Annotated in this window: 55 protein-coding genes (2 of these 55 cut by a window edge); 53 read left to right on the forward strand and 2 right to left on the reverse strand. The window is 26.5% G+C overall.

What is annotated here, in order from left to right; all coding sequences use genetic code 11:
• The 35 genes from ACYUET_RS08320 to ACYUET_RS08490 all read left to right on the forward strand — a co-directional run.
• Positions 1 to 469: the final stretch of an ABC transporter permease gene (locus ACYUET_RS08320; RefSeq protein ID WP_460278852.1), read on the forward strand. The gene continues 1,229 nt to the left of window position 1, outside the view; the window shows 469 of its 1,698 coding nt (coding positions 1,230-1,698); the start codon falls outside the window, past its left edge; the stop codon is at positions 467 to 469.
• Positions 470 to 483: 14 nt separating this feature from the next.
• On the forward strand, positions 484 to 1,557 hold the full coding sequence (locus ACYUET_RS08325; protein WP_460278853.1) for an ABC transporter ATP-binding protein: 1,074 nt from the start codon (positions 484 to 486) through the stop codon (positions 1,555 to 1,557).
• Between the two features lie 18 nt (positions 1,558 to 1,575).
• A complete protein-coding gene (locus ACYUET_RS08330; protein WP_460278854.1) occupies positions 1,576 to 2,283 on the forward strand; it encodes an MgtC/SapB family protein in 708 nt (235 codons plus the stop codon).
• 340 nt (positions 2,284 to 2,623) lie between these two features.
• Positions 2,624 to 4,348: a cache domain-containing sensor histidine kinase gene (locus tag ACYUET_RS08335; protein ID WP_460278855.1), complete on the forward strand. Its 1,725-nt coding sequence runs from the start codon at positions 2,624 to 2,626 to the stop codon at positions 4,346 to 4,348.
• Positions 4,349 to 5,845: a response regulator gene (locus tag ACYUET_RS08340; RefSeq protein WP_460278856.1), complete on the forward strand. Its 1,497-nt coding sequence runs from the start codon at positions 4,349 to 4,351 to the stop codon at positions 5,843 to 5,845.
• 389 nt (positions 5,846 to 6,234) lie between these two features.
• Positions 6,235 to 7,089: a Cof-type HAD-IIB family hydrolase gene (locus ACYUET_RS08345; RefSeq protein WP_460278857.1), complete on the forward strand. Its 855-nt coding sequence runs from the start codon at positions 6,235 to 6,237 to the stop codon at positions 7,087 to 7,089.
• A gap of 563 nt (positions 7,090 to 7,652) precedes the next feature.
• Entirely contained in the window at positions 7,653 to 9,041 is a 1,389-nt protein-coding gene (locus ACYUET_RS08350; protein WP_460278858.1) for a contractile injection system protein, VgrG/Pvc8 family, read from the forward strand.
• Positions 9,042 to 9,054: 13 nt separating this feature from the next.
• Entirely contained in the window at positions 9,055 to 9,417 is a 363-nt protein-coding gene (locus ACYUET_RS08355; protein WP_460278859.1) for a DUF4280 domain-containing protein, read from the forward strand.
• A gap of 17 nt (positions 9,418 to 9,434) precedes the next feature.
• Positions 9,435 to 10,883 (forward strand): hypothetical protein, encoded by a 1,449-nt coding sequence (locus tag ACYUET_RS08360; RefSeq protein ID WP_460278860.1) that lies wholly within the window; start codon positions 9,435 to 9,437, stop codon positions 10,881 to 10,883.
• Between the two features lie 28 nt (positions 10,884 to 10,911).
• Positions 10,912 to 11,421 carry a hypothetical protein gene (locus tag ACYUET_RS08365; RefSeq protein WP_460278861.1) on the forward strand — a complete coding sequence of 170 codons (510 nt, stop codon included), beginning with the start codon at positions 10,912 to 10,914 and terminating at the stop codon, positions 11,419 to 11,421.
• Between the two features lie 2 nt (positions 11,422 to 11,423).
• A complete protein-coding gene (locus ACYUET_RS08370; protein ID WP_460278862.1) occupies positions 11,424 to 12,071 on the forward strand; it encodes a hypothetical protein in 648 nt (215 codons plus the stop codon).
• On the forward strand, positions 12,058 to 13,089 hold the full coding sequence (locus ACYUET_RS08375; protein WP_460278863.1) for a pentapeptide repeat-containing protein: 1,032 nt from the start codon (positions 12,058 to 12,060) through the stop codon (positions 13,087 to 13,089). The genes ACYUET_RS08370 and ACYUET_RS08375 overlap by 14 nt, the downstream gene beginning before the upstream one ends.
• A 95-nt stretch (positions 13,090 to 13,184) precedes the next feature.
• Entirely contained in the window at positions 13,185 to 14,153 is a 969-nt protein-coding gene (locus ACYUET_RS08380) for a hypothetical protein (protein ID WP_460278864.1), read from the forward strand.
• A gap of 17 nt (positions 14,154 to 14,170) precedes the next feature.
• Positions 14,171 to 14,383 (forward strand): hypothetical protein, encoded by a 213-nt coding sequence (locus ACYUET_RS08385; protein ID WP_460278865.1) that lies wholly within the window; start codon positions 14,171 to 14,173, stop codon positions 14,381 to 14,383.
• Positions 14,384 to 15,417: 1,034 nt separating this feature from the next.
• Complete coding sequence (locus ACYUET_RS08390; RefSeq protein ID WP_460278866.1) at positions 15,418 to 15,753, forward strand: hypothetical protein; 336 nt, start codon at positions 15,418 to 15,420, stop codon at positions 15,751 to 15,753.
• A 187-nt stretch (positions 15,754 to 15,940) separates the two neighbouring features.
• Positions 15,941 to 16,735 (forward strand): SMI1/KNR4 family protein, encoded by a 795-nt coding sequence (locus ACYUET_RS08395; protein ID WP_460278867.1) that lies wholly within the window; start codon positions 15,941 to 15,943, stop codon positions 16,733 to 16,735.
• A 394-nt stretch (positions 16,736 to 17,129) separates the two neighbouring features.
• Positions 17,130 to 17,558, forward strand: a complete 429-nt coding sequence (locus tag ACYUET_RS08400; RefSeq protein WP_460278868.1) for an HNH endonuclease — start codon at positions 17,130 to 17,132, stop codon at positions 17,556 to 17,558.
• Between the two features lie 11 nt (positions 17,559 to 17,569).
• Positions 17,570 to 18,016: an SMI1/KNR4 family protein gene (locus ACYUET_RS08405; protein WP_460278869.1), complete on the forward strand. Its 447-nt coding sequence runs from the start codon at positions 17,570 to 17,572 to the stop codon at positions 18,014 to 18,016.
• A 295-nt stretch (positions 18,017 to 18,311) separates the two neighbouring features.
• Entirely contained in the window at positions 18,312 to 18,821 is a 510-nt protein-coding gene (locus ACYUET_RS08410) for a hypothetical protein (protein ID WP_460278870.1), read from the forward strand.
• Positions 18,822 to 19,175: 354 nt separating this feature from the next.
• Positions 19,176 to 19,436, forward strand: coding sequence for a hypothetical protein (locus tag ACYUET_RS08415; protein ID WP_460278871.1), 261 nt, complete (start codon positions 19,176 to 19,178; stop codon positions 19,434 to 19,436).
• Between the two features lie 662 nt (positions 19,437 to 20,098).
• Entirely contained in the window at positions 20,099 to 20,353 is a 255-nt protein-coding gene (locus tag ACYUET_RS08420) for a hypothetical protein (protein WP_460278872.1), read from the forward strand.
• Positions 20,354 to 20,375: 22 nt separating this feature from the next.
• Positions 20,376 to 20,888 (forward strand): hypothetical protein, encoded by a 513-nt coding sequence (locus tag ACYUET_RS08425; protein ID WP_460278873.1) that lies wholly within the window; start codon positions 20,376 to 20,378, stop codon positions 20,886 to 20,888.
• A gap of 448 nt (positions 20,889 to 21,336) precedes the next feature.
• Complete coding sequence (locus ACYUET_RS08430) at positions 21,337 to 21,984, forward strand: hypothetical protein (RefSeq protein ID WP_460278874.1); 648 nt, start codon at positions 21,337 to 21,339, stop codon at positions 21,982 to 21,984.
• Between the two features lie 385 nt (positions 21,985 to 22,369).
• Positions 22,370 to 24,223 carry a TIGR03960 family B12-binding radical SAM protein gene (locus ACYUET_RS08435; RefSeq protein WP_460278875.1) on the forward strand — a complete coding sequence of 618 codons (1,854 nt, stop codon included), beginning with the start codon at positions 22,370 to 22,372 and terminating at the stop codon, positions 24,221 to 24,223.
• The gene (locus ACYUET_RS08440) at positions 24,207 to 24,917 is read left to right on the forward strand and encodes a TIGR03936 family radical SAM-associated protein (protein WP_460279127.1); all 711 of its coding nucleotides are present in this window, start codon (positions 24,207 to 24,209) and stop codon (positions 24,915 to 24,917) included. Before ACYUET_RS08435 ends, ACYUET_RS08440 begins: the two co-directional genes overlap by 17 nt.
• 47 nt (positions 24,918 to 24,964) lie before the next feature.
• On the forward strand, positions 24,965 to 26,404 hold the full coding sequence (locus tag ACYUET_RS08445) for an Rne/Rng family ribonuclease (protein WP_460278876.1): 1,440 nt from the start codon (positions 24,965 to 24,967) through the stop codon (positions 26,402 to 26,404).
• 325 nt (positions 26,405 to 26,729) lie between these two features.
• A complete protein-coding gene (gene rplU / locus ACYUET_RS08450; RefSeq protein ID WP_460278877.1) occupies positions 26,730 to 27,041 on the forward strand; it encodes a 50S ribosomal protein L21 in 312 nt (103 codons plus the stop codon).
• A gap of 4 nt (positions 27,042 to 27,045) precedes the next feature.
• A complete protein-coding gene (locus ACYUET_RS08455) occupies positions 27,046 to 27,432 on the forward strand; it encodes a ribosomal-processing cysteine protease Prp (RefSeq protein ID WP_460278878.1) in 387 nt (128 codons plus the stop codon).
• A gap of 4 nt (positions 27,433 to 27,436) precedes the next feature.
• Positions 27,437 to 27,736: a 50S ribosomal protein L27 gene (rpmA, locus tag ACYUET_RS08460; protein WP_460278879.1), complete on the forward strand. Its 300-nt coding sequence runs from the start codon at positions 27,437 to 27,439 to the stop codon at positions 27,734 to 27,736.
• A 629-nt stretch (positions 27,737 to 28,365) separates the two neighbouring features.
• Positions 28,366 to 29,652, forward strand: coding sequence for a GTPase ObgE (obgE, locus tag ACYUET_RS08465; protein ID WP_460278880.1), 1,287 nt, complete (start codon positions 28,366 to 28,368; stop codon positions 29,650 to 29,652).
• Positions 29,653 to 29,789: 137 nt separating this feature from the next.
• Positions 29,790 to 30,086 (forward strand): ribosome assembly RNA-binding protein YhbY, encoded by a 297-nt coding sequence (yhbY, locus tag ACYUET_RS08470; RefSeq protein WP_460278881.1) that lies wholly within the window; start codon positions 29,790 to 29,792, stop codon positions 30,084 to 30,086.
• A 400-nt stretch (positions 30,087 to 30,486) separates the two neighbouring features.
• A complete protein-coding gene (gene nadD, locus ACYUET_RS08475; protein ID WP_460278882.1) occupies positions 30,487 to 31,089 on the forward strand; it encodes a nicotinate-nucleotide adenylyltransferase in 603 nt (200 codons plus the stop codon).
• Between the two features lie 2 nt (positions 31,090 to 31,091).
• Positions 31,092 to 31,652: a bis(5'-nucleosyl)-tetraphosphatase (symmetrical) YqeK gene (yqeK, locus tag ACYUET_RS08480; protein WP_460278883.1), complete on the forward strand. Its 561-nt coding sequence runs from the start codon at positions 31,092 to 31,094 to the stop codon at positions 31,650 to 31,652.
• Between the two features lie 353 nt (positions 31,653 to 32,005).
• Positions 32,006 to 33,304 carry an LCP family protein gene (locus ACYUET_RS08485; protein ID WP_460278884.1) on the forward strand — a complete coding sequence of 433 codons (1,299 nt, stop codon included), beginning with the start codon at positions 32,006 to 32,008 and terminating at the stop codon, positions 33,302 to 33,304.
• A gap of 142 nt (positions 33,305 to 33,446) precedes the next feature.
• Positions 33,447 to 34,346, forward strand: a complete 900-nt coding sequence (locus ACYUET_RS08490) for an RluA family pseudouridine synthase (RefSeq protein WP_460278885.1) — start codon at positions 33,447 to 33,449, stop codon at positions 34,344 to 34,346.
• Between the two features lie 95 nt (positions 34,347 to 34,441).
• On the opposite strand, the gene ACYUET_RS08495 is transcribed toward ACYUET_RS08490, so the two are convergent.
• Positions 34,442 to 35,707, reverse strand: a complete 1,266-nt coding sequence (locus ACYUET_RS08495) for a serine hydrolase (protein WP_460278886.1) — start codon at positions 35,705 to 35,707, stop codon at positions 34,442 to 34,444.
• A 423-nt stretch (positions 35,708 to 36,130) separates the two neighbouring features.
• Here ACYUET_RS08495 and ACYUET_RS08500 point away from each other — a divergent pair, with 423 nt between their 5' ends.
• From ACYUET_RS08500 to rlmD, 4 genes are all read left to right on the forward strand, one after another.
• Entirely contained in the window at positions 36,131 to 36,757 is a 627-nt protein-coding gene (locus ACYUET_RS08500; RefSeq protein ID WP_460278887.1) for a helix-hairpin-helix domain-containing protein, read from the forward strand.
• Positions 36,758 to 37,198: 441 nt separating this feature from the next.
• On the forward strand, positions 37,199 to 37,885 hold the full coding sequence (locus ACYUET_RS08505; protein ID WP_460278888.1) for a hypothetical protein: 687 nt from the start codon (positions 37,199 to 37,201) through the stop codon (positions 37,883 to 37,885).
• A gap of 20 nt (positions 37,886 to 37,905) precedes the next feature.
• Positions 37,906 to 38,232, forward strand: coding sequence for an RDD family protein (locus tag ACYUET_RS08510; protein WP_460278889.1), 327 nt, complete (start codon positions 37,906 to 37,908; stop codon positions 38,230 to 38,232).
• Between the two features lie 27 nt (positions 38,233 to 38,259).
• On the forward strand, positions 38,260 to 39,612 hold the full coding sequence (rlmD, locus tag ACYUET_RS08515) for a 23S rRNA (uracil(1939)-C(5))-methyltransferase RlmD (RefSeq protein WP_460278890.1): 1,353 nt from the start codon (positions 38,260 to 38,262) through the stop codon (positions 39,610 to 39,612).
• A 520-nt stretch (positions 39,613 to 40,132) separates the two neighbouring features.
• Here rlmD and ACYUET_RS08520 read toward each other — a convergent pair.
• Entirely contained in the window at positions 40,133 to 40,669 is a 537-nt protein-coding gene (locus ACYUET_RS08520) for an RICIN domain-containing protein (protein WP_460278891.1), read from the reverse strand.
• A gap of 543 nt (positions 40,670 to 41,212) precedes the next feature.
• On the opposite strand from ACYUET_RS08520, the gene ACYUET_RS08525 reads away from it, so the two are divergent.
• The 14 genes from ACYUET_RS08525 to ACYUET_RS08590 all read left to right on the forward strand — a co-directional run.
• Positions 41,213 to 41,827 carry a TetR/AcrR family transcriptional regulator gene (locus tag ACYUET_RS08525; RefSeq protein ID WP_460278892.1) on the forward strand — a complete coding sequence of 205 codons (615 nt, stop codon included), beginning with the start codon at positions 41,213 to 41,215 and terminating at the stop codon, positions 41,825 to 41,827.
• 28 nt (positions 41,828 to 41,855) lie between these two features.
• Complete coding sequence (locus tag ACYUET_RS08530; RefSeq protein ID WP_460278893.1) at positions 41,856 to 43,616, forward strand: ABC transporter ATP-binding protein; 1,761 nt, start codon at positions 41,856 to 41,858, stop codon at positions 43,614 to 43,616.
• The gene (locus tag ACYUET_RS08535) at positions 43,609 to 45,351 is read left to right on the forward strand and encodes an ABC transporter ATP-binding protein (RefSeq protein ID WP_460278894.1); all 1,743 of its coding nucleotides are present in this window, start codon (positions 43,609 to 43,611) and stop codon (positions 45,349 to 45,351) included. The genes ACYUET_RS08530 and ACYUET_RS08535 overlap by 8 nt, the downstream gene beginning before the upstream one ends.
• Before the next feature lie 171 nt (positions 45,352 to 45,522).
• Positions 45,523 to 46,371: an AraC family transcriptional regulator gene (locus tag ACYUET_RS08540; protein WP_460278895.1), complete on the forward strand. Its 849-nt coding sequence runs from the start codon at positions 45,523 to 45,525 to the stop codon at positions 46,369 to 46,371.
• Between the two features lie 383 nt (positions 46,372 to 46,754).
• On the forward strand, positions 46,755 to 46,937 hold the full coding sequence (locus ACYUET_RS08545) for a hypothetical protein (protein WP_460278896.1): 183 nt from the start codon (positions 46,755 to 46,757) through the stop codon (positions 46,935 to 46,937).
• A 209-nt stretch (positions 46,938 to 47,146) separates the two neighbouring features.
• Positions 47,147 to 47,866, forward strand: coding sequence for a TraX family protein (locus ACYUET_RS08550; RefSeq protein ID WP_460278897.1), 720 nt, complete (start codon positions 47,147 to 47,149; stop codon positions 47,864 to 47,866).
• A 381-nt stretch (positions 47,867 to 48,247) separates the two neighbouring features.
• Positions 48,248 to 48,922, forward strand: coding sequence for a response regulator transcription factor (locus tag ACYUET_RS08555; protein WP_460279129.1), 675 nt, complete (start codon positions 48,248 to 48,250; stop codon positions 48,920 to 48,922).
• Complete coding sequence (locus tag ACYUET_RS08560; protein ID WP_460278898.1) at positions 48,919 to 49,929, forward strand: sensor histidine kinase; 1,011 nt, start codon at positions 48,919 to 48,921, stop codon at positions 49,927 to 49,929. The genes ACYUET_RS08555 and ACYUET_RS08560 overlap by 4 nt, the downstream gene beginning before the upstream one ends.
• A gap of 196 nt (positions 49,930 to 50,125) precedes the next feature.
• The gene (locus ACYUET_RS08565; protein ID WP_460278899.1) at positions 50,126 to 50,797 is read left to right on the forward strand and encodes an ABC transporter ATP-binding protein; all 672 of its coding nucleotides are present in this window, start codon (positions 50,126 to 50,128) and stop codon (positions 50,795 to 50,797) included.
• Positions 50,798 to 50,799: 2 nt separating this feature from the next.
• A complete protein-coding gene (locus ACYUET_RS08570; protein WP_460278900.1) occupies positions 50,800 to 53,289 on the forward strand; it encodes an ABC transporter permease in 2,490 nt (829 codons plus the stop codon).
• Between the two features lie 144 nt (positions 53,290 to 53,433).
• Positions 53,434 to 54,114: a response regulator transcription factor gene (locus ACYUET_RS08575; RefSeq protein WP_460278901.1), complete on the forward strand. Its 681-nt coding sequence runs from the start codon at positions 53,434 to 53,436 to the stop codon at positions 54,112 to 54,114.
• A complete protein-coding gene (locus ACYUET_RS08580) occupies positions 54,111 to 55,136 on the forward strand; it encodes a sensor histidine kinase (RefSeq protein WP_460278902.1) in 1,026 nt (341 codons plus the stop codon). Before ACYUET_RS08575 ends, ACYUET_RS08580 begins: the two co-directional genes overlap by 4 nt.
• Positions 55,137 to 55,320: 184 nt before the next feature.
• On the forward strand, positions 55,321 to 56,091 hold the full coding sequence (locus ACYUET_RS08585; protein WP_460278903.1) for an ABC transporter ATP-binding protein: 771 nt from the start codon (positions 55,321 to 55,323) through the stop codon (positions 56,089 to 56,091).
• Positions 56,081 to 57,671: the 5' portion of an ABC transporter permease gene (locus ACYUET_RS08590; protein WP_460278904.1), read on the forward strand. Its footprint extends 398 nt past the window's final position; the window shows 1,591 of its 1,989 coding nt (coding positions 1-1,591); it begins with the start codon at positions 56,081 to 56,083; its stop codon lies beyond the right edge, outside the window. Before ACYUET_RS08585 ends, ACYUET_RS08590 begins: the two co-directional genes overlap by 11 nt.

Consider the following 57,671-nt stretch of genomic DNA (forward strand, 5'->3'; position numbering starts at 1 on the left):
TTTAGGATATATAAATGCTTATAATACAAAACCATTAATATTAACTGGAACAGCTTTTATAATAGTTATAGCATTTATTGTTAGAAGTTTACCAGTTGGAGTTAGATCAGGTATTGCATCATTACAACAAATAGATCCAGCAATAGAAGAAGCAGCTCAAGACTTAGGTGCTAATTCTACAAAAATATTTACTTCAGTTACATTGCCATTAATAAAATCAGCATTTTTTAGTGGATTAGTTTATACATTTGTAAGAAGTATGACAGCAGTAAGTGCAGTAATCTTTTTGGTAACACCTAAATATCAATTACTTACAGCATCAATATTATCTCAAGTAGATAATGGAAGATTTGGTGTAGCATCAGCGTTTTCAACAGTGTTAATTGTAATAGTATTGATTGCTATAGGATTTATGTATTTTTTATTAGATAAATTTGGTGTAAGTAAAAATGATGATAATTTATTATAGTAGGAGTGATAGAAATGCAAAGAAGTAAGGGTGTAAATATAAAAAATTTAACAAGAACATATATAATTCATGGTGGAAACTCTGAATTTAAAGCTGTAGATAATATTTCAATTGATATAAAAGCAGGAGAGTTTGTAACACTACTTGGTCCATCAGGTTGTGGAAAAACTACTACTTTAAGAATGATAGCAGGATTTGAAATTCCCACAGAAGGAGATATATTTTTAGGCGGGGATAAAATAAATAATTTAACTCCTGATAAAAGAGATACAGCTATGGTATTTCAAAGCTATGCATTATTTCCTCATCTAAATATTTATGACAATATAGCATATGGATTAAGAATAAAGAAAATGAACAAAGAAGAGTTGGATAAGAAGGTTAAAGATATAATAGAATTAGTCGGATTAAATGGAATGGAGCAAAGGTACCCTAATCAATTATCAGGAGGACAACAACAAAGAGTTGCTCTTGCTAGAGCTTTAGTTATGGAACCAGGAGTTTTATTATTTGATGAACCTTTATCTAATTTGGATGCTAAATTAAGAGTATATATGAGAACTGAAATAAGGAAGATTCAAAAAAAAGTTGGTATTACAGCTATTTATGTAACACATGATCAATCAGAAGCTATGAGCCTTTCAGATAGAATCATAATAATGAATAAGGGGATAGTTGAACAGGTTGGAACACCTAAAGAAATCTACTATACTCCAGCAACTCAATTTGTAGCAGACTTTATAGGAACAGCAAATTTTATAGATGGTAATATAATATCAATAAAGGATAATAAAGCTATTATAAAAGTTGGAGATGTAGAATTAAATTTACCTTATAAAGGAACTAAACAAGAGGGAGACTCATGTAAAATAGTATTAAGACCAGAAGCAATTCAAATAGATGAAAAAGGATTATTTAAAGGAAAAATAATAGCATCAACATTTATGGGAGCATTTCAGGATTATACAATACAATTAGAAAATTCAGTTTTAAAATGCGAAGATTTTAATCCACAAATTAAAAAGATATATGAAGAAGATCAAGAGGTATTTATTAGTTTTGATGAAGAAAATATTCATATAATATAATTAATAAAGGAAAAATCTATGACCTTACAGGAAATTGTATTAAAATTAATATTATCAATTTTAATTGGTGGAGTTATAGGATCTGAAAGAGAAGCTACAAATAGTCCAGCAGGATTTAGAACACATATATTAGTTGCATTAGGTGCTACTGTAATTTCATTAATACAAGTTGAAATGGTCAATGAATCTATAAAACTAATAAATGGTGATGAGGCTTTAGCTAATGCTATAAAAATAGATATGGGGAGGTTAGGGGCTCAAGTTATAAGTGGAATAGGGTTTTTGGGAGCAGGAACTATAATTCATACTAAAGGTGCAATAAAAGGGCTCACTACTGCAGCATCATTATGGATAGTAGCTTGTATTGGGTTAGCTATTGGATTAGGTTATTATTCTATAAGTATATTAGCAGGAATTTCAGTAGTATTAGTATTGGTTACTTTAAAAAGATTTGAAAAGAGATTTATAATTAATGCAGGTAATTATAAAATTTATATAGAGTATACTGATAAGGGTGAAACTATGAAGTATATTCAAGATTCTATATTAAGTAAAGGAATAAAGATAATAAATTTAGAGTTTTATCAAGAAGAAGATGAAGAGAAAAAGAAAATAAAAAGTTGCTTACTTAGTGTAAAAATTCCTAAATATTATACTTTAAATGAATTTTTATTACAGTTAGGGGCTAATGAGTATATAAATCAAATTTATGAGGTAAAAGATTAAATTATTAGGCTATGTTTTAAAATGGTGTTGATATTGTAGTATAAAGATCATGGACAGGGATGAAATAGGAAACTTGACTCATATACATTTGTCAAGTAAGTTCGAGGAACAAAATATAAAATTGTACTCTGTGAAAGTTCATGTGAGTAAATATAAAATTTGGACATTCACTTTTTGAAAAGCAATTAATTATACAAATTTAAAATTGAATAATCAATTAAAAAGATAGTGATTTAGGATTTCTTAAGTCTCTATCTTTTTTTCTGGAATTAGTTTATTATGAGAATAGAAAAATAAGTGGAAATATAAAGTGATTCATATTAGTAGAGGACCTGATAGGATGAATAGGAATTTTAGTTTTAAAAGAAAATTACTTATTATATTTTTGATTGTAGGAATGATACCATTAATATTACTATGGATATATGATACTGTGTTTATTATAAAATCGACGTATGAAAAAATATATTCTTTTACAAATAGTAATACAAAAATAGCATCAGAATTGATAGAAAGTAATATTAGTACATATGAGAAGATTGTTAATTATGTTGCAGATAATTATGATGTTCAAAGAATAATGAAAAAAGAAAATAGTAAGGAAAATAATATAGATGATAAATTTCATGATACACAAGAATTATATAAAATATCAACAGCTATATTAGCTACACAGAGTACAGAAGTACCACTTCATATTATAAATGTGGACAAGAGTAGTAGATTTTCAACTACAAACTATTATTATCCAATTTATAAAGATTCAAGAGGAGATTTTTACAAACAATTAAGTGAAAATGAAGATGTAGTTATAAATAAAATTCATAGGAGAGTAGATGGAGACAATTCAAAAGATACTGTTCTTTCTATTGGAAAATCAATAATAGATAAAGAAACAAAACAGATAATAGGGTATGTTGTTTTAGATGTTTATGATAGTTATTTTGATGAGATTTTTGAGTTTACATCATTTATTAAAGAGTCAAATGTTATGGTTTTTGATGATAACGGTTTTATAATTACTGATAAGAATAATAAAAATTCTACTGGTTTTAAATTAAACTCTGAGTATTTACTGAAAATGAATGATAAGTCTGGTGTGATAGATATATCAATGGATGGAAAAAATTATTTAGGCTATTATACAAGTGCTAATAAGAAAAAGATACGAGTTATGGAATTAATACCTAAGAAATACTTTTTAGAAGAATTTTTAAATAATATAAAACTGATAATCATATTAACGATGTTTGTAATAATAATAGCTATATACTTTGCTATTTTTATGTCAAAAAAAATCTCTAAACCAATATTAGAGATTAAATCATTAATGAAGGAAGTTGAAAAAGGAAATTTAGAAGTATCCATAAAAAATCATACTAATGATGAAATTGGAGAATTATCAAGAGGTTTTAATCATATGGTAAAGAAGTTAGATAGGCTTATTCTAGAAGATTATAAAAAGGAACTTTTAGTACAACAAGCAGAATTTAATGCTTTAAAATCTCAGGTGAATCCACATTTTCTTTACAATTCATTAGGTGTAATAAGTTGGATGGCAAGGCTTGGAGAAGATGATTCGGTAATTAAAGCTACAGATGAGTTAGCTAAATTTTTTAGATATAATGTAAATAGTAGCGAAGATATTGTAAACGTTAAAAGAGAATTAGAACAAATAAATAGTTATTTAACTATTCAAAATTATAGGTATAAAGATAGGTTTGAAAGCATTATTAATATAGAAGAAGATATTTTAGATTGTATGATATTAAAATTAATGCTCCAACCTTTAGTTGAAAATGCTATTGTTCACGGATTAGAAGAAAAATTGGGAAATGGAACTATAATTATTAATGGATTTAAAAGTAATGATAATTTATGCTTTCAAATTAAAGATAATGGAGTTGGTATTGAAAATAGTAAAACAAAGGGTGAGGGAATTGGACTTAAAAATCTTGATAAAAGAATAAAATTATTTTATGGAGAGGATTATGGTGTATTTCATTCTAAAGAAGAAGAATTTACTGTATTTACTGTAATAGTCCCTAAGAAGGAGGAAGAATAGATGATTAAAGTAATCATAGTTGATGATGAATACTACTCTAGAAAAGGACTTAGATGTATAATTCCATGGGAAAATATGAATTGTAGTGTTTGTGGGGAGGCAACAAATGCTTATGAAGCTATAGAATTGGCAAAAAAGATTAATCCAGATATTATAGTTACAGATATAAATATGCCAGAAATAGATGGGATAGAAATGGCTAAAATAATTAAACAATTTTTGCCTAATGTAAAGTTTATAGTTATAACTGGACATGATGAATTCCAATATGCTAGAGGTGCAGTGAAAATAAATGCTTTGGATTTTATTTTAAAACCAATTCAAGTAACAGAATTTACAGAAGCAATTATGAAAGCAGTAGAACTTATTGAAAAAGGAAAAGAGTATGATGAATTAACAGTTGAAAAACATTTGTTAAGTATTATACGAGGGCAGAGTTCTATAAAGGAAGTGGACAAATATTTAGATATTTCAAAGAATGTTAGATTAGTACTTATAAATAATGATAGTTATGAAGAGTTTATTAATACTAATAAAGAAAATTTAAATATACAAATTATAAAAAAAATAAAAGAATGGGCAACAGAGAATATAAAAAATTGTTATATGTTTGTAGCTCATAGTAATAGAATTGGATTAATATTTTATGAAAATACAGATATAGATTTTGAATTACTGATTAAAGATATTAAAAATAGTACACAAGGAATAATTACAATAGCTATAACCAAACCTAGACCTCCAATAAAATTAAAGGAATTATATAAAATAGCTAAAGAAGAATATAGTATATGTTTTTATAAGGGATACGGTAAAATTATAGAAGAGGCAGAACAAAATAATATACATAATAATTTTCAGAGCAGTTATGAAAAAATTAACAATATAATTACAGAGATAATATTTAATATATCAAATATAGATATAAAAGAATTAAATAGAAATATTAATAAATTGTTTAAGATATTTAATTATTATATGATAAGGAAAAATGTGATAATTAAAGTTGTGTTTGAATTAATATTAAAAATTAAGGAAAAACTTAAAGAATTAGATATTTCGACTGATAATCTAGAAAATATAGAATTAGAAAATGACTATAAGCAAATAAGTTATTTAAAAAATGATTTAGAAAAATTTATAGATTCAGCAATAAAAAATATAAGAGAATATAGAGGAGAATTAGAAGATAATACTATAAAAAGAGCTATTAAATTTATAAATGATAATTATAACCAAAATATATCATTAACAGTTGTAGCAAATAGTGTTTATTTAAATGAAAGTTATTTATCTAGAGAGTTGAAACAAGCTTTAGGTATTGGATTTTTAGAATATATAAGAAAACTTAGAATGGAAAAGGCTATAGAGTTATTAAAAGCAGGATATTCATTATCAAGAGTAGCTGAAAAGGTAGGATATAATGATTATAGAAAGTTTACTTATAATTTTAAAAAATACACAGGAGATATTCCTAGCAATTACAAGATAAAATAATTTAATTTAAGGCTATATTTTAAAGATAGATTGATATTATAGTATAAAGCTTATGGACAGAAGAATTTACTTTAAGAACTCTAAAAATAAAGCTTAGTCCAATTAATGCATGCTCCCAATCAAAGATTGTTGACAAGCAATTAATTGGATAAATCTTTATTAAGAGTTCTAAAAAGTAAATTCCAATGCCAGTTCGCTCTTATACTATAATATCAATAGTAATTTAAAACATGGCTAGATTTTTTTATAGATGGCTTATCAGTTTTTTTATGATAGAATTAAAGAATATACTGTTATAATAAGGCATATGAAATAAAATGGTAGACTAAAGAGGAGAGCTATTGGTCTATTATTTTTTTGAACGAGCCTAAATAAGGGGAGGGTTTCTAATGATAAAAATTATCGCATCAGATATGGATGGAACATTACTTAATGAAAAACATATTATAAGTAAAGAAAATATAAAGGCTATAAATAAAGCAGAACAAGCAGGGATTATATTTACTATTTCAACAGGAAGAGAATATGATAGTGTTAAACCACTTCTTGAAGAAAGTAAAATAAGATGTCAATGTATTCTTATGAATGGTGCTGAATATAGGGATGAAGATGGAAATATATTAGAATGCATAAACATAGATAAAAACAAAGCTATTAAAATAATAGAAATATTAAAAAATATAAATATATCATTTAGAATTATGACAAATAAAGGGGTATACACTACTGATACAAGAGAAAAAGCTTTAGAAGAAATTGCGTACAGAATTCAATCATTTGAACCAGGTACTAGCTTTGAAGAAGCTTTAAAATTAGCGGAAATTAATCCATTTTTCTTAGAACTTAAATATATTTCTAATATAGAAGAATTCTTTAATAATGATATAGAATTTAGAAAATTTGTTGCATTTAATAGTGATTTATCTGTTCTTAAAGAAGCTAGGGAAAGATTAGAATCTATACATGGATTAGCTATTTCATCATCTTTTGAAGATAATATAGAGATTACTGATGAAAAGGCACAAAAGGGAATTATGTTAGCAAAAGTAGTAGATAATATGGGGATAAATAGAGATGAAGTTTTAGTACTTGGGGATAGTTTTAATGATTATTCTATGTTTACGGAATTTACAGAATCTGTAGCTATGGGAAATGCTATACCTGAAGTAAAAGAAATAGCTAAATACATAACTGATACTAATATAAATGATGGTGTTGCTAAAGCAATATATAAAATTTTATAGACAGATTAGAATATGAACTAAAACAATGAGTCTAAAATTTCTGGATTATTTTTCATTAGGCAAGGAAGCGGATTCGTCTCATAGCAAGCTTATTAGACAAATCTGCTGACACAGTATAATAGAAAATAGGCTTGCAGATGGACTTGTTGTGTTTTGATTATGCCTTATATTAATATCAGATTGATTAAGCATATAAAATAAAAGATATGACTTAGTAGTATAGTGAGGAACTTATATAGAAAATTTACTATATATGCTTATAACCAGATATTATTAAGTAAAGATATAATTTTCTATAAAGATTATATAAAAGATTACAAATATAATAACTTAATTAGAATATATATAATTAGATTTAAAGGCAAGAAAAGGGTTAGAGTTAACTAATATAAGGTTAATTCTAACTCTTTTATTTATATATAGGAATTTATGGTTTTTTTAATATATAAAGTATATTATAGGAACTTTAAACCTATAATACCTTAATTAGGTAAAGAAAATTGTAAAATAGACGAAAATAAAGAATATATTTGTAATAAGTAAAAGAAAAAGGGGGAATAAAATTGAGAGAACCAATAACTTACAAAGAATTAAAAATATCTACATTTGAATTACTGTACATTAAGAAATTTAATGTGATTGCAGAAATAAATGAGCACAGTACTTTAAAATTGGTTGGCATATTACCTGAGGATAGAAAAGATCAAGATATTCATACTGATTATAATACTCCCATTCAAGTATATTCATTGAGTAATAATGAAAAAAAAGTTATTTATAATGGAATAATTACTGAAATAAGAGTCAAAAAAAGTTCGAATTATTATGAGATATATATTGAGGCACAAGGTTACACTTATTTAATGGATATTAAAAAAAGAAAACGATCTTTTCAAGATAAAACTATGTCTATCCATAAACTAATAAATGAAATTACTAACTCTTATAATAAGGGAGATTCTATTGTAAATTTACCTGATGAACCAATAGATAAGTTATATGTGCAATATAATGAAACTGATTGGGAGTTTATTAAAAGAGTAGCATCTTATTATAATGCAGGGCTTTTCTCAGATATTATTTTAGAAGGAGTACATTATTTTGTAGATACACCAGAATTAAATAATAAAAATATAGAAGTCAATGAGTTTGTAGCAACTAAGTTAATTAAAGATTATGATGTAATCAAAGAAAATGAGTTACCTAATTCAAATGAGATAGATTATATAACCTATAAAATAAAAAGTTATGAGATTTTACAGTTAGGAGAACATATAAGCTTTAAGAATCAATCATTTTATGTATCTAACTTATCGTATGAAATATCAGATGGATTATTAGAAAATACTTATGTTTTACAACCTAAAGGGGGACAAAAGCAGAGAAGATTATACGGTGAGAAATTACGAGGAATTTCCTTAGAAGGATCTGTTATAGAGGTAAATGGTGATAAAATCAAAGTTAAATTAGATATAGATGGAAAACAAGATAAAAGTACAGCTTATTGGTTTAAATATTCAACATTAGCAGCATCACAAGATGGTAGTGGATGGTATTTTATGCCTGAAATTAATGATAGAGTGCGTATTTATTTTCCAAGTGATGATGAAAAGGACGCATTTGCTATAAGTTGTATACAACAAATCAAAGGTAATCCTGATACAAAATATATATCAACAATCTATAATAAGAAATTAATTTTTACAAAAGATAGTGTAACTATTACAGCTGATAATAATGCGACAATTGTACTGAATAAAAATGGGGGTGTTAGTATTAGTGGGGGAAATGTTAGTTTAAATGCAAGTGAAAAAATTACTCTTAGAGCTGAAGATAGTATTATTATATCAGGAAAAAATAATGTAGATATTAGTTGCGATAAAGGTGGGAAAACTCTTTTGCAAGGTAGTGGAAATATTGAATTAAATGGTACAAAAATAAGAATTAATTAAGAGGTGATGATTTATGGCAATAACATATGTAGTAGATGGAGCAATAATAAAATGTTCACAGGGAATAGGCGAAAGTGTAATAAATAAAGAGAATGACATTAATGTAGAGCTTCATGATAAGAAAATGTTAAGCATCGCAGATAACAAACCTTATATAAATATTAAGCCTTTTAGTTTATGTAAAAGTCAAAAGAATCCTGAATTTAAGTTAAACGGAATGAAGCCTGTACCTTGTAATCCATCCATATGTATGAAATGGATGGGAGCAAAATCGGATGTCTATTTAAAAGGAGAGCTAGTATTAAATAGTGAATGTAAATTAGGGTGTATGAATGGTGGAATAATAGAAATCATAGATGATGGACAAAGGAAATAAATAGGAGGTAGTGGATTATGATTATTAACTATGAAAATGTAAAAATAGAACTACCTTATGAAATTTTACACATTGAAAAGTTGCATTTAAAAGGGAATTTAAATGAGCATTATATGTTAAGTTTACATGCTTTAATAGAAGAAGAAAATGTAGAACAATATTTAGGTGAAAGTGTAGAAGGTAAGCAAATTAAATTATTAATTAATGAGAATGTGATTTATATCGGTAAAATTATTGAGGTACAGATCAGTTATAAGAAACAAGTTGCTCACTTGAACTTAAAAACTATTTCTTATTCTTATAATTTAGATATTAAAAGACATAGTAAAGTTTTTTCTAACTTAAAAACTACATATCAACAAGTAATTAAAGAAGTTTTAAATAAATATACTAAAGCAGATTTTATAGATAATGTAACTTATGAAAAGTGTATAAAAGATTTGATTGTTCAATATAAAGAAACAGATTTTGAATTTTTAAAGCGTTTGGCAACACATTTTGAAACAGTTTTAGTAGTGGATCCAAAAGCTGATGCAAGTTTTTTTACTTTTGGAATAGAACCTATTTACAAGGCTATAGAGTTAGATTCTACGTTTAGAGAAGCTAAAACAAGTTTTGATGTTTTTAATAAAATAAGTTGTTTTACTGATAAAGATTTATTTGAACAGAATTTCATTGGATGGAGAGCTTCAGGTAAAGAATATATTCCTTTAGGAACAGAAGTAGTGTATGAAGGACAGAGAGTTTGCGTAGTTAAGGTAGATATGAAGATTTATAATGGCGAAATAACTTATTTATATGAACTTAAATTTTTAAAAGGTATAATAACAACTTATGAAATAAATTCTAAGTTAAAGGGAATTAGTTTAGAAGGCATGGTAAAAAATCGTAAAAATAATGAAATGCAAATTCATTTTTGTATTAATGATTCTTATCAAGATAATAAAGATAATAAGTGGTTTTATTATGGAAGAGAAGCTGGAAATTTTTATACGATGCCTGAATTAGGAAGTAAGGTTCATATTAGATTTTTAACTGGAGATGAAAAAGATACTATTATTACTAATGCTATACGCATTGTAGAACCTAATGCCAAGTATTATAGTAAAATATTAAATTCTAAGAATAAGTCTTATTCAACAGTAGAGGGACAAGAATTATTGATGACGCCAGATAATATTCAAATCACACAAGATAATGGGAAAAGTATTCAAGTTGATTTACAAAAAAGTGGTGACGTGAGTATAAAGGGTGGAAGTATAAATATACATTCATCTAAAAATATAGAGATAGGAACAAAGAAACCATATATCCCTAAAAAAGGACCACTGAAACCTACAAGTATTAATATATCTGCTAAAAATAAAGTTGTTATCACAAGAAGTTCAAGTAATGCAGTAAATACAAGTCATGCAATAGAACTTATGGAAGAAAATCATTTAAAGGGAACTATAAAATTAGGATAATAATGAATAACTATAAAGGAAGAATTACATGAAATATTTTGAAATAGTACAAGACTCAAGAATATACTACGGTTATAGTATAGAAAATTTAACATGGGAAGAAAATGCAGGAGAAACTATTGGAGTAGGATATTTTAAAGGTGGTGGAGGAAGTTTACCTGATTTTATAATTTATAAAAAGCAGTTTTTAGTTTCAGCAAAGTTAAAAAATGTAATTGAGATGTACACAGATAAGATGAACTATAAGTTAATAATTTTTAATAATATAGAAGCAAAGGTACAAAAAGAATATTACAGTATAGAACCAATCATAGTAGAAGGTTTAGGCGAGGGTACAACTTATTTTAAAAATGGTTTTGTAGACACTGAAGTATTGAGTCAAAGCAAATTAAAAGATTACAAAATATTTAGAATAAAAGAACTTGAACCTACAGAATTTTCAAAACCTCATATATTTGTTGATTTAGATATAGTAGAAAGTATTTTAAGAAGAAATTTATGGGGAATGACTTTTGAAAAAACACTAGTGGAGGAATAGTAATGGGATTTTTAGATGAAAAAATCGCTGCATTGCAAAAGCAATCCTATAATTTAAGTAAATATAATGAATTAGAAAAAGATAATATTGAAATGAAACAAGAAAATAATATAAGCAAATTATCTCAAGATGAAGTTAATTTGGCTATAAGAAGTGGAACACTAAATATAGATAATTTAAATTTAATATTTGAGAATATAGAATGTTTTGAAGGAAAAGTAACCATTCCAATGATTAAAGATTTTTTTGATAATTATCAAGAAGACTATGGAATCAATTGTTGGGAGAAGAAACACGAATTAAGTGTTTTATTAATAAAAACAGAACTTAATAATCAAAATGATGAGATTGGAAATTTAATAAAGGAATTAAATAAATTTTATGAAGAAAACAACATATATGTAGAAATTATAGAAGAAAAAGAAGAAGAAAATGAAAGTTATACTAGATTTATAGTTAGCACAAGAATGCCAACGGCATTAGATTATATGTATCAATATTATGTATGTGTGAATTACAAAAACGAAAGTATTATGTTGTTATTTACATGCTTAGAGAAAGATAAAAAGCAATGGGAAAAGATTATGATAGGAATTGGTGAACTTATGGAAATCAAGGAGGAAAGTTTAGAAATAAATGAAGTGGATTGAAGAAATTGAAGATAGGTTTTTAAAGGAAGAAGTTGAACCAGTTTTTAATAAATATCAGGATGAAGTACTTTTAAAACTTTTAGAAAATGAAGAAGTACTAAAGACTCAAGTTTTTAATGCATTAAAAAGTATAGCAGAAAAAGCAAAAAAGATAATTGATTACAATAATCCATTAGAATATGAAGAAATGGGTACAACTCAAGAAAAAGAGAAGTATAGAGAGTATAAAGTTAGATATATAGATTTTTCTTTACTACAAATTGGAATGTTAGATGAAAGTTATGAAGTAACTGTTATAGGATATGATGAAAATTGGTATGGATCTGAAGGTATATGGGAAGTTTTTAGTGTTGGTTATATTTTTGAGAGACTTAAAGATATTAAGGATGAATTATATCAAAAGATAAAGAAGTATGTAGGAAAGATAAGGCACTGCAGAATTGAACAATATATTTTAAAGCAAATACCAATTTATAATAACTATTTTATATATTTTCTTATTAAGTGGCTTAAACAATGGGATGAAGATAGTACTTTTAAAGAAATACCAAAGTTAAACAAACTTCAAGTAATTTGGGGAGAGTATAAGAATGATTCAAAAATAGTTTATAAATATGATAATACAATTAAATCAGAAGACATGTTTAAAGAAAAGTTAAAGAATGGTAAGCAAGAAGAAATAATATTTACAATGTGGCCAAGCTTAAAAGTAAATAAATTTACAATTAACGATAAGGACATAACTTGTATGAACTTAAAAGAGGCTGAATTAGAAAATATATTTTTTTCATCTTGTAAAGCAGTAGGATTAAACCTAAAAAAAGCACATCTTAAAAGATGTTATTTTAAGAATTGTGATCTAGGTATGAGTGATTTTACTGAATGTGTATTAGAAAAAGTTATTTTTGAAGATTGTATTTTAAGAAATATAAATTTAGATGATACACAATTTAAGGAAGTTTATAGAATTGAAGGAAATAAACTAATAGATGTATTTAATGGAAATGATATGTTTTAAATGAATATTTATATTGAATTATAAAACTTATTTTAAACATAGCCAATAAAAAGTTTAATAAATTGAATATATGTCTGTAGAAGGGGGATAGACTTATGGGAATAGAACTTGTTGGAGTAGGCCTATTTGCAGCATTTGTTTTTGTGGCAGGTATCAATTTAATACATAATAATTCAAAAAATACTATTAAAGCACCTTCATCGGATGGATTAATTGATTCGTTAGTTAAAGATGCGGAATTTCTAAAAGATGGAATGAGTGCACTGTTTAAAGGGATTGTAACAATGGTATCTAATATAGCACCCCAAAAGGGAGGGAATAAGGAATTATTAAATACATTGGAAAGTGCGGCAGCATCTTCAGCACGAGGGATTTGTGGTATAATGAATAATGTACAAAGTAGTATAAATAGATTAGCCAATAGTGTTAATGTAAGTAAAGTTACATCAGTAGAGAAAGAAAATAAAACTACTGTTTTAGATACGCCATCAGTTTCACAAGAAGGTCAAACTATTTCAGATACACCATCAATTGAAGCACAAGGACCTAGTATATTGGAGACACCAGAAACACCACAAACTCCTAATGTGATGATAACTCCACCTATAATAGAAAAGGGGCCTAAGATAGAAACCTTTCCTGATAATAGCAAAGCTCAATCTTTAAGAGATAGTATACTTTGGATGGTGGGAGATTCAGAGGGGGCGACTGAAGCTGGAAAACTTAAATCAATTGGAAACGGAGTATTGGAGTCAACGGAAGGGCTTATTTATGACCAAGGTTCTAAACAAGGTAATAGAGTATTACATGTTCTTGAACATGCGTCACCAGACCCAACTAAGCCATTACATTCAGTATTCAACGTTTCAAAAGATAAAGTTTTAGGTGTAGTTGATGAAGCATGGTCAATGCGAAGTGGTGTAACACCAACGTTACAGAAGAATGGAAATCAAGTTTTTAATATTCCAATGGGAAGAACAGTCGGTACGAATGGAGAAACAACGATTAGAATTGTAGTTAAGAATGGAACATCTGAGGTAGTAACAGCATTTCCAGTCAAATAATAAAGGAGGAGAAGAATATGATATATTGTCCGTTTTGTGATGGTCAAGGAGTAATAAATAAGGCAACTATAAAAGGAACAGAGGTGATATTGTACATTTGTGATGAGTGTGATACTGTGTGGAAAGATACAGATATAACAGAAGATAATTGTGATAACTTTGAAAGTGTAATGAACACTTTAGGGCGAAAAGCATTATGGTCAGAACTTACAGATGTAGAAAGGTTATAAATTGATAGTGATAGATTGAAACTAATAGCATAATTAATAATATACTTACTGCATAACTTAAATAAATTGTTAAAGTAGTATATTTTAGTTAAAGATTATGAAAAAATAAACCGCATAATCTAAATAATGCAGTGAAAAGATGAAATGAATCAGCTGAAATCAAGTAGGCTGGTTCATTATTTTTTTAGCAGTTAACAGATGCTATAAATACATCATTCAAAGGAACTATATTAAAAAGCGATGATAACGAATCAGAAAACAGATTTTTTAAATACCGTGAATAAGAGTGGCATTGAATTTAAAAAGCAATGAATAAAGGCTAAAGCAACTGATTTTATAGGAATTGATAGATAATTAAAATTTCTTTAGTAGTTCTCCAAGTATAAGCATCTGATAAAGGACTTCCTGGATAACTAGAACAGGCATTTCTAGGAGCCAGTAAAACCAGTATAGAAGAGATGTAACCTGATAAGCTAGGAAAACCTAGGTTCAATAATTCCACTTGAAAGTTAATGCAATTCAGAATAATAATATATACAGGTAAAATCTTTAATGCTTGAATCGATAAAGGCATCTGATACAGGATTTCCTGGACAATTAGAACAGGTATCTCTAGGAGCCTGTAAAACGAGTACAGAAGAGACATGTACCCTGATAAGCCAGAAAATCCTAGGCTCAATAATTCCACTTAAAAGTTAATGGAATTGTGAACATAATATATGTAGTAGGAAAGCACTAAAAAATAAAAAGTATTGATAGAATAAAACATATAAACAGGATAGCTGAGTAGAATAAATAGAGATTTGGGACTCGGGAATAGGCAACTGTAACGGGACCATGTAATCAAGCTAAGCTTGGATAATGAAATATTAAGTAGGAGGGAGAAATCCGATTACTGAATTTAAAATTGGTCAAGATAAATCGATACTAAGATACAAATGGTATGAGGCTGTTAAAGCAAGAAAAACAGGAACTGCTACATCAGAACAAATTAGTATATTAGATAGCGGTCATTGGAAGGAGTAATTTAAATTATGATAAATGATAAATATTATGCTGGATTTGAAGGTGAGCCTGAGATATTAATATATTTCAAAGGAAAAGATAAAGAAAAAGAAGGATTTAGTATCTGGATAGGATATTTTGAATTTTTACTAGGAGCTAGTATATCAGAAAAAATTAAAACTGGTGGAATCTTGGAAAGTTATATAAATTGCGATGGTTGGTATGATGAAAGTCAATGGATAATTGAGGATTTACAACAGGCAATATTTGAACTAGAACAGTTTAAGATAGAGAAAATCGAAAGTAAAGATAACAGTATTATTGAAACAGTATGCAATTTACAGAAGGATTTATTGAAATTTTAAAAAAATGTATTAATAAATAAAAATTTATTGTATATAGATTATGAATAATATGAAAACACAATAACGGATAGCATAATTGCAATAATTCATTAAAAAATGAAATAAATCAGCTAAAATTTAAGTAGTCTTGTTCATTATTTTTTAGAAGTTAATGTATACTTATAATTGGTAAAGGAGTATATGAATTATGCAAATAAAAAATAACAATCGTATCCCAGGTCCAGGTGATAATTCAAATCTATTTGAAAGGTTATCTTCATATATAAGTATAGTTGATAAGGATTGGATTAATCGAATTAAGCCAGCAAGCAAAGAGTCTATTTCTCTATTAAGAAAGCTTTCAGGAATTGAAGATGCTGGCTTAGATTTCCCAGAAGCTTATAAAATATTTTTAAAATATATGGGAAAAAGTGATGGAAGTGCATTAGGACAAACACTTCTTGGAGATATATCAATAGAAGATATAATTGACTTATATAAAGAGATTAATGAGTATGAGCCAAATACATTAAATCCTCAATATCTTACTTTTGTTTCAACACATTTGGGTGGGGAGATATCATTTGACTTAAGTCAGCCAAACAATCCGAATATAGTTATGACATCTAGTGGTGAATTTTGTTATTTTTTTTCTGAAAGTTTTGAGAAACTATTGTTTCAATATACCTTTTTAAAATATGAGGAATTGTACTATCCAAAAGCTATATTTTTCGGAGGTTCAGAGAATAGACTGAGGTCAGCTTTAGATAATCATAAAACAACAAATATTTTTGATGTAGTAGATAGATATGCAAAAAAGAATGGATTCGAAAAAGTATGGTTTAGCGATCAAAGGCATTATTTTGGTATTCGAGAAGACGCAACATTTTATGTTCGTAGCGATTCAAATGTAGTAGGAAATATTACTGGAGATAATTGTGAATTATTAGACGAATTTGGAACTGGCTTAGCATCAGAAATTGGTGCCAGAATTCAGAGATGAAAAGTTGATTGAGAAAGTTTGGGTAAGTAGATACTTCTAGTATTATATGAAAGACTAGAAGTATCTATTAGCATTGTCATTTATGTAGTTGCAAAAAATTAAAGAATTCATATTTCTAATTAAAGAAGTATGGGCTCTTTTTGTATGTGAAAAATTTAGAAAATAATAGACTTTGTAATACTCAATTAATATATAACATTTTAATAATAGAAATTTATTGTATTATAAATAATATACAAAGTGCTATAAATAGATTAGCAATAATGTTAACGTAAGTAAAGTTACATCAGTAGATAAAGGAAATAAAAGTACTGTTTTAGATACGTCATCAGTTTCACAAGAAGGTCAAACTATTTCAGATACACCATCAATTGAAGCACAATGACCTAGTATATTGGAGACACCAGAAATACCACAAATTCCTAATGTGATGATAACTCCACCTATAATAGAAAAGGGGCCTAAGATAGAAACTTTTCCTGATAATAGCAAAGTTCAATCTTTAAGAGATAGTATACTTTGGATGGTGGGAGATTCAGAGGGGGTATGGACATATCATGACTGGGAAGGTAATTCTGTAAGCTATCCAGATGGATATCCAGATTTTAAGTCAGCTTGTATGGTTGAGCAGGAAGTTAATATTGGACCATTTCAAGGATATAATAAAGATTTTCCTAGATGTGATGAATTAGCACCTAATGGACCAATATCAGAAAGTAGTACATGGCATCATCATCAAGATGGGGTTACGCTTCAAGAAGTTTTAACTAAGTTACATGATAGGTTTAGACATCGAGGTGGAATGTCCAAAATAAAAAGGTAAAGGAGCAAATTATGAAGATAAGAGGATATGGGAATGTAAAAGAAGAAGAAATTTTTAAACTTGAAGATGAGATAGGATTCACATTACCAAATGATTACAAAGAATTTTTAATTAATTTTAATGGTGGAGTACCAGAAGTTAAGTATAGTACATTTACATTAAATGAGTTAGAAGAAAATATAGGATTACAAGTACTATATGGATTAGATTTAGAAGAAAATTTAGATTTAAGAGAATGGTATGAAGATTATGAAGATGATTTACTTGATGATTGCTTAATAATAGGGCATGGTATTGGTTTCGGATTTATTGTGCTAGTGAACAGTCCAGAAGTATCTGGAGTATATTTCTGGGATAATTCATTCGAACTAGAGAATTCATCTGAAGATGAAAATATTTATAAAATTTCTGATACATTTAGAGAGTTTATAGAGGAATTAAAAAGCCCTTTAAATTAAGTTTATATTTAAATGCATAACACAGAAAAAATTAAATGCATAAAAAGTAATAGTATTAAAATATAGTTAAATCAATATATGTAATAAAAAGTTAAACCACATAATCTAAATAATGTAGTGAAAAATAAAATGAATCAGCTGAATTTAAGTAGGCTGATCCATTATTTTTTTAGCAATTAACATATGATATAAGTACATTCTTCAAAAGAACTATATTAAAAAACAACGATAAGGCACCAACATAACCAGGAGATTTCATGGATTTTGCCCCCAATTTTAAGGAGGAAAATTAAATATGAAAAAATTAAATCAAGCATTTACTAGAATTGAGCAAATTAATTGGAATGATACACAATATAATAAGCCTTCATATACAATATTAGTTCATGAGTTTATTAGAAGAGGAAATATTTTCAGAGATGTTTATGATAAAGACAATACAAAAAGACTAGCTATATTTAGAGCTTCTCAAATTATAAATGCATCAATTCCAAAGGATATTCAAAAATTTATTGATGATATAAATTTAGTAAAACATGGGTGGATGATAAAGTTAGTGTGTGAATATTACTTGGAGTGGGCATATCTAGTTGATATAGAAAATGAAGTTGCTATTGAGCATAGTGATTTATATGAGCCAATTATTAAGTTATTTGAGAGAGGTGGAAGGATTAGTTATCATCAAAATGAACTTACATGTGGAAAAGCAGGATGGCCACTTAATTGCTATTCTGTGCCAAGAAAAATTTTTATAGAAGGAATTAGTAATGAAACCCTTGATAATATAGATTTAGAATATAAATAAGTTTCAGAAAAATATAGAAAAGTGTAAGTTTTACAGAGTATAAGTTACTACAAATATTAGAGAAGAATTGGAAGCATAAAAATAATTGTATTAAGTACATTCTAAAATAAATATAATTCAAATAGCAATTAGACATAATATTAATAATACAGTGAAAAGATGAAATGAATCAGTTGAAATTTAAGTAGACTGGTTCATTATTTTTTAGAAGTTAATGTATACTTATAATTGGTAAAGGAGTATATGAATTATGCAAATAAAAAATAACAATCGTATCCCTAGTCCAGGTGATAATTCAAATCTATTTGAAAGGTTATCTTCATATATAAGTATAGTTGATAAGGATTGGATAAAATGAAAAAATATATATGTCCAATATGTGGATACTCATATTTGGAAGAACCGCCAAGAGATGAAAATGGACGACCATCATTTGATATTTGTGATTGTTGTGGAATAGAGTTTGGATATGAAGATTGTACAGAAGAAAATATAATAAAATATCGAAATAAATGGATAGAGTCTGGTGGAGAATGGTTTAGTGAAGATTTAAAACCTGATAATTGGGATATGGAACAGCAATTGAGAAATATTGATGTAAAATTTAATAATTAGAGTTAAAAGCACTTTTGATTAATTTCAGAAGTATTTTTTCTTAAAAACTATAAGAATCATAATATAAATTATAAATAAGATATTTGGTATTAATTTATTAAGGAGGCACTTAGAATATGGAATTTATATTATTTTAAAAGGAATTTAATCATTAAAAAAATAATGTCAGACTATTTAGTCAACAGACTTTTCTACATTGACATTACCGGCACAGAAATTATAGTTTCACCTAGATTTTAGGTATGCAGTATTATTGCTAAACAATTTAGAATTTAATAGGGTATTCTATCGCCTTGATCATTTAACGCGTTGTGCTAATTTTTATATTACAAATTCTTGTAATATAAAAATGCGCAGAATATCCCTGATTAAAATTCCAATACACCATCAATTGAAGCTCAAGGACATAGTATATTGGAGACACCAGAAACACCACAAACCCCTAAGTGATGATAACTCCACCTATAATAGAAAAGGGGCCTAAGATAGAAACCTTTCCTGATAATAGCAAAGTTCAATCTTTAAGAGATAGTATACTTTGGATGGCGGGAGAAGCTGATTGGCTAGTAGGGAAGGATGGAAAGGTAAATTGAAAGAGTAAGCCTAATTTTGGACATACATTTGAAACACATGGTCAAGGATCAAAAAATACACGTTCACTGATGGATCGTGCTAAGACGCCTAATAAAATTGGAGAGTTAACACCACAAGGTCAGTGGTTAGATAATCAGAAAGCTGCAGAATTCCTGAATGATTATGGTGAAATACCATATGCTACGCCACCTATAGAAATAGATTTGCCAGAAGTAATAGGACAAGTTATATTACCAAGTGGCGAAATTGTTACGGCCACTAAGGTTAGAGTAGTTGTTAATAGCAAAACGGGAAAAATAAGATCTGCAATACCAATTAGGTAAATTTTTATATTAGGAGGAGATTATGTTTAATATTAAATTATATTTTAATGATACAAAAGAAATTAAAAAAGTTAATGATAAACATGAATATATTATTCAAGAGGAGGATTATGATGGTACTTTGAGTGCTATTTGTACAATTTTTCATGAATCAAATAGAGTGATATTTAAAGTAAGTGGATTTGGATCAGATGATTGGGGAATGGATTGTAAATGCGATTTACCATGTGTATTAGAACAAATGGATGAAATTGTAAGAGGAATAAAAAGCAAGGAAGAGTTTAGCATTGATTTCTATGAACAGGGAAGGGAATGTCTACTTATTTTTCAATTTTGTGAAACCCAAGTATTAATAGAATATAATAACATTTATAGTAAGAATATTGATAATTCAATTCTTTATATGGATTATGAGGTCGTGAAGCAAATGTTCTTTGATTTTTATAATGATTTTATTTATTGTATTAAGAAGCTAGTACCAGAAGTAATGGAAAATCAATTATTTAATGAATGGAAGGCCATGTGCAAGTGGTAGGATTAAGGGATATATGGATGAATATGTTATGGAGATTTATGTAAAATATATACTGAATATCAAGAGAAAAAAATTACTAAAAAACACAGATTATCTTTTATGATGTCTTAGTTCACTTTTTTGAAAATGAGTTAACTGGTAGTACTATTTTTGATATAGAGGAGCATAATATTAATCAATTCATTAAAGATAACAGTAAATTATTAGAGCAACGAAAAAACTCTTGCTGGCCAATTGATTATAATACCATTAAAGAATTAACACAAGAATTATTAAAAGAGCAGTATTCTTATTATATAATTTCATCTTCATATGGTTTAAATGGATGGGTTTTAGCAAAGAATTATGAAATTGTATCAAAGAATTAAAGTATATATGAGTATTATGGTGAGAATCAAAGGAACTTATATCTAATTATGTAAAGTAACTAAGGAATATAGTGTTGATTATGAATATTAAAGAATTAGAAAAATATTGGAACAATAATTTTATTAGATATGAAAAGGAAAAGTTAAATTTGTATAAATTTGATCAATATACAATAAATTTTCTCATCAAAGTAGGATTGCCTAATGGGAAAAATGCAAAAGGAAAATTAGCATATAATTTTTTAGATATTGATAATATACAGAAAAAACTTATAAATGATGAAGAATATATTAAAATAGCACAATATAGACATTCAGATGCTTTTATAGCAGTAAAAGTTAGTACTCAAGAAGTATTTTATATTTCATTAGCTGATGAGATATATGCACCCAAAGACATAATAGAATATTGCAATAAAGATATTGAAAGTTTTATAATATTTTGTACTATTTTAGCTTTTAATTATGATAAATATAGTAATATAGAAGATGATGAACTAGAAGGATATTTATGTGCAAGAGAAACTGTTGAAAAATTCAAAGAGATGGATATTAAAACAGTATATAAAGAATCTTATTGGATTAACACACTTATGAATTATGCTATTGATTATTTTTATGAAATAGATGATAAGTTTCAAAGAACATTGGAAAAAAAACAATACAATACATATAAAGATGCTATATATTCAGCACTTTTAAATGGAATAGAGCAAGCTCTAAAGTAGAAAATATTTATTTGAATTATAAGTAAAACTTTGTAGCTGAATTATGATGTATCAATTATATAATTTAACAAATCTGAGACCTATATATAATCTAATTATAAAAATCTAGACTAACATTGGATAGTGATTTCTTTTGTTGGTCTATTATTTTTTATGCTTTTTTGTATATATATTTAAATAGAAGAAACCATTTTATAATCATGGTTATTATTGGGATGAATAAGATTGTTTTAAATACAAGGTAATTGTGTTAGAATAGGGATATTAAATAAGAAGTATACGCTTAGCATACTTCTTTTATTTTATTTAAAATTGACCAAAATTTAGAATATACAGTTAGATAAATATAAGCACGTATTAGAGTGTTTCAAGGAGGAAATTTTTAATGAATAAAGTTTCAGATGATATTTTATTTAAAGTAGAAAAACCAAGTAGATATACTGGTGGAGAATTAAATGAGATTATTAAAGATCCAAAAGAAGTTGATATAAGATTTGCATTTTGTTTCCCTGATGTTTATGAAGTAGGGATGTCACATTTAGGAAGTAGAATATTGTATCATACTATAAATCAAAGAAAAGATACATATTGTGAAAGAGCATTTGCACCATGGCCAGATATGGAAGAACAAATGAGAAAAAATAATATACCATTATTTACTTTAGAAACAAAAGATTCTTTAGATAAGTTTGATATATTAGGGTTCACTTTACAATATGAAATGAGTTATACAAATATATTAAATATGCTTGATATGTCAGGTATAACACTTAGAGCTTCTGAAAGAGGAGAAGATGAACCTATAATTATGGCAGGGGGACCTTGTGCATATAATCCAGAACCTTTATATGACATAGTAGATTTCTTTGAAATTGGTGAAGGCGAAGAAATGATGAATGATGCCTTAGAACTTTATAAAAAGTATAAAGGTAAGGGGAAAAAGAAAGAATTCTTAAGAGAACTATCAAAGATTCAAGGGATATATGTGCCATCTTTATATGATGTTACTTATAATGAAGACGGTACAATAAAAGAATTTACTCCAAAGTATGATGATGTACCAAAGGTTGTTACTAAGAGAATTATCAATAATTATACTAAGGTAGATTTCCCAGATAAGTTTATAGTACCTTATTCAGAAATAGTACATGATAGAGTAGTATTAGAAACTTTTAGAGGATGTACTAATGGATGTAGATTCTGTCAAGCAGGAATGATTTATAGACCTGTTAGAGAAAAGAAGAGAGAAGACTTAGTAAAACAAGCTAGAGAATTAGTTAATAATACAGGATATCAAGAAATTTCTTTAGCATCATTAAGTACTTGTGATTATTCTGAAATTGAATATTTAATTAAGGATTTAATGAATGAACATGAGAAAAATAAAGTTGCGATAGCTCTGCCATCAATAAGAGTTGATGCATTCTCAGTTGATTTAATTAAAGAAATTCAAAAGGTTAAGAAAACAGGATTAACTTTTGCTCCTGAAGCAGGTTCTCAAAGAATGAGAGATATAATTAATAAAGGTTTAACCGAAGAAAGAATATTAGAAGCAGCTAAAAGTGCATTTGAATCAGGTTGGAGTTCAATGAAACTTTACTTTATGCTTGGTTTACCATATGAAAATATAGAAGATTGTATAGCTATTGGTGAATTAGCTGAAAAGATAGTTGCTAAATATTATGAAGTACCTAAAGGGGTTAGAAATAAAGGATTAAGAGTTACAGTAAGTACTTCAATTCTTGTTCCAAAGCCATTTACACCATTCCAATGGGCTCCTATGGAAAGAATGGAGATTGTAAGAGATAAAATTCAAGCTGTTAAAGGTTCACTAAAATCTAGAGCAATAAATTATAATTATCATGCTCAAAAAACATCATTTATGGAAGCTCTATTTGCAAGAGGTGATAGAAAACTATGTGATGTTTTAATAAAAGCTTTTGAAAAAGGTGCAAAATTTGATGGATGGTCAGAATATTTTAACTATAATTCATGGATGGAAGCGTTAGAAGAATGCAATATAGATGGTGATTTCTATGTTTATAGAGAAAGAGACTATTCTGAAATATTACCTTGGGATTTCATTAATATAGGAGTTAATAGAAAATACCTAGAGAATGAAAATGAAAAAGCTAAAAGAGGAGAATTAACTCAAAACTGTAGAAAAGGATGCACAGGATGTGGAGTTAATGTGAATTTTAAAGAAGGAGAATGTTTTGAAGGTGCGATACTTAATTAAATATACTAAAGAACCAAATGTTAAATTTATTTCTCATTTAGATTTAATGAGAACTATTCAAAAAAATATTAGAAGAGCGGAATTACCTATACAATATTCAAGAGGGTTTAATCCACATATGACTATGTCTATTGCACAACCTTTAGCAGTAGGAGTATATTCAGAAGGTGAATATATGGATATAGTACTTGTAGAAGAAGTAGATGAAAAAGAAATAGTTGATAGATTAAATGCAGTATCATCAAGTGGAATAAAATTTAAAACAGCAACTAAAATACCTTATGTTGAAGGTGAAAAAAAGGTTCCACAAGGTATGGCTTTAATTGATGCTGCTAGATATATAGTAAAAGTTCCTTATCAAAGTGTGGATAGTTTAGAAGAAGAACTTAATAATCTTCTTAATCAAAAAGAATGGGTAACTATAAAGAAAAGTAAAAAAGGTGAAAAAGAAGTTGATATAAAATCAATGATTAGAGAATTTAAATTTTGGCTTAAGGATAATGATTTAATACTTAACATGGTATTAAATTCAGGAAGTAGAGAACATTTAGCACCAGAATTGGTTGTTAAATATATTCAAGAGAAAATTTCAAATTCAAAACTAGAATCATTTGTTGAAATAAAAAGAGAAGAAATGTACTTTTTAAATGGAGAAAAGCTGTTGCCTTTATATAAAGCAGCAGAATTTAAATAAAGTCTATAAGTAACATAATATCTAAATGCATTTAGGATGTGATCAAGGTGAAGGAAATTTTTATAGAAAGAAAAGAATTCTTATTACGTATTGGTATAAGAGAAAATGGAAAATTAGTAGAAAGTATTGTTGAAGAAAAGAAAAATGAACCTATAATAGGAGAAATATATAAGGGAAGAATAAAAAATATTCTTCCTTCAATAAATTCTGTATTCATTGATTTAGGATTAAATAAAGAAGGATATATGTACTATAGCGAGGAGCTTAAAGCTAAAGGGTTAAAAAAAGGTCAAGATATATTAGTTGAAGTCATTAAAGAACCTTTAAATGATAAAGGTGCAAAGTTGAGCTCGAAAGTTAGTATTCCCGGGAAATATATTGTCTTAAATTGTTATGAAAAGGGGATAAATTTTTCTAAGAGAATAACTGATGAGCAAAAGAAAAATGAAATATTAGATAATATAGAATTAATTGATAATGTTGGGATAACTGTTAGAACAGAAGGTTCTAATGCTAGTATTGAAGAAATTAATAAAGAGCTTAATAAGCTATATTTAGAATTTGAAAATTTAGATAGAAATATGAAATACTCACCTGACATAAAAAAGCTTTATGGAGAAGATTTAAGTTTATTTAAGATTTTAAGAAATTCTATTGGTAAAGAATCAATTAAGATATATGTTGATAATGAAAATGATTTTGATAAAGTGGGTTCTTTTATTGAAGGAGAAGAAAACTTAACTTTAGAGATGTATTCTGGAATAAGAAATCTTTTTGATGTTTATGGACTAGAAAAAGAACTTTTGAAATTAAGACATAATAAGGTTAATCTTCCATGTGGAGGATATATAGTTATAGATAAAACAGAAGCTATGTACGTGATTGATGTTAATAGTGGAAAGAACGTAAAAGGTAAAAGTTTTAATAAGACTATATTAGAAACTAATTTAGAGGCGGCGGAAGAAATTGGAAGCCAGATAAGAGTTAGAAACTTAAGTGGAATTATTCTTATTGATTTTATAGATATGAGAGATAGAAAACAAAAAAGTATTGTTATGGATGCTCTAGAAGAAAGTTTAGCATCAGATAAAGGAAATATGAAAATATTCCCATTTACAGAGCTTGATTTAGTTCAAATAGCTAGAAAAAGACAAGGAAAAAGTATATATGAATATATGGAAGAAGACTGTGGCTTATGTAAGGGTAATGGTATGATTTTAAAACTTTCTTATATTCAAGGTCTTATAAGAAATGAAATTTTAAGGATACAAGAAGAAAATTCAATAGAGTGTTTTTATATAGAAGTAGATAGTATTTATAAAGAAAGAATTCAAGGTGATTTATTTAATTTTATAACAGAAATTGAAGGCCTTAATAAAGAAATTTATTTAAATTATGTAGACAATATAGAAGGATTTAAAGTTGAGCCATTAATTTTTCAAAGTCAAAAAGATAATGTATCTAGCTATAAAGTTACATTAAATTAATGTATAAATTTTATTGAAACTTATATATTTGATTATGTAAGTTTAAGACAAAATATAAAATTTATATTTTCATTTTTTTGATTCTTGATTAAGAGTTCTAAAAAATAACTCTAATTTAAGATTGTACTTACTAATAAAATATCAAGATTTACTTAACTTTTAATAAATTATGCATAAAAAAATATATAAATTCGTCGATTTTAATTTACAAAAAAACGATAATGTGATAAAATGGCTTTTGTAGACCGCTCACGTAAGGTTTTTTAGTAAACAAAATAATATTTTGTACCGAAAGTGGCGAGACCGTTATTGAGGAGGTGTTTTAATGTACGCAGTATTAGCAACAGGAGGAAAGCAATACAGAGTTCAAGAAGGAGACGTAATATACGTTGAAAAACTTAACGCTGAAGTTGACTCAACAGTTGAATTAACAGAAGTTCTAGCAGTAGGAAATGGTGAAACTATAAAAGTAGGTGCACCAGTTGTCGAAGGAGCTAAGGTTGTAGCTAAAGTTGCAGCTCAAGGCAAGCAAAAGAAAGTTGTAGTTTTCAAGTATAAATCTAAGAAAGACTACAGAAGAAAGAATGGACACAGACAACCTTACACTAAGTTAGTAATCGAAAAGATAGAAGCTTAATTTTATGATTAAAGTAACCTTTAATTATAAAAGTAGTAATATTATTGGATTTGTAATCAATAATCACGCAGTACCAGGTGATAGAGATTTCAGAAATGATGTTTCGTTAGTTGGTGAGACCTTTGATATGATATGTAATTCTGTTTCAGTTTTATCACAAAGTGTAATTATTGGATTGGATGAAGTTTTAAAACTTAATTCAACTTATGAAATCAATGATGGATACTTAAAGTTAGATCTTAATGATTTTAACAAAGAAGAAATAGAACAATCGCAGGTTTTACTAAAGACTTTTGAAAAAAGCTTAGAAAGTGTAATTTTAGGTTTAGATCAAATGTTTGGAAGTGAAAAACGTAAAGAGTATATAACTTTATTGAAAGAGGAGGTGTAGTCACATGTTAATTATGAACCTTCAATTATTCGCTCACAAAAAAGGAGTAGGTAGTTCTAAGAATGGTAGAGACTCAGAATCAAAGAGATTAGGAGTTAAATCTGCAGACGGAGAATTTGTTCTTGCTGGAAATATCATAGTAAGACAAAGAGGAACTAAGGTACATCCAGGTAACAACGTTGGAAGGGGTAAAGATGATACTTTATTCGCAAAAATCGACGGAATAGTTAGATTTGAAAGAATGGGTAAGGATAAGAAAAAAGCTAGTGTTTACCCAACAGACGTTGAAGCAATAGCTGAATAATTATTTTTAATAAAGCACCCTTTTTAAAAGGGTGCTTTTTAAGTTATATATATATTATATTCTGAGGCACATTAGAAAATAACAGACCAGCATAGCTCTTATTTGGCTTATACTGTTTTGGCAACGTAAACTTGCATACTTGTCTGATACAAAATATATTAAAGTATATTTAATCTGTTATTTTATTTTATGTGCCTTAATTTACATAAATATTGCAATTATAATTCATTAAAGTATATTTATAAAAATAATAGACATTATACTTACATATTTTAATTTAAAATCATACCTTGTAAATAAATTCAGCTAATAGTTTATAATTATTAACTAATTTTGTTTACTTGTTTAAAATAAAATATATATTTTTAGGATTATTTGATGTATTTAATAGATATAGGTAAGAATCATTAATAAACAAAATATGTATTAATAAATAAAATATATTTTTTGGATAAAAGTATAGTGAGTCAAAAATTCTTAATGATTTAAATACTTTATTTATGTTAAGAATTTAATTAGATTTTAGTGTATTATAATAAAGTGTAAACTCAAATGAAATACTAAATAATAAAAAATATATTTTGATACATTATTTTGTTTAAGACAATTTATTTAAGGAGGGTGATTATATGTTTATAGATAAATCCAAGGTCTTTATAAAATCAGGAAAAGGCGGAGATGGAGCCGTTTCATTTAGAAGAGAAAAATATGTACCACTTGGAGGTCCAGATGGTGGTGATGGTGGTGATGGTGGTAGTATCATATTTAAAGTTGATACTGGAATTACTACATTATTAGATTTTAAGTATAAAAAGAAATTCATAGCAGAAGATGGCCAAAATGGAGGCGGTTCTAAATGCTATGGTAGAGATGGGTCAGATCTTATTATAAAAGTACCTATGGGAACTATTATAAGAGAAGAGCAAAGTAATAAAGTAATTGTAGACCTTTCACATAGAGATCAAGAATTCGTATTATTAAGAGGCGGAAAAGGTGGAAAGGGAAATGCTAAATTTGCTACTCCAACAAGGCAAGCACCACATTTTGCTGAACCGGGAATGCCAGGAGAAGAAATATCAATAATTTTAGAATTAAAATTATTAGCTGATGTAGGTTTATTAGGATTCCCTAATGTAGGTAAATCAACATTATTATCAATGACAACAAAAGCAAAACCAAAGATAGCTAATTATCACTTTACTACTATTAAGCCAAATTTAGGAGTAGTTGCAGTTGATGGTATAGAGCCGTTTGTTATGGCAGATATCCCAGGTATAATTGAAGGTGCAGCAGAAGGTGTAGGTCTTGGAATACAATTCTTAAAACATATAGAAAGAACAAGACTATTAATTCATATAGTTGATATTTCTGGAGTTGAAGGAAGAGAGCCTTTTGAAGATTTCGTTAAAATAAATGAAGAATTAAAGAAGTATTCTGTTAAGCTTTGGGATAGACCACAAATTGTTGTAGCAAACAAAACAGATTTACTTTATGATGATGAAGTTTTTGAAGACTTTAAGAAGAAAGTTCAAGAATTAGGATTTAAGACTGTTTTCAAAATGTCAGCAGCAACAAGAGATGGTGTAGACGAAGTTATAAAAGAAGCAGCTAGAATGTTAAAGAATATTCCAATTAGAGAATTAGAAATTTCAGAAGATGAAATGTATATACCAGAAGAAAAAAGATTTACATATACTATTTCTATTGAAGAAGGAGAAGAGTTCGATACTTATGTTATTTCAGGCTCATTTGTAGATAGATTATTAAGTGCTGTAAATATACATGATTCAGATTCATTAAGATACTTCCATAAAGTACTTAAGAACAAAGGAATTATGGATGAATTAAGAGAAATGGGCATACAAGATGAAGATGTAGTAAGATTAAATGATTTTGAATTTGAATATCTACTATAATAAAAAATGGCTATGTTTTAATGCCAGTTCGCCATTATACTAAAATATTAACATTCATTTAAAATATAGCGAAAAACAAATGGTTTCAAACTACATAGTCTAAGTTATGAACTATGTAGTTTTAAGGAGGAAAATAAATGTTAACAGGTAAACAAAGAGCATATTTAAGAGGTTTAGCTAATGATATAGTTCCAATATTCCAAGTTGGGAAAAATGGAATAGAAGAAAACTTCTTAAAACAAGTTACACAAGCTTTAGAAAAAAGAGAATTAATAAAGATAAAAGTTTTAGAAAATAGTGGTTTGGATACAAGAGAAACTTCAGATTTAATATGTAAGGCTGTTAGATGTGAAGGCGTTCAAGCAATCGGTAATAAAATGGTTTTATATAAAAAATCAAAAAATAAACCTAAAATAGAATTACCTACAAAATAAATATTTTAATTACACATTGATATTGTAGTATAAAGCTCATGGACAGAGGAATTTACTTTAAGAACTCTAAAATAAAGCTTAGTCCAATTAATGCATGCTCCCAATCAAAGATTGCTGACAAGCAATTAATTATACAAATCTTCATTAATAGTTCTAAAAAGTAAATTCCAATGCCAGTTCGCCCTTATATTACAATATCAATAATATTTATATCACCTTCTTTTCAAATAAAAATTAAATTTGAAAAGAGGGTGATTTTTTTATGGTTAATATATAATATTACTTCGTGATATAATAAACAATAGAACGGAACTATAAACAGAATTCTTAATTTCAGGTGTAGATTGTCTTCAACTGAGAGATAGAAATCTTTATTCATAGGTGTGTAGGAGGCAATAAAATGAAACGATATGGTATAATAGGAGGTACATTTGACCCAATCCATTATGCACATTTATATATAGCATATGAGGCCAAAAAACAGTTGGATTTAGATGAAGTAATTTTTATGCCAGCTGGTAATCCACCACATAAAGACGGGAAATGTATTACTGATGCTTCTCTAAGATATGAGATGGTTAACTTAGCAATACAAGATTATAATGAATTTTCTATCTCAAGTTATGAAATAGAAAAAAATGGGTTAAGTTTTACTTATCAAACATTAGAACATTTAAAATCTAAAGATAGAGAGTTATTTTTTATTACAGGAGCTGACTGTTTAATAGATATAGAAAAATGGGAAAATGTCTCTAAAATATTATCATTATGTAATCTTGTGGTTTTTACAAGAGGTGGAATAAATAATGATCAATTAATTAAGCAAGAGGAATATATTCAAAAAAAATATGAGGTAGACATAACTGTTTTAAAGTTAAATCAACTTGAAATATCATCTACAGATATAAGAAAAAGAATAAAAGATAAAGAAAGAATAGATTTTTTTGTGCCTAATTCAGTTGTAAATTTTATAGAAAAAAATGAATTATACAGGGAGGATTAAACTTGTTATCCATAAAAGAAATAAACGAATATCTTAAAAATAATTTAAAACCTAATAGATATGAACATACATTAGGAGTAGTAGAAACTGCAAAAGCTTTAGCTAAACTTAATGGAATTTCAGAGGAAAAGGCAGAAATTGCAGCACTTGCACATGATGTGGCTAAGAATTTAAGTAAGGATAAGATGGAAGAAATAATAAATGAAAATAATATTTTATTATCAGAAGTTGAGAAGAAAAATTTTAATTTATGGCATAGTATAATTGCACCTATAGAAGCAAAAGAAAAATTAAAAATTGAAGATAATGAAATTTTAGATGCAATAAGATGGCATACAACTGGTAAAGAAAACATGTCTATTTTAACTAAAATAATATATATTGCTGACATGATTGAACCTAATAGAAATTTTCCAGGAGTAGAAAAAATAAGACAACTTACATTTGAAAATTTAGATAAAGGTGTTATATATGGTTTATCTGAAAGTATTAAAGATTTATTAAATAAAAATATGTTAATTGATTTAAATACAATTAAAGCAAGAAATTATTTTATTCTTTAGTAATTTATAAAAAATAAGGCTATATTTAAAATAGTGTTTATATTGTAGTATGAAGCTCATGGACATGAAAATTTGCTTAAAATATAGCAAAAGTTATAAATATTTTTATTTGAGAAATTGTTTAAGATAAATCTCTGTATAATATCAATAAAATTCTTATTTATATTAATATTATCTATTTATAATCATATATATAATAAATTTTCTATATAAGTTCTTTGTTTTACTAATTAACTAATGAATAAACTATATTGGAACTTATATATTTATATCTTTGAATTAAGAATAGAATATTAAGTGTTATTAATATGGATAAGCAATATAATAATTTTTTTGGTATAAGGGGGATTAACGTGGGGAGAAAAAAATTAAAGAAAAATAAAACCGCTAAAAAGAAGTTTAGTCTAAAAAATTTTAATATAAAAAACTTTACATTTAAAAACATTATAGAAAATTTAATTTTAGCAGCGATAGCATTAGTAATAACTTTTATTATAGTATTTTTTATTTCGGCATTTTTATTTTTGGGAAAAATAAATGATAATAATATGATAAAAGCAACTAAAGTATCATCTAGCAAGCCTGTAAACATTCTTTTGCTTGGAACTGATATAGGGGATCCAAACCAACCAGAAAATGCTTCTATAAAAAGAACAGATACTATAATTGTATTGAATTATAATCCGGATAATAAAAAGTTACAGTTAGTTTCAATTCCAAGAGATACATTAATACAGGTTAATGGGAAAAACTTTAAAATAAATTCTGCTTATGCGATAGGTGGAGAAGAACGAATAAAAACAGAAGTAGAAAAGTTACTTAGTGTAAATGTAAATTATATTGTTAAAATAGATTATAATGCATTTAGGGAATTTATTGATTCAATTGGAGGCATCAAGATGCCGATAGAAAGAAATATGATATATGATGATGAGGGACAAAATCTTCATATTAATTTTAAAGCAGGAGAAACCGTTAAATTAGATGGGCAAAAAGCAGAAGAATTTTTTAGATGGAGAAAAAATAATGATGGTTCTGGATTTGCCAATGGAGATTTAGATAGAATAGAAAATCAACAAAAGTTTATTTCAAAAGTAGTGAAAAAATGTACAAGTCCATTGATTTTATTTAGATTACCTAGTATTTTTAAGGCCTTAGGTGATAATATAGAAACAAATATGCCAACTAGTAAGATTATATCCTATGGAGTTAAATTTATGAGAATAAAGCTTGAAGAAATGACAATGAAAACAGCACAAGGAATACCAAAAACAATAAATGGAGAGTCATTTTTAATATTTGATAAAAACTTAAATAAGAGCATAGTAGCATCATTATCGTCATCAGGAGAAGATATTTCTGATTTATCAAAGAAAGATGTTACGATAAAAATATTAAATGCTACTAAAATAAATGGGTTAGCAGCAGGGTTAAAACAACAATTAAATGAACTTGGATATACGAGAATTGATACTGGAAATATTGAAGAAAGAAGTAAAAGTTCTATTTTATCAAATAATGAAGTTATACTAAGTATGATTGATAAAGATATAAAGATTGGAAAACATGAAGAAAAACCAGATAAATTAGAATACAAAGATTATGATATAGTCATAATATTAGGTAAAGATTTTAAAAACTTTGGAGAATAAACAAGAACGTTTTAATAAAATAGTTATGTTTTAAGTAAATGTTGATACTATAGTGCCAGTTCGCCCTTATACTATAATATCAAAAATATTTTAAAATATAGATTATTAGTAAAGCATTCTTAAGAGGGAGAATTTTAATTATATGAGTATTTTGCAGGAAAAAGTTAAAGGTGTTGAAGATAGAATTAAAATAAAGGAGTATTTAAAAGAAAATCTTGGATTATCTACAAGATTAATAAGAAGTGCTTCAAAAGATCAAAGAATATCTGTTAATGATATAGTAGTTAGAATGAACTACATGATTAAAAATAATGATATTATAAAAATAGATTTAGAAAAAGATGAAGGACAGGATATAACTCCAGAAAAAATGGATTTAAATATTGTTTATGAAGATGATGATATTTTAGTACTTAATAAGAGACCTTTTATGATAGTTCATCCAACAAAAAATTATCAAAATGGGACATTAGCAAATGGAGTGTTAAATTATTTTCAGGAAACAGACCAAAAATGTATAGTTAGATTAGTTTCAAGATTAGATATGAATACTTCTGGACTTATTATCATAGCTAAAAATCAGTTTTCACATGGAATGTTATCTAAAAATATGAAAGAAAAAGTACAAAAAAGGTATTTAGCTATAGTTCATGGTAATTTAAAAGATAAGGAAGGAACAATAGATTTACCTATTTATAGACCAGAAGGAATAGAATATGGAACTATGAGAATAGTTGATGAAAGAGGGCAAAGAAGTATAACTCACTATAAAGTTATTGAAAGCTTTAAGGACGGAGATTTAGTAGAATGTCTTTTAGAAACTGGTAGAACTCATCAAATAAGAGTTCATTTAAGTCATTTAGGGCATCCCATTTATGGAGACACTTTATATGGACATGGTGAGGAAGAAGAGGATTTAATAAAGCGTCAAGCATTACACGCATATGGATTAGATTTTAATTCTCCAAGAACAGGTGAATTACTTTCTTTAAGAGCAGATTTGCCAGAGGATATGACTGAGTTATTGCAAAAAATAAAATAAATAATAAAAAGGATTTTACACTAAATTTAGTATAAAATCCTTTTTATTATTTTTTAACACCTTTATTAAAATTAGTATTAATTTTAGGTAAAGAACTAGTTATTTCTAATAGTTCTTTTTTTTCTTCTTTTCTTCTTCTTTTTTTCTATTAAATAAGTTGATATTCCAAGTAATGATATTCCTAAAACACTACCTCCAACTATTATCTTCTTTTTATATTTATCAAAAAAATTTGTTATATCTTCTTTAATATTATATTGTCTAGAAATACCAGACGCTAAATCTACTGTACATAATTTTTCATTATTTATATAAACATTTCCTTTTAAAATTACATCGCCTTTATTAAAAGAAGCTTTAGATAAGTTTTTTTCTTCTATATCAATATGAGGAGTTGCATTTTTATTCTCATCTTTAGGGACAACATAATCTATGTCTTTTGTTGCAATAAGAGGAACTGTAAGTTCATCATTAATTTTATAACTATCTATTTGTTGTCCTTCTTTATAAAGATTAATAAAATCAAAATTATCAAATCCATAATTTAAAATATTTTTCATGTCTTCAAAATTTTTATTTTTATCTAAAGCATTAAGAAAAGAAGCAACTATTACATGACCATCTTTTTCAGCGGACACTGTATATGTATGATTAGATTTTGTGGTATAACCATTTTTACCAGCTATAGTATAAGGATAATAATATTTTGACATAGGATTTATCATATAATTTTTATTATTAACCCAAATCTTTCTAGATGAATCATTTTTAATTGGAATTTCATAACATTTCACATTACAAATATTTAAAAATTCCTTATTTTTAACGGCTTCACTCATAATTAAAGATAAATCTTCTGCTGTAGTTAAGTGCTCAGGATCTGGCAACCCACTAGGATTTTTAAAATGTGTATTTAAGGCACCAAGTTCTTTTGCTTTTTTATTCATAAGTACTGAAAAATCTTCAATTGATGAAGAAACATGACAAGCTAAAGCATTAGCTGCATCATTTCCAGATTCTAATAAAAGTCCTAGCAAAAGATCTTTTACAGTTACTACATCACCTTTTAAAAGTCCTATAGTTGTACCATCAATTTTTGTAAAATCTTCTTGAATAGTAACTTCTTCATCTAATGAGCACTTCTCTAAAGTAATTAGTGCAGTCATAACCTTAGTTGTTGATGCAGGCTCTAATAATTTATCACTATTTTTGCTATATAATATTTTCCCAGTAGAAGCATCTATTAATGCACATCCTTCAGCATTTATTTCTGGAGGAGTTACAAGTGCATAAGAGTTTATAGCTGGAAATAAAAATAAACTTAAAACAAGTATATTAAGTACTTTCAAAATGTATTTCATATTCTTCTCCATAATATATTACATATTTTTATTATATATATTGCAATTTAAATTCTATATTTATTTAACTCATTTTGTTAAATATAATTCAAAATTAAATTTAAAATTTGATTGTAGAAATCATATTACAACATAAATATTATAAATTTTATTATTATAAATTTTATTTTACCAAAAAAAACATTAATGTGCTATAAAAATCTTAATTTATTACATTAAATGGTATATAAGTAATATTTTAAGTGAAGAATTAATATTAAATACTTAATAAACAAAGTTAATATTAAAAATATATAAATTACAATAAAATTTGTTCATTAATTTAATAAGAAGGTATACATTAATGTTTATTTAAAAATAAATATAAAAGGAAGGAGAATATTGCTTAAATATATAAATTAGCATTTAAGTAAAAAGATATATATGGATAAAGAAAAAAAGAAAATAGGTATAATTGTAGTAATACTTATAATATTAGCAATAAGTATCTTTACATATATTAGAGGAGGATCTAAAGGATTAAAGAAGAATGATAATACTTCTATATTTGTTGAAGATAATACCTTAGAAACTGAAACAAACCATGTTAAAGAAGAGATTAAAGATGTAAAGAATAAAAAAATAGTTGTAGAAATAAAAGGGGAAGTAAATAAACCAGACGTTTATGAATTAAATGATGATTCTATAGTTAAAGATCTTATTAATATTGCTGGTGGAATTACAGAGAATGCTGAAATATCAAATATAAACAGAGCTAAAAAACTTCAAAATCATGAATTAATATATATAAGTAATAAAGATGAAGTATTAAAAAAAGGAGAAATTGCAAATAGTACAGGAAGTTCTTTAAATAGCAATGGAAAAATAAATATAAATTCATCTTCAATGGAAGAGTTAAAGAAAATAACGGGTATAGGGGATGCTAAAGCAAAAAAGATAATTGAATATAGAGAAAATATTGGTTCATTTAATTCAATTGAAGATTTAAAAAATATAGATGGTATTGGAGAGAAGATGTTTGAAAAATTAAAAAATGAGATTGAAGTTTAAATATACAACGCCTCTTTGATCTATTATTTTATTTCATGTGCCTAAAGTTTGTTCATTAATATAATCTTAGAATATATATAAATTTTTTAATAGTATCAAATATTTTTTCTATTGTCACATATTTGAAATATAATAATGATACAATATATTTTTGTAATGTGGTATTCTAGATAGGTAATGTTAGTTAATTTAGATTTTAAAAATTAATTGAAAAATAATTCTAAGTATGTTCTAATAAATACTTTAAAGTACACAAAAGGAAGTTAAAGTTAAAGGTTGCTTGAATATTTTATATAGACAATAAAATATTCCAACATATTAGAATAGTATTTTAAAAATATATAATGTAGAAGTTAAAATATATGAATTAATTAAAAATTAAACTACTAATTTTTATAATCTAACTTTAAAATAAATATATAAAATTAGGGGGATTTTCTAATGTCCAAAAAAATTTGCAGTATAATAATTACACTATTAATTTCCACATCATTAATAGGGTGTATTAATATTAAAGGTAACGATAAAGAAAAAGATACTAATGCTAAAACAACAGAACAAAAGAATGAAAATTTAGAGGGATCATGGGCAAAAAATTATAGTTTAGATCAAACTAAGAGTTTTTTTAATTCTTATTTATATAAAATGGAACAAATAACAAAAGAACTTGGATTAGATTATTCTAAAGAGGATGTAGTAAAAGAAGAAAATGATCAAGTGATAAATACAAAATCAATATATTTTGATAATAAAGAGCCACAAGCAAATAGAATGGAAAGTATGTATTTTGGAATGAAAATATTTCATGAAGAGTTATCATCAGGTCAAATAGAATTAAAGTTAAGCTTAAAATTTGATAGTAAGGGAGCTATTGAAAATAGTGATTTTGATTTAGGAAAAACATCTTTTAAAAGATATATAGAAACATTTACTGGTAAAACAGATAGAGATTATTCATCAATAAATAAAGAAATAATTAGTAGATTAAAAAATGGTGAATCAGAATTTATTATAGAAAATAATATAGATGGTTTAAAAGAAGAAATTATGGTAAATAAAGATTACATAATATATAAATTAGCTACTAAAAAGTATGATTTTAAAAATCCAGATATGATTGTAGAATAGTAGCATAAGGGGGAAGAATTATGAATGAAGAAAAAAATAATATCAGTGAAATTGAAAAAAAAGAGGTTAAATTAAACAAACAACAAGATGAAGAAAATAATAATAAAGAGGCATCATTTTTTGTAAAGATGCTTTCTAATGTAATTGATCAGTTAGTGGTACTTGCAATGTCAGGCATTGTATTAGTAATTTTTCAATTTATATTAAAATTTATAGGATATAATATATTAATGCCATTAGGATTTTTACTAATATTCTATTATATAGTTAATGTTTTATATTCATCAATAATAGGAAATACTAAAGGTAAGAAAAGTATAGGACAAAGAGTTTTTAATATAGGTTAAAGAATTTTAAATTATAGGAGAGAGCAAATGAAAAGAGGCAGTGAAGTAAAGGTTAAAATAGAAAAATCACAATTTCCATCGACGGGAATAGGAACTTTAGAAGATAAAATTATATATGTAAAAAATGCTTTTCCAGGTCAAGTTATAACAGGAAGAGTTAAAAAGAATAGAAAAGAATATTCAGAAGTAAAATTAATAGGTGTAGATGAAAGATCAGAGTATGAAATAGACGCACCATGTCCACATTTTGGAGTATGCGGTGGTTGTTCATCACAAACTTTACCTTATGAAAAACAACTAGAATTTTTAGGAGAAGAAGTTAAGGCATTATTTAATGAGGCTGATGTAACTACAGGAGAATATTTAGGGGTTCTAGGTAGTGAAAACCAATGGGAATATAGAAATAAGATGGAGTTTACGTTTGGAGATGAAGAAAAAGGTGGAGAGCTTTCAGTAGGAATGCATATGAGAGCTAAATCTTTTGGAATAATGACTGTAGACCATTGTAAAATAGTTGATGAAGATTATAGAAAAATAATTAGATTAACAGCAGATTATTTTGGTAAACAAGATTTACCTTACTACAGAGTTATGAAAAGAGAAGGATATTTAAGACATCTTGTAATAAGAAAAGCTCAAAATACTGGTGAAATATTAATAAATTTAGTGACAACTACTCAAATAGATTTTGACTTAAGTGAGTATGTTGAATTATTAAAGTCACAAGAGTATAAAGGTACATTAGTATCAATACTTCATACAGAAAATAATTCTTTTTCTGATGCCGTAATTCCTGAAAAAGTTAATATTTTATATGGAAGAGACTATATAAAAGAAACAGTATTAGGACTAAAATTTAATATATCACCATTTTCATTTTTCCAAACCAACACAAAAGGTGCAGAAAGTCTTTACTCAATAGTTAGAGAGTTTATGGGAAGTGCAGAAAATAAAGTAGTATTTGACCTTTACTGTGGAACAGGAACAATAGGTCAAATAGTAGCACCAACTGCTAAGAAAGTTGTAGGAATTGAACTTATAGAAGAAGCAGTAGAAGCTGCAAAAGAAAATGCTAAACTTAATGGATTAAATAACTGTGAATTCTTAGCGGGTGATGTAGCGGAAATAATAAAAACAGTTAAAGATAAACCAGATATAATAATATTAGATCCGCCAAGAAGTGGAGTACATCCAAAGGCTTTAGATTACGTAATAAAATTTAATGTAAAAGAAATAATATATGTTTCATGTAATCCTAAGACTTTAGTTACTGATCTTAAAGTACTAACTGAAAGAGGATATAAAATAATACAAACCAAAGTGAAAGACATGTTCCCCAATACACCTCATGCAGAAGTAGTTGTTAAATTAACTAAGTAATTTGTACTAACAAAATAAAGCTCTGCTTTTTATAAAAAAGATTTGACTCAATTAAAAAAAGAATTGATTTAAGAGCTCACAGGCATAGCCTGTGAGCTTTTTGCATACCCAAAATGCAAGAGAAAAAGGTTGAGAAAATGAAGGAGAAAAGAGTTTGATAAAAAGGTTGAACTCATTGATTATCAAGGGGCAGAGGGATAAAAAGGAGAGGGGAAAACGGGAGAAAATGCTTGAAGAAACTATCAAATAGTTGAGAAATGCTTGAGAAAATAAATTGAAAAAAAGCAAGACTTTATTACAATTTAAAAAAGTTCTGCTTCATCAAGATGGAATAAAATGGAGAAAACTAACGAAGAAAAGCAAGACTTTATTTTAAAGGGCAACGAGGGAATCAGGGGTTGAAGGGCGTGAAAAAGCAAGAGTTTATTTTAATTGTACAGTAATAGAAGTGATAGTTAAAGATTCATATAAATAAAAATAGCAAGTCAATATACAGTGTATTTTGACTTGCTATTTTAGATTAATCAATCGCGATAAATTTCCACTTTTGAGCACCTGTACCGTTATCGGTAAAAATATCAACATTAGTATAGTTTTCAGTTCCGGCAGCATATACATCAAGAGCTTTATTGCTACCAACATTAATTAATTTATAGCTTCCATCATTGTTATATAATATTCTCCATTTTTGAGCGTCTGTATCATTATCATCATAGATATTTACATTAGCATAATCAGAAAGTCCTCTACTATATACATCAAGAACTCTTCCACTATTTATATTAATTAATTTACATAGTTTATCAGAATCTACAATTACTTTCCATTTCTGAGCTCCTGTACCGTTATCAGAATAAATATCAACATTAGTAAAGTTATCTCGTCCAGCAGCATATACGTCTAAGGCTTTTCCACTATTAACATTAATAATCTTATAAGTTTGTCCAGAAATAATAGCATCTGAAGCAAAAGCAGGTATACTAGAATTTGTAGTAATAAATAATAATGTCGCTGTACAAAGAGTAAAAATCATTTTTGATAATATCTTTTTCTTCATTATCTAATCACATCCTTATGCTTTTTTATTATTTAGGAAATTATATATTTTAAAATCTGTAGATAACTTCTAGAATATCTTGTTTTAGAGGTATTATAAGTACCACCTAAAGAATAAAAAATAATCATATGCCGAACCATTATTCCTGCACTACGTTTGGAAAGGGTGCATGGCTAAAAAAATCAACGCTTTACAGTCGCTTAGAGATTTTTTTATCTATTAAAAATATCAATTGTTTAAAATTTAAATATAGCCTAAATTTTATTATACCAAATAAGTTAAATATTGTGAATAAACAATAAAAATTTATAGATAAAATTATAATTTACACAATTCATATGAAAGTAGTTTTAAAGTTGATTTTATAGCTCACAGGCTTTACTTGTGAGCTTTTTAGATATTATTACATATTAAATAAATATTAGTTATTTAGAAGATTGAATACAAAATAAAGAAGAAAAAAATAAAACGATATTGACAATTATTATCAATTAAAGTATATTTAAAACAGTGTTATGAATATGTAGGATTAGGAGGATATTTATGGCTAAACAAATTGAAGGTGTATATGAAAAAGTACTTGAATGTGCTAAAGTTGAGTTTTTAAAAAAAGGTTTTAAAGATGCTTCATTACGTACTATTGCTCAAAATGCAAAGACAAGCACTGGTTCAATATATACTAGATTTTCAGATAAGAAAGGTTTATTTAACGCTATTGTTGTACCAGTAGTTGAAAATTTAAAACAATGGTTCTGGTTATCTCAAGAAAATTTTCATAAACTTCCAAATAATATTCAGAAAGAAGAAGCATTTAATTATTCTAAAGAAAAAATGGAAAATTTTGTGGATTATATATATGATAATTTTGATATATTTACGTTATTGATTAGTTGCTCGGAAGGAACAGAATACTCAATGTTTATCCATGATTTGGTAGAAATAGAGATAGAATACACTATAAAATTTATTAAAGCTATAGAAAGTGATGCACTTTTATCTGAAAGAATAACACCAGAACTTATGCATATGTTAAGTAGTTCCTTTTATACTGGCATATTCGAAATAGTTGTACATAAGATGACAAGAGAGAATGCACATAAATATGTAAACCAATTAAAAAGATTTTTTGAAGTTGGTTGGAAGGATATTTTTAAGTAGTAAATAAAAAAGTGGAGGTATATATTTTATGAAAAAAAAGCAAAAGGATACTACATTTAGTTCTCTTAAAAAATTTTCAGGATCAGAGCAAACAAAATATGTTGAGTCTATCATATTTGCTGTTATTGGTGTTGCAAGTGGATTTATACCATATTTTGCTGTAATACAAATAATTATAGAATTGCTTAATGGAGGAAAAGAGTTATCATTTTATTTAAAGTGGTGTGGAATTGCAGGTCTAGGTTATATAGGAAAGGTTATTTTTTCAAGTATATCAACTAGTATTTCACATAGGGCGACTTTTATTACTTTAATGGAAATTAGAAAGCAGCTTATATCAAAGTTATCTAAAATGCCTATGGGAAATTTATTAGATACTCCTTCAGGAGAATTTAAAAGTATTATTGTTGATAGAGTTGAGGGATTAGAAACTACCTTAGCACATTTATTGCCAGAAATGACTTCAAATATACTTGTTCCACTCTTAATAGTTATTTATCTTTTTATTTTAGATTGGCGTATGGCTCTTGTTTCATTAATTACGTTACCAATTGGGATACTGTGTATGATGAGTATGATGAAAACTTATCCAGTTAAATATGCAGAGTCAGTAGAAACAGCTAAAAAAATGAATAATGCTGTAGTAGAATATGTAAATGGTATTGAAGTTATTAAAGCTTTTAATCAAAGTGCAAATTCTTATGAAAAGTATACTAATGCAGTAAAGAATAATGCTTCATATTTTTATAATTGGATGAAAAGCTGTCAGTTAGAGATGTCAGCATATACTACAATATGTCCAGCTACTCTTTTAACAGTATTACCAATAGGATTTATTTTTTATAATAATGGAAGTCTTTCTTCTGTAGATTTTATAACTATTATTATTTTATCTTTGAGCATAGCAGGTCCACTTATTGCAGTTACTAATTTTATAGATAATCTTGCTACAGTAGGTACAGTTATAAATCAAGTGGAATCAATTTTGTCAGGAGAGGAATTAATTCGTCCAAGTTCACCAGTTAATTTTAATGATTCAACAATAAAATTAAAGAATGTAACTTTTTGTTATCATGAAGACAGTAAAGATGCAGCAGTAAAGAATATCAATATTGTTATAAAGCCGGGAACAGTAACAGCTCTTGTAGGACCATCTGGAAGTGGAAAATCAACTATTGCTAAGCTTATTGCCGGATTTTGGGATGTTTCTGAAGGGGAAGTAAGCATTGGTGGTTTTAATATAAAAAGCATATCACAATCTCAATTAGCAGATAAAATTGCTTATGTAGCACAAGATAATTATTTATTTAATGATACGATTAAGGAAAATATAAGAATGGGGTGCCCAACGGCTACAGACTATGAAATTGAAAAAGCTGCAAAAGATGCAGGATGTGATGAATTTATACATGGATTAGAAAAAGGATATGATACTTTAGTTGGAAGTGCTGGTGGACATCTTTCAGGAGGAGAGAGACAGAGAATTGCAATTGCTCGTGCTATGCTTAAAGATGCACCTATTGTTATTTTAGATGAAGCTACTGCTTATACAGATCCAGAAAATGAAGCATTAATACAAAAATCAGTTTCAAAACTTGTTGTTGGAAAAACTTTAATTGTAATAGCTCATCGTTTATCTACAATTACAGATTCAGATCAAATTATAGTGATGAAAAACGGAAATATTTATGCAAATGCTACACATGAAGAATTACTAAAAACATCTAAATTGTATCAAGATATGTGGCAAGCACATATTGGTGTAAAGGACGGTGGCATAGATGATTAATGTTTTTAAAAAGATATGGCAATTTGCAGGAAATGAAAAATCTCAAATTAAAAAATCTAATATAATTTCTTTCTTTTTTGCGATTTTTGGAGCACTACAAATTAATGCACTTTATTTTACTTTAAAAGCTTTTATTGATAATGATAATCAGTATATTAATGCGTGGCTAGCTTTTGGATTTATGTTACTAAGTGTTGTAGGACAGATAATTACAAGTTATTTTTCAATATTACAAAGAACTCATGCAGGATATTTTATGGTAGCAAATGAAAGAATTCATATTGGTAATAAACTAAAAGTTGTACCAATGGGGTATTTTAATAAAAATAGTTTAGGAAATATTACTGGTGTAGCTACTACTGTTTTAACAGATGTTGAAAGTTGTGCACCTAGAGTTTTAGTACAAACTTTAGGTGGATTTATAAATGCAATAGTATTTGCTTTGTTTGTTATTTTATTTGATTGGAGAATAGGTCTTATTGTAGTAGGAGGAATTATAGTTTTTCTTTTAAGTACATCTTTATTAGAAAAGAGAACTAGAAATGATTCACCTAAACGTCAAAAGGCACAGGAGTATTTAGTTGAGTGTGTATTAGAAACAATTCATGGAATGAGTGTAGTAAAAGCGTTTAATTTAGATAATAAATTAGATAAGAAGGTAGATAAATCTATAGAAGAAAGCTGTAAAAAGAATCTGGGCTTGGAAAAAGCAGTAATACCATATTTGGCTTTGCAACAACTTTTATTGAAATTATTTAGTATATTAATAATATTATCATCAATTATTTTCTACTTAAATAATTCAATGACGTTAGTTAATTGTTTTATGATGTTAATAGTATCTTTTATTATATTTTCACAATTAGAATCAGCAGGTCATGGTACCGCTATTCTTCATTTGACAGAAACATCTATTGATAGAGCAAAAGAAATAGAAAATGTACCTATAATGGATGAAGGAAGAAGATATATTAGACCTAAAAACTATGATATTGAATTTAATAATGTAAGTTTTGCTTATGATAAGCATCTTGTACTTGAAAATGTAAATTTAAAAATAAATGAAAAAACTATGACTGCTATTATAGGACCATCAGGTTCAGGAAAAACTACTTTATGTAACTTAATAGCTAGATTTTGGGATGCAAATGATGGAACAGTTTCTATTGGGGGGAATAATATTAAAGATTATTCTTTAGATAGTCTAATGGCTAATATAAGTATGGTATTTCAAAATGTATATCTTTTTGAAGATACAATTGAAAATAATATTAAGTTTGGAAAACCTAATGCAACACATGAAGAAGTGATAGATGCAGCTAAAAGAGCTTGCTGTGATGAGTTTATATCAGAACTTCCAGAGGGATACAATACATTAATAGGGGAAGGTGGAGCTTCACTTTCAGGAGGTGAAAAACAAAGAATATCTATTGCTAGAGCTATGTTGAAAAATGCACCTATTGTAATTTTTGATGAAGCCACTGCTAATGTAGATCCAGAAAATGAAGATAGACTTCAAGCTGCTATTGAAGAACTTACTAAGGATAAAACAATAATTATGATAGCACATAGATTAAAAACTGTAAGAAATGCAGATCAAATTATTGTTTTAGATAAAGGGAAAATTATTCAAAAAGGAAAACATGACCAATTAATTAAACAACAAGGCATTTATGCTGACTTTGTAAATAAGCGTGAACAATCTATTGGGTGGAAATTGAAGAGTAATTTATAGAAAGAAAATAATATATTTATTAATTTAATCATTAATTTTTTTAAATGGTATAATATTTATAATGATTAAGTTCAATAAAAATATATAATTTAAACCTATCATTTGATAGCATTTAAAGACAGGACGGACAAGTAAAAAATCTCTAATATAGAAATAGAGAGGAGTGGTTTTATGGATTGGCTTAATTCAATGAATAAGGCAGTAGAGTATTTAGAGGCTAACATTAATGAAAAGCTTGATATTGAAAAGGTAGCGAAAATTGCATTGTCATCACCATTTCATTTTCAACGTATGTATCATATGATAACTGGTGTTACAATAGCTGAATATATACGAAGAAGAAGACTTACACTTGCTACACAAGATATTATAGCAGGTGAAAAGATTATTGATGTAGCTTATAAGTATGGCTATGAAACTCCAGAATCATTTACAAAAGCTTTTAAAAAAATGCATGGAATAAATCCATCTGTTGCTCGGGGACTAGGAGTAAAACTTAAGGCATATCCAAAACTCTCTTTTCATATTTCAATAAAAGGAGATAAAGATATGAATTATAAGATTGTTAAAAAAGAAAGTTTTAAAGTAGTAGGCAAACAAAAAAAGATAACTATGGTTGATGGAGAAAATTTTAAACAGGTACCAGAATTTTGGGAAGATTGTATGAAGGATGGTTCATACCAATGGATTTGCTCAAAAGTGGGCAAGCTTGGCGTTTTAGGTATATGTAAAGATTTTGCTAAAGATGAATTTAATTATATGATAGGTGTTGAAGAAATCAAAGATAAGCTTCCTAAAGGATATGTTTCTGCAATTATACCAGCAGCAACTTGGGCTGTATTTGAATCGGTGGGGGCACTACCTGAAGCTATACAAGATCTTAATAGAAGAATATTTACAGAATGGTTACCATCTACAGGGTACCAACATGCTTGTGCACCAGAGATAGAAGTTTATCCAGAAGGTGATATGTATTCTTCAGATTATAGATGTGAGATTTGGATTCCTGTTAAAAAGTAAGATGTATAACTAATTATTTTCAAGTAGTATTTTTATAAATAGTTATTAAATAAAAAAAGGCAGTAATGCCTTTTTTTAATATATAGGAAAGTATAAAATTTTTGGTTTATGAAATTAAGTAATTTCAATAGTTTGAAATATATTAAGTGTCTAAATTGTTATTCGCGAAATGAGCGTAATATAGCTAAATTTTTATTATATTTGAAATATGAAATAAGCAAACAATTAAAAAATAAAACTTAAAGAATAAATAATTTTCTATGAATTGAATAAAATAAATTTAATATTAATTTTAAAAAATATTAAATTACTATTGTTTATTAATAATTATTATTATATAATAATAAACATAGAATAGGTAAAAGATAAAGGAGAGAAGTAATATGAGTAATAATAAAAATCTAAATAAACAAAATGAATGTAATTGTACAGAAAAATATGAAGTAAGTTTTGAAGAAAAAAAAGCTAAAGTAGATCCATCAAAACCATGTGATCCAAGTAACCCAGATTATCCATGGGTATCATGTGGTATAGATAAAAAAACTAAAGACAGTGAAGAAAAATAATTTGATTTTTTAAAGCTTCATAATATATAGTTATAATTCTAATTCATATATTACAAAATTGTTATATAAATGTAATGAAGAGCAATGGATGAAGAATTGTTACCAATATATACTAATAAATATCAAGCATATTAAAATTTTTTATATGCTGAGGAGCTAAAAAGAAAAAAATAATCTTTTTAGAAATATATTTATTAGGGGTTGAAGTTATGGAAGCTAGAGAAGAAATATTAATAAAAAGTGGACTTAATGGTACTCAGTTAAAAATGTTAGCAATTATATGTATGGTTATAGACCATGCAGCGTGGACATTTTTACCATCAGAAGTTTATCCAATAAGTAGTGGTATATTACATTTTATAGGAAGATTAACATTTCCTATTTTATGCTTCTTTATAGGAGAAGGATATAGAAAATCATCTAATGTACCTAAGTATATGCTAAGATTATTTATTTTAGCAGTATTAAGCGCAGTGCCATTTTGTATGTTATTTTTTAATTTATGTGGATATTTCTTAGACACTATATTTACATTATTTTTTGGACTTTGTGCATTATATTTAGCAGGTAAGACTAAAAATAAGTTTTTAAAAGGTGTCATAGTTACATTCTTTATGATTATAAGTGTAGTTGGAGATGCAGGTGTATCAGGTGTTTTATTAATTTATATGTTTGGAACTATAGATAATAAAAAGAAAGCTTTAATATACGGACTTACAGCCATAAATTTAGTTGATCTTTTATTAATGTTTTTAATAAGTGGTTCAATCAATATAGATATTATAGTTTCTATAATAGGAGTTTTTGCTAGTTATCCACTATTAATGAAGTATAATGAACAACGAGGAAAGAGTATAAAATATTTTTTCTATATCTTCTATCCACTTCATATAATAGTTCTTCTAGGAGCTAAAATGCTTATCAGATAATTTTATAAAAATAAATTACAAGAATGTAGTTAATAGATGTTTGATTTATTGACTACATTTTTTTACTTTAAAGGAAGTTTGTAATAAAATTAAAAGCATAATGAACATAAATAATATTATATAATTATAAAAAATGCTATGTTTTAAGGAATGTTGATATTGTATTATAAGGGCGAACTGGCATTGGAATTTGCTTTTTAGAATTCTTAATGAAGATTTGTACAATTAATTGCTTGTCAGCAATCTTTGATTGGGAACATGCATTAATTGGACTAAGCTTTATTTTAGAGTTCTTAAAGTAAATTCTTCTGTCCATGAGCTTTATATTACAATATCAGCAATATTTCAAAATATAGCAAATAAAAAAGATTGGTGGGTAGAATTATGAATGAGAAGATATTTATTGTAGAAGATGAAGAAAAAATAAGAAATGAATTAAGTACTTTTTTAAATAGATATGGATATGAAACTAAATATTCATTGGATTTTGGAAATATGGTAGAGGAGATTTTAAAGGAAAATCCACATATAGTTTTGTTAGATATTAATTTACCACAATATGATGGTTTCTATATTTGTAGAGAACTTAGAAAAAAATCAAATGTTCCAATCATAGTTGTAACAAGTAGAGATAGTGAAATTGATGAACTTATGAGCATGAATATAGGAGCTGATGATTTTGTTACAAAACCTTATAATACTCAAATTCTTTTAGCTAGAATTTCATCAATTATAAGAAGAACATATAATAATAATGAAATGGAGATTTTTGAATATAGAAATCTTAAATACAATTTATCTACAAGTGAATTAGAATTTAATGAGAATAAAGTTGAATTAACTAAAAATGAAAGTAGAATTATGTACACTTTAATAAAAAGTAAAGGGAAAATAGTATCAAGAGATGAGCTTATAAATGCATTATGGCAAAGTGATGAGTTTGTGGATGATAATGCTCTAACTGTTAATATTAATAGGCTTAGAAGAAAAATTGAAACAATAGGGGCTAAGTCATACTTACAAACAAAGAGAGGTCAAGGATATATTTTGATATGAAATTTTTTGATTATTTTAAGGAAAGAGCAATTTTTATTTTAATAAATATAGCAATACTTGTAGCAAGTTCAGGCTTATTAAGAGTGCTAAGAGTTGATACATATGCTATTGTATTTATATTTATTTTAAATTTAATAGGAAGTTTAATATTTCATGTTTATGACTATTTTAATAAAAGTGTATACTATAAAAATATTTTAGAAGATTTACAACTTTTAGATAAGAAATATTTAATTTCTGAAGTTATAAATAAACCTACATTTGTAGATGGAAAGATTTTATATGAAATAATAAAACATACAAATAAATCTATGAAAGATGAAATTTCTAAAATTAAAAGAGATACATCAGAATATAGAGAATATATAGAGTTATGGGTGCATGAAATAAAAACTCCTATAGCTTCATGTAAATTATTATTAGAAAATAATGAGTCAGAAGTTACAAAAAGTGCAAATGAGGAAATTGAAAAAGTTGAAGGTTATATAGAACAAGCTTTATTTTATGCTAGAAGTAATAATCTAGAAAAAGATTATATTATTAGAGAACTTAATATAAGAAAATGTATTAATTCAACTATAAAAAGAAATGCAAATACTTTAATAAAAAAGAAAATTAAAATTGAATTAAGCAATGTTGATAAAATAGTATATTCAGATAGTAAGTGGATAGAATTCATTTTACATCAAATCATATCAAACAGTATAAAGTATATGGATAAAAAAGAAAGTATTATTAGATTATATTGTGAAGAAAAGGAGGAAAATGTAGTTCTTTATATATGTGATAATGGAATTGGAATGAGTGAAAAGTGTATAAGGAAAGCATTTGAAAAAGGATATACAGGTGAAAATGGTAGGTTATATTCAAAATCTACAGGGATAGGTTTGTATCTGTGCAAAAAGTTATGTGAAAAACTCGGATTGTGGATGAATTTATTATCCAAAGAGGGGGAAGGAACTACAGTTTCAATTATGTTTCCTATAAATAAAATGATGAAGATTTAATATTCCTTGAAATCATAAATTTAGTGCTGAAAAACTTAAAATAAGTACATGGAAGAAAACAACAAATATACATATTTATTATTTTCCTCCATTATTTACTTTGTATACATAATCATGTCACTAGATTGAAAGAAGTTAATGATATTATAAGATTGTAAATTAATTTATAGTCTTATTTTTTTGGAGGAATATAATTATGAATATATTGCAAACAAAAGAGTTAAAAAAATATTATGGAGTCAAACCTAATATTGTAAAGGCTCTTGATGATATTAATATTGAAATAAATGAAGGAGAATTCATTGGGATTGTTGGAACATCAGGAAGTGGGAAAAGTACCTTACTTCACATGCTTGGGGGCCTTGATAGAGCAACAAGTGGAACAGTTTTTGTTAGAAACAAAGATATTTTTTCAATGAGTAATGAGGAATTGACAATTTTCAGGAGAAGAAATATTGGTTTTGTATTTCAAAATTATAATTTAGTACCTGTTTTAAATGTATATGAAAATATTGTTTTACCAATTGAGTTAGATGGGAATAAAGTAGATGAGAATTTTGTAAATAGAATTATAAAGACTTTAGGATTATCAGAAAAGCTAAATAATATGCCAAGCAATCTTTCAGGAGGACAACAGCAAAGAGTAGCAATAGCGAGGGCGCTTGCAACTAAACCAGCTATTATTTTAGCAGATGAACCTACTGGAAATTTGGATAGTAAAACAAGTTTAGAAGTAATAGGACTTTTAAAAGCAACAAGTAAAGAATTTCATCAAACAATGGTTATGATAACTCACAATGAAGAAATTGCACAAATGACAGATAGAATTATTCATATTGAAGATGGACAAATTGTGAGGTGGGAATAGTAATGAAGTTTTTCAAAAATAATAATAGTGCTATTATCCACAGATTAACAATAAAAACAATGAAAGCAAATAGATTGCGTAATATTTTTGCAATTGTTGCTATTGCTCTGACTACTCTTCTTTTCACATCACTTTTTACTATAGGTATTAGTATAAAGGAATCACTTGAAAAGGAAACTATGCGTCAATCGGGAGGATATGCTCATGCAAGTTTTAAATATCTTAATGAGGAGGAATTAAATAAGATAAAAGTTAATCCTCTTATTAAAGATTTTGGATATAAAATTATGGTGAGTATGGGAGAAAATAAGGAATTTTTAAAACATCATACAGAGGTTTGTTACGCAACAGATAAAGAAGCGGAAATGTATTTTTGTTACCCAACTATAGGTAAAATGCCACAAAAGGAGAATGAACTAGTTACAAGTACTAAAGTACTTGATCTTTTAGGGATTCCACATGAAATAGGAAAAACTATAAAGATTGATTATAGTGTCCAAGATGAAAAACGTTCAAAAGAATTTGTACTTTCAGGATTTTATGAAAGTGATAAAGCAACTAATTTCAGCATGATATGGGTATCAAAAGCCTTTATTGATAAAGAACTTGCTAATATTCAGTTAAATAATAAAGACTTTACATCACAAGATTCTGGGTATACAGATCTTGATGTAATGTTTAAAAATAGCATAGGCATTAAGGAAAATGTAGATAAAGTATTAAAAGATAGTGGATATAGCAATGAAAAAAATGCACAAAATTTTATACCAACGGGAGTAAACTGGGCATATATGTCTACTAATTCCAATAATGAAATTATGTTACCTATATTTATAGTAAGTTTGTTGATTATTTTAACAGGTTATCTTATTATATATAATATTTTTCAGATTTCAGTAATAAAGGATATTAGATCATATGGGCTTTTAAAGACGATAGGCACAACACCAAGGCAGATTAAAAAAATTATTAGAAATCAAGCTTTTCTACTTTCATCTATAGGAATACCAATTGGATTAACATTAGGGTTTATAATTGGAAACCTATTAATGCCATCAATTATGAGTACAACAAACTTTAAAAAAGCGTATATTTCATTTAATCCAATTATTTTCATAGGATCAGCGTTATTTTCATTAATAACAGTTTATATAAGTTGCAAAAAGCCAGGCAAGATTGCAGCAGCGGTTTCTCCAGTAGAAGCGACAAAATATACTGAAGTTTCAATGAAAAATGGAAAGACATTTAGAAAATCAATTGATGGTACTAAGGTTTATAAAATTGCACTTTATAATATTCAAAGAAATAGGAAAAAGACAATTATAGTTATTGTATCTATGTCTTTAAGTCTTATCTTACTAAATTCAGTATATACATTTACTAATAGTTTTAATATGGATAAATATATATCTAAAAATGTAGTTTCAGATTTTTTAGTTGGTCATGCAAATTATTTTAATGTTACAAAGGGATTTCGTAATAACGATGATGTAGTATCAGAAAGTTTGATAAATAATATTAAAGCATTGAATTATTATAAAACTGGTGGGAGAATGTATTATTCAATAGATAAAAATATTATTAACTATATGAATAAAGAGAGGCATGTTCAATTATATGGAGCTGATGATTTCCCTATATCACAAATGGAAATATTGGAGGGGAATATTGATAAGGAAGAGCTTAAAACAGGAAATTATATTTTGGAAGCTGTTACTCCAGATAATAATGGAAGATTTCATGTAGAAAGATTAAAATATGATGTTGGCCAAAAAGTAAGTTTAAGTTTTGGAGATGGCAATGTTAAACAATATGAAGTAATGGCAAAAGTGGGAATAAAAAATAATATGACTGTTAGATATTATCCCTATGAAGATGATGAATATTATCCTGAGATAATTCTTCCATCAAGTGAATTTTGTAAAATGATAAAAGATCCTTTAACTATGACATATATGTATAATGTTGATAAAGAAAGATTAGAAGAAGCAGAGCAATTTATTAAAAATTATACGGATAATGTTGAATCTGATATGAATTATGAATCAAAACAAATTTATATAAATGAGTTTTATAAATTTCAAAGTATGTTTTTACTTGTTGGAGGAGCACTTTCAATTGTTATTGGAGTTATAGGGATAATCAATTTTATAAATGCAATTCTTACTAGTATAATCTCAAGACAAAGAGAATTTGCCATGTTGCAAAGTATTGGAATGACTACCAAACAATTGAGGAGTATGCTTATGTTTGAAGGAGGATTTTATGCAATAGCTACAATTATGGTAAGCAGTATTTTAGGATCAATTATATCACTTGAAGTTATTTCTGCTATTACAAGGGAGATGTGGTTTTGTAAATATAAGTTTATAATATTACCACTTATAATTTCTGCACCAATATTACTTTTATTTGGAGTAATTATTCCTTTAATTGCATATAAATCAACAAGTAAAAAAAGCATTGTAGAAAGACTTAGAGAGTCAGAATAATATTTAGTTAGGCATATGAAAGAAAATAACAAGTCAATGATAATTACACTATTTGTAGTGAGTTTTAATAGGTTATCATGCTGGCTTGTTATTTTTTTGAATGTATTTATTATGATATAATTTATGGGAGATGGTGGTGATAAAGTGGCAACAATATTAATAGTTGAAGATGATAAGATGTTGAATAAAGGACTTACATTTTCTATGAAACAAAGTGGATATAATGTGAAATCAGCTTTTACTAGTAGAGAAGGCAGTAAAATTTTTTTAGAGGATAAAATTGACTTAATAATATTAGATATTAATTTACCAGATAAAAGTGGATTAGATTTGTGTGAAGAAATACGTCAAATGTCAGATAAACCTATATTATTTTTAACTGCTAATGATACAGAGCAAGATATAATAAAGGGTTTTAAAACAGGTTGTGATGATTATATTGCAAAGCCATTTTCAATAGAAATATTAAAACAAAGAATTAATGCAGTTTTAAGAAGAAGTGAAATAAAAGAAGAGAATGTATATAAGAGAGAAAATATTAAAATAAATTTTGATAAGATGGAAGTAAGCAAAAATAATGAGATTGTTAGGTTAACTGCAAAAGAATATAAACTTTTGGAATTACTTTGCAAAAATAAAGGAAAAGTACTGAAGAGAGAAACTATTTTAGAAAAATTATGGGATGTTAATGGAGAATTTATAGATGATAATTCTTTAAGTGTAACAGTTAAGCGTCTACGCCAAAAAATTGAAGAAGATAATAAAAATCCTGAATATATAATTACTGTCTTTGGAATAGGATATATTTGGAGTGATGAAAATTGAGTAAGCTACAGAATGTGATAATTAAATTTTCAATTTTATTATATGTATGTTGTTTGGTATTTGTATTATATTCAGCTTTTGTTATTAAACAGTACAATATTGTAAAATTAAGTATTATTTTTTCTGTATTAATAATTTTAATTTTTAATGGACTTATTTTTTATATGAATAAATATATGTGCTCAATCTTAGAAAAACTTACAGAATTAATAAATAGAATTATAGATGGAAATGAAGAAGAGATATTTTCAGTTTTAAATGATGATTTATTATCAAAACTTCAGAGTCAAACTATTAAATTAACAGGAATTTTAAAGTCACAAAATAATAGATTAGAAAAAGAAAAAGATGAAATTCAATCTTTAATTTCAGATATATCACACCAACTAAAAACACCATTTGCTAATTTAAAATTATATTGTGAACTTTTAAAAAATAATGATATATCAAGTGAAGATAGAAAAGAATTTATTTCAGTAATAAATAATCAGGTTCAAAAGTTAAATTTTTTAATGGAAAGTATGATAAAAATGTCACGTTTAGAAAGTGATATTATTAATCTTAAACCTAAACAAGTCAGTTTAGATGAAATTTGCTTAACAGCAATAAAACAAGTTTATGAGAAAGCAAAACTTAGAAATATTGAAATTGAACTTATTTCAAAAGAAGATATAGCTGTTTTTGTTGATGGAAAATGGACTTCAGAAGCAATTTTTAATATTATCGATAATGCAGTTAAGTATACTGATTATAACGGAAAAATTATAATTAGCACTAATTGTTTTGAAATGTTTGCAATGATAGAAATAAAAGATAACGGAATAGGAATTAAGAAAAAGGAAATAAATAATATCTTTAAACGTTTTTATCGTGGTGAAAATGTGAGTAATGAGGAAGGTGTTGGGATAGGCCTTTATTTATCAAGAGAAATAATTTTAAAACAAGATGGATTTATTAAAGTAAAGTCTGAAAAAGATAAAGGAAGTACATTTTCCTTAATGATGCCATTAGGGCATAAATAGAAATAGTAGATCAATATACAAGTGAAGTGCACCCCGTTAAGTAGATATGGTTAAAATCTATTAACAGGGTGGTTTTTATTCGCCTAAACTAACAAAATTGTAACATTAGTGTTATATTATTCGATGGATGATACATTTAGTAAATAGTAACATAAACTTATAAGATAACTTATGGAGGAAAATTATGAGTAAAGAAGTTTTAAAAGTAGTAAATATAGAAAAATATTATGGGAATAAAGGAAATGTTACTAAGGCTATTAATAATATCAGTTTTGAAGTAGAAGAGGGAGAATTTGTTGGAGTTATGGGTACTTCAGGGAGTGGAAAAACAACCTTATTAAATTGTATTTCAACAATAGATAGTGTAACTAGTGGTCATATTTTTATTAATGATAATGATATAACTGAGCTTAATTCAAAAAAATTAGCTAAATTTAGACGGGAACAGCTGGGTTTTATATTTCAGGATTTTAATCTTTTAGATACTTTAACAGCGTATGAAAATATAGCATTAGCATTAACAATTTGTAAAGTTAATCATAAAGAGATTGATAGAAGGATTAGAAAGATTGCAGAAAAGTTAAATATAAATGATGTGTTAGAAAAGTATCCATATGAAATGTCTGGCGGTCAAAAGCAAAGGATAGCATCAGCAAGAGCTATTATAACAAATCCATCTTTAATATTAGCCGATGAACCAACAGGAGCATTAGATTCAAATTCAGCTAAAATGCTTCTTGAAAGTTTAAATGATTTAAATAAAAATTTAAATGCAACAATAATGATGGTAACGCATGATGCATTTACAGCAAGTTATGCAAGTAGAATTTTATTTATAAAGGATGGTAAGATATTTAATGAAATTATTCGTGGTAATGATTCAAGAAAAGTATTTTTTGATAGAATAATTGAAGTAGTAACTCTTCTTGGAGGTGACGCAAGAGATGTATTTTAAACTAGCTATTAAAAACTTAAAGAGGAGTTTTAAAGATTATACAATTTATTTTTTTACTTTGATATTTGGGGTATGTATATTTTATAGCTTTAATTCTATAGAATCACAGAAATTAATGATGAAAATAAGTGAAGATTATGAAAATGCCTTTGATTTAGTAAATACAGTTATGAATATAGTGTCTATATTTATCTCTTTTATTCTAGGATTTTTAATTATTTATGCTAATAATTATTTAATAAGAAGAAGAAAAAAAGAATTTGGTGTTTACATGATATTAGGTATGGAAAGTAAAAGTTTATCAAGAATAATATTTCTAGAAACTCTATTAGTTGGAATATTATCACTAGGTATAGGATTAATAATTGGAGTGTTTTTATCTCAAGGTTTATCTGTTTTAACAGCAGAGATGTTTAATGTTAATCTGATACAGTTTAAATTTATTTTTTCTATAAGTGCATGTGTTAAAACAATAATATGTTTTGGATTAATATATTTAATTGTATTAATATTTAACTCATTTTCAATTAGAAAAGTAAAGCTTATAAATTTATTAACAGTTGCTAAGAAAAATGAGACACTTAAAATTAGAAATAAAAAAATATCAATTCTATTTTTTATTATAAGTATTTTAATGATAATATCTGCTTACTATATAATATTAACTGATGGAATGGCAGTACTAGGAAAAAATATTACTATTTCATTTATATTAGGAGCTATAGGAACATTTTTATTTTTCTTTTCATTATCAGGATTGTTAATAAAATTAGCTCAAAGTAATAAAAAGCAGTATTTTAAGAATTTAAACATGTTTGTATTAAAACAAATAAATAGTAAAATAAATACAACATTTATATCTATGGCTTTTATATGTCTAATGTTATTTTTAGCTACAAGTATGTTATCAGGTGGACTTGGACTTAATAAAGGTTTAAATGAAAATATTAAAGATTTAACTCAGTTTGATGCAACTTTTTGTAATATGAAAGGGGAAGATGTTAAAAATATCTTAGGTGATAAAGGTTTAAATTTAAATGAATACACAGATAAGTATGTTAGTTATAACATATATGATAATAAATTTGGATATAGAGATTTGTTGAATAAGTATTTAACAGAAAAAGAAAATTCTTATTATAAAATTTATGTAAATGAAGATATACCAGTAATGAAACTTTCAGAGTTTAATAACATAATGAAAATGTTAAATAAACAACCCATTAAGCTTGAAGAAAATGAGTACACAGTATTTACAGATGATAATGAAAATAAAGATTTATTAGAAAAAAGTTTACAAGATAAAACTGAAATTAATATAAATAATCATAATTTAGTACCATCTAATATGAAAGTTTTAGATGTTGTTATTTACAATGATATAATAAAACATAACTTAGCAACTATAATAGTAAATGATTCAGTACTTGAAGGAGTAGTTCCAGTTAGATCATTTTTAAATTTAGATTATAAACTTGGTGATAATAATATAGAAAATAATTTAAATGAAGCTATAGATAAATTTGATAATGAAACAAAAAGGGAGATTGGTTATAAAACTAAAAATCAAGTATTAGCAC

It is taken from the genome of Clostridium sp. CTA-5 (genome assembly GCF_054768135.1).

Excerpts from the sequence above, each read along its gene's own strand:
- ACYUET_RS08410 (WP_460278870.1), top strand. The coding sequence starts at position 18,312 with ATGAAAAAATTAAATCAAGCATTTACTAGAATTGAGCAAATTAATTGG.
- ACYUET_RS08335 (WP_460278855.1), top strand. The coding sequence starts at position 2,624 with ATGAATAGGAATTTTAGTTTTAAAAGAAAATTACTTATTATATTTTTG.
- ACYUET_RS08370 (WP_460278862.1), top strand. The coding sequence starts at position 11,424 with ATGGGATTTTTAGATGAAAAAATCGCTGCATTGCAAAAGCAATCCTAT.
- ACYUET_RS08330 (WP_460278854.1), top strand. The coding sequence starts at position 1,576 with ATGACCTTACAGGAAATTGTATTAAAATTAATATTATCAATTTTAATT.
- nadD (WP_460278882.1), top strand. The coding sequence starts at position 30,487 with ATGAAACGATATGGTATAATAGGAGGTACATTTGACCCAATCCATTAT.
- ACYUET_RS08365 (WP_460278861.1), top strand. The coding sequence starts at position 10,912 with ATGAAATATTTTGAAATAGTACAAGACTCAAGAATATACTACGGTTAT.
- ACYUET_RS08455 (WP_460278878.1), top strand. The coding sequence starts at position 27,046 with ATGATTAAAGTAACCTTTAATTATAAAAGTAGTAATATTATTGGATTT.
- ACYUET_RS08585 (WP_460278903.1), top strand. The coding sequence starts at position 55,321 with ATGAGTAAAGAAGTTTTAAAAGTAGTAAATATAGAAAAATATTATGGG.
- obgE (WP_460278880.1), top strand. The coding sequence starts at position 28,366 with ATGTTTATAGATAAATCCAAGGTCTTTATAAAATCAGGAAAAGGCGGA.
- ACYUET_RS08405 (WP_460278869.1), top strand. The coding sequence starts at position 17,570 with ATGAAGATAAGAGGATATGGGAATGTAAAAGAAGAAGAAATTTTTAAA.
- rplU (WP_460278877.1), top strand. The coding sequence starts at position 26,730 with ATGTACGCAGTATTAGCAACAGGAGGAAAGCAATACAGAGTTCAAGAA.
- ACYUET_RS08380 (WP_460278864.1), top strand. The coding sequence starts at position 13,185 with ATGGGAATAGAACTTGTTGGAGTAGGCCTATTTGCAGCATTTGTTTTT.
- ACYUET_RS08360 (WP_460278860.1), top strand. The coding sequence starts at position 9,435 with ATGATTATTAACTATGAAAATGTAAAAATAGAACTACCTTATGAAATT.
- ACYUET_RS08340 (WP_460278856.1), top strand. The coding sequence starts at position 4,349 with ATGATTAAAGTAATCATAGTTGATGATGAATACTACTCTAGAAAAGGA.
- ACYUET_RS08425 (WP_460278873.1), top strand. The coding sequence starts at position 20,376 with ATGTTTAATATTAAATTATATTTTAATGATACAAAAGAAATTAAAAAA.
- ACYUET_RS08495 (WP_460278886.1), bottom strand. The coding sequence starts at position 35,707 with ATGAAATACATTTTGAAAGTACTTAATATACTTGTTTTAAGTTTATTT.
- ACYUET_RS08545 (WP_460278896.1), top strand. The coding sequence starts at position 46,755 with ATGAGTAATAATAAAAATCTAAATAAACAAAATGAATGTAATTGTACA.
- ACYUET_RS08500 (WP_460278887.1), top strand. The coding sequence starts at position 36,131 with ATGGATAAAGAAAAAAAGAAAATAGGTATAATTGTAGTAATACTTATA.
- ACYUET_RS08345 (WP_460278857.1), top strand. The coding sequence starts at position 6,235 with ATGATAAAAATTATCGCATCAGATATGGATGGAACATTACTTAATGAA.
- ACYUET_RS08530 (WP_460278893.1), top strand. The coding sequence starts at position 41,856 with ATGAAAAAAAAGCAAAAGGATACTACATTTAGTTCTCTTAAAAAATTT.
- ACYUET_RS08355 (WP_460278859.1), top strand. The coding sequence starts at position 9,055 with ATGGCAATAACATATGTAGTAGATGGAGCAATAATAAAATGTTCACAG.
- ACYUET_RS08565 (WP_460278899.1), top strand. The coding sequence starts at position 50,126 with ATGAATATATTGCAAACAAAAGAGTTAAAAAAATATTATGGAGTCAAA.
- ACYUET_RS08375 (WP_460278863.1), top strand. The coding sequence starts at position 12,058 with ATGAAGTGGATTGAAGAAATTGAAGATAGGTTTTTAAAGGAAGAAGTT.
- ACYUET_RS08520 (WP_460278891.1), bottom strand. The coding sequence starts at position 40,669 with ATGAAGAAAAAGATATTATCAAAAATGATTTTTACTCTTTGTACAGCG.
- ACYUET_RS08510 (WP_460278889.1), top strand. The coding sequence starts at position 37,906 with ATGAATGAAGAAAAAAATAATATCAGTGAAATTGAAAAAAAAGAGGTT.
- rpmA (WP_460278879.1), top strand. The coding sequence starts at position 27,437 with ATGTTAATTATGAACCTTCAATTATTCGCTCACAAAAAAGGAGTAGGT.
- yhbY (WP_460278881.1), top strand. The coding sequence starts at position 29,790 with ATGTTAACAGGTAAACAAAGAGCATATTTAAGAGGTTTAGCTAATGAT.
- ACYUET_RS08560 (WP_460278898.1), top strand. The coding sequence starts at position 48,919 with ATGAAATTTTTTGATTATTTTAAGGAAAGAGCAATTTTTATTTTAATA.
- ACYUET_RS08395 (WP_460278867.1), top strand. The coding sequence starts at position 15,941 with ATGCAAATAAAAAATAACAATCGTATCCCAGGTCCAGGTGATAATTCA.
- ACYUET_RS08525 (WP_460278892.1), top strand. The coding sequence starts at position 41,213 with ATGGCTAAACAAATTGAAGGTGTATATGAAAAAGTACTTGAATGTGCT.
- ACYUET_RS08390 (WP_460278866.1), top strand. The coding sequence starts at position 15,418 with ATGATAAATGATAAATATTATGCTGGATTTGAAGGTGAGCCTGAGATA.
- ACYUET_RS08490 (WP_460278885.1), top strand. The coding sequence starts at position 33,447 with ATGAGTATTTTGCAGGAAAAAGTTAAAGGTGTTGAAGATAGAATTAAA.
- ACYUET_RS08570 (WP_460278900.1), top strand. The coding sequence starts at position 50,800 with ATGAAGTTTTTCAAAAATAATAATAGTGCTATTATCCACAGATTAACA.
- ACYUET_RS08325 (WP_460278853.1), top strand. The coding sequence starts at position 484 with ATGCAAAGAAGTAAGGGTGTAAATATAAAAAATTTAACAAGAACATAT.
- ACYUET_RS08430 (WP_460278874.1), top strand. The coding sequence starts at position 21,337 with ATGAATATTAAAGAATTAGAAAAATATTGGAACAATAATTTTATTAGA.
- ACYUET_RS08550 (WP_460278897.1), top strand. The coding sequence starts at position 47,147 with ATGGAAGCTAGAGAAGAAATATTAATAAAAAGTGGACTTAATGGTACT.
- ACYUET_RS08385 (WP_460278865.1), top strand. The coding sequence starts at position 14,171 with ATGATATATTGTCCGTTTTGTGATGGTCAAGGAGTAATAAATAAGGCA.
- ACYUET_RS08415 (WP_460278871.1), top strand. The coding sequence starts at position 19,176 with ATGAAAAAATATATATGTCCAATATGTGGATACTCATATTTGGAAGAA.
- ACYUET_RS08435 (WP_460278875.1), top strand. The coding sequence starts at position 22,370 with ATGAATAAAGTTTCAGATGATATTTTATTTAAAGTAGAAAAACCAAGT.
- ACYUET_RS08540 (WP_460278895.1), top strand. The coding sequence starts at position 45,523 with ATGGATTGGCTTAATTCAATGAATAAGGCAGTAGAGTATTTAGAGGCT.
- ACYUET_RS08535 (WP_460278894.1), top strand. The coding sequence starts at position 43,609 with ATGATTAATGTTTTTAAAAAGATATGGCAATTTGCAGGAAATGAAAAA.
- ACYUET_RS08420 (WP_460278872.1), top strand. The coding sequence starts at position 20,099 with ATGGATCGTGCTAAGACGCCTAATAAAATTGGAGAGTTAACACCACAA.
- rlmD (WP_460278890.1), top strand. The coding sequence starts at position 38,260 with ATGAAAAGAGGCAGTGAAGTAAAGGTTAAAATAGAAAAATCACAATTT.
- ACYUET_RS08505 (WP_460278888.1), top strand. The coding sequence starts at position 37,199 with ATGTCCAAAAAAATTTGCAGTATAATAATTACACTATTAATTTCCACA.